The organism is Nevskia sp. (assembly GCF_021732705.1).
In the GTDB taxonomy this organism is placed as follows: Bacteria; Pseudomonadota; Gammaproteobacteria; order Nevskiales; family Nevskiaceae; genus Nevskia.
The window spans coordinates 56,319-110,975 of sequence record NZ_JAKFUM010000017.1 but is presented as its reverse complement, the minus strand read 5'-3'; the positions used below and the strand labels follow the sequence as shown (position 1 = coordinate 110,975).

47 protein-coding genes and 1 pseudogene (1 of these 48 cut by a window edge) are annotated in these 54,657 nt (G+C 68.8%); 18 read left to right on the top strand and 30 right to left on the bottom strand.

Annotated features, from left to right (window positions below; translation table 11 throughout):
- Window positions 1–164 precede the first annotated feature (164 nt).
- The 3 genes and pseudogenes from QZ951_RS18115 to QZ951_RS18105 form a co-directional block, all read right to left on the bottom strand.
- The gene (locus QZ951_RS18115; protein WP_293003142.1) at window positions 165–431 is read right to left on the bottom strand and encodes a hypothetical protein; all 267 of its coding nucleotides are present in this window, start codon (window positions 429–431) and stop codon (window positions 165–167) included.
- Window positions 432–442: 11 nt separating this feature from the next.
- Window positions 443–1,522 carry a DUF4331 domain-containing protein gene (locus QZ951_RS18110; protein WP_293003144.1) on the bottom strand — a complete coding sequence of 360 codons (1,080 nt, stop codon included), beginning with the start codon at window positions 1,520–1,522 and terminating at the stop codon, window positions 443–445.
- A gap of 125 nt (window positions 1,523–1,647) precedes the next feature.
- Window positions 1,648–2,073, bottom strand: a pseudogene (locus QZ951_RS18105) (DUF4331 family protein); the annotation flags it as partial.
- A gap of 322 nt (window positions 2,074–2,395) precedes the next feature.
- On the opposite strand from QZ951_RS18105, the gene QZ951_RS18100 reads away from it, so the two are divergent.
- From QZ951_RS18100 to QZ951_RS18090, 3 genes are all read left to right on the top strand, one after another.
- Complete coding sequence (locus QZ951_RS18100) at window positions 2,396–3,520, top strand: NAD(P) transhydrogenase subunit alpha (RefSeq protein WP_293003140.1); 1,125 nt, start codon at window positions 2,396–2,398, stop codon at window positions 3,518–3,520.
- 83 nt (window positions 3,521–3,603) lie between these two features.
- Complete coding sequence (locus QZ951_RS18095) at window positions 3,604–3,885, top strand: NAD(P) transhydrogenase subunit alpha (protein WP_293003138.1); 282 nt, start codon at window positions 3,604–3,606, stop codon at window positions 3,883–3,885.
- A gap of 97 nt (window positions 3,886–3,982) precedes the next feature.
- The gene (locus QZ951_RS18090; RefSeq protein ID WP_293003136.1) at window positions 3,983–5,410 is read left to right on the top strand and encodes an NAD(P)(+) transhydrogenase (Re/Si-specific) subunit beta; all 1,428 of its coding nucleotides are present in this window, start codon (window positions 3,983–3,985) and stop codon (window positions 5,408–5,410) included.
- A gap of 57 nt (window positions 5,411–5,467) precedes the next feature.
- Here QZ951_RS18090 and QZ951_RS18085 read toward each other — a convergent pair whose 3' ends face one another.
- From QZ951_RS18085 to QZ951_RS18065, 5 genes are all read right to left on the bottom strand, one after another.
- Window positions 5,468–7,378 carry a DUF4105 domain-containing protein gene (locus tag QZ951_RS18085; RefSeq protein WP_293003134.1) on the bottom strand — a complete coding sequence of 637 codons (1,911 nt, stop codon included), beginning with the start codon at window positions 7,376–7,378 and terminating at the stop codon, window positions 5,468–5,470.
- A 3-nt stretch (window positions 7,379–7,381) separates the two neighbouring features.
- Window positions 7,382–7,861: a DUF3015 family protein gene (locus tag QZ951_RS18080; protein ID WP_293003132.1), complete on the bottom strand. Its 480-nt coding sequence runs from the start codon at window positions 7,859–7,861 to the stop codon at window positions 7,382–7,384.
- A 157-nt stretch (window positions 7,862–8,018) separates the two neighbouring features.
- Window positions 8,019–8,819: a CHAP domain-containing protein gene (locus QZ951_RS18075; RefSeq protein ID WP_293003130.1), complete on the bottom strand. Its 801-nt coding sequence runs from the start codon at window positions 8,817–8,819 to the stop codon at window positions 8,019–8,021.
- Window positions 8,816–9,982: a hypothetical protein gene (locus QZ951_RS18070; protein ID WP_293003128.1), complete on the bottom strand. Its 1,167-nt coding sequence runs from the start codon at window positions 9,980–9,982 to the stop codon at window positions 8,816–8,818. The genes QZ951_RS18075 and QZ951_RS18070 overlap by 4 nt, the downstream gene beginning before the upstream one ends.
- Window positions 9,979–11,133, bottom strand: coding sequence for a hypothetical protein (locus tag QZ951_RS18065; RefSeq protein WP_293003126.1), 1,155 nt, complete (start codon window positions 11,131–11,133; stop codon window positions 9,979–9,981). The genes QZ951_RS18070 and QZ951_RS18065 overlap by 4 nt, the downstream gene beginning before the upstream one ends.
- A 185-nt stretch (window positions 11,134–11,318) precedes the next feature.
- Between QZ951_RS18065 and QZ951_RS18060 the strand changes: the two genes are divergently transcribed.
- The 4 genes from QZ951_RS18060 (at window position 11,319) to QZ951_RS18045 (ending at window position 15,334) form a co-directional block, all read left to right on the top strand.
- Window positions 11,319–12,941, top strand: a complete 1,623-nt coding sequence (locus QZ951_RS18060) for a cryptochrome/deoxyribodipyrimidine photo-lyase family protein (RefSeq protein ID WP_293003124.1) — start codon at window positions 11,319–11,321, stop codon at window positions 12,939–12,941.
- 190 nt (window positions 12,942–13,131) lie between these two features.
- Window positions 13,132–13,665 (top strand): GFA family protein, encoded by a 534-nt coding sequence (locus QZ951_RS18055; protein ID WP_293003122.1) that lies wholly within the window; start codon window positions 13,132–13,134, stop codon window positions 13,663–13,665.
- Between the two features lie 105 nt (window positions 13,666–13,770).
- Window positions 13,771–14,466: a queuosine precursor transporter gene (locus tag QZ951_RS18050; protein WP_366943982.1), complete on the top strand. Its 696-nt coding sequence runs from the start codon at window positions 13,771–13,773 to the stop codon at window positions 14,464–14,466.
- A gap of 85 nt (window positions 14,467–14,551) precedes the next feature.
- Entirely contained in the window at window positions 14,552–15,334 is a 783-nt protein-coding gene (locus QZ951_RS18045; RefSeq protein WP_293003118.1) for a hypothetical protein, read from the top strand.
- 21 nt (window positions 15,335–15,355) lie between these two features.
- Here QZ951_RS18045 and QZ951_RS18040 read toward each other — a convergent pair whose 3' ends face one another.
- Genes QZ951_RS18040 through QZ951_RS18030 form a run of 3 tightly spaced genes read right to left on the bottom strand, consistent with a single transcriptional unit; the run spans window position 15,356 to window position 18,143 of the window.
- A complete protein-coding gene (locus QZ951_RS18040) occupies window positions 15,356–16,186 on the bottom strand; it encodes a CmcJ/NvfI family oxidoreductase (protein ID WP_293003116.1) in 831 nt (276 codons plus the stop codon).
- On the bottom strand, window positions 16,183–17,442 hold the full coding sequence (locus tag QZ951_RS18035; protein ID WP_293003114.1) for a cytochrome c: 1,260 nt from the start codon (window positions 17,440–17,442) through the stop codon (window positions 16,183–16,185). The genes QZ951_RS18040 and QZ951_RS18035 overlap by 4 nt, the downstream gene beginning before the upstream one ends.
- A complete protein-coding gene (locus QZ951_RS18030) occupies window positions 17,439–18,143 on the bottom strand; it encodes a c-type cytochrome (protein ID WP_293003112.1) in 705 nt (234 codons plus the stop codon). Before QZ951_RS18030 ends, QZ951_RS18035 begins: the two co-directional genes overlap by 4 nt.
- A 220-nt stretch (window positions 18,144–18,363) precedes the next feature.
- Between QZ951_RS18030 and QZ951_RS18025 the strand changes: the two genes are divergently transcribed.
- A complete protein-coding gene (locus QZ951_RS18025; RefSeq protein WP_293003110.1) occupies window positions 18,364–18,600 on the top strand; it encodes a DUF2970 domain-containing protein in 237 nt (78 codons plus the stop codon).
- A gap of 9 nt (window positions 18,601–18,609) precedes the next feature.
- Here QZ951_RS18025 and QZ951_RS18020 read toward each other — a convergent pair whose 3' ends face one another.
- Window positions 18,610–20,013 carry a PLP-dependent aminotransferase family protein gene (locus QZ951_RS18020; RefSeq protein ID WP_293003108.1) on the bottom strand — a complete coding sequence of 468 codons (1,404 nt, stop codon included), beginning with the start codon at window positions 20,011–20,013 and terminating at the stop codon, window positions 18,610–18,612.
- Window positions 20,014–20,176: 163 nt separating this feature from the next.
- On the opposite strand from QZ951_RS18020, the gene QZ951_RS18015 reads away from it, so the two are divergent.
- Complete coding sequence (locus QZ951_RS18015) at window positions 20,177–20,578, top strand: VOC family protein (protein WP_293003106.1); 402 nt, start codon at window positions 20,177–20,179, stop codon at window positions 20,576–20,578.
- Here the strand turns inward: QZ951_RS18015 and QZ951_RS18010 are convergent, their stop codons facing one another.
- From QZ951_RS18010 to QZ951_RS18000, 3 genes are read right to left on the bottom strand one after another with little or no spacing between them, the layout of a single operon-like run.
- Entirely contained in the window at window positions 20,579–21,115 is a 537-nt protein-coding gene (locus QZ951_RS18010; RefSeq protein ID WP_293003104.1) for a YgjP-like metallopeptidase domain-containing protein, read from the bottom strand.
- Between the two features lie 12 nt (window positions 21,116–21,127).
- The gene (locus QZ951_RS18005) at window positions 21,128–21,532 is read right to left on the bottom strand and encodes a DUF3224 domain-containing protein (protein WP_293003102.1); all 405 of its coding nucleotides are present in this window, start codon (window positions 21,530–21,532) and stop codon (window positions 21,128–21,130) included.
- Between the two features lie 46 nt (window positions 21,533–21,578).
- Window positions 21,579–22,535, bottom strand: a complete 957-nt coding sequence (locus QZ951_RS18000; protein ID WP_293003099.1) for a DMT family transporter — start codon at window positions 22,533–22,535, stop codon at window positions 21,579–21,581.
- A 298-nt stretch (window positions 22,536–22,833) separates the two neighbouring features.
- On the opposite strand from QZ951_RS18000, the gene QZ951_RS17995 reads away from it, so the two are divergent.
- Complete coding sequence (locus tag QZ951_RS17995; protein ID WP_293003097.1) at window positions 22,834–25,005, top strand: primosomal protein N'; 2,172 nt, start codon at window positions 22,834–22,836, stop codon at window positions 25,003–25,005.
- A gap of 11 nt (window positions 25,006–25,016) precedes the next feature.
- Here QZ951_RS17995 and QZ951_RS17990 read toward each other — a convergent pair whose 3' ends face one another.
- Genes QZ951_RS17990 through QZ951_RS17980 form a run of 3 tightly spaced genes read right to left on the bottom strand, consistent with a single transcriptional unit; the run spans window position 25,017 to window position 30,480 of the window.
- On the bottom strand, window positions 25,017–28,184 hold the full coding sequence (locus tag QZ951_RS17990; protein ID WP_293003095.1) for a CusA/CzcA family heavy metal efflux RND transporter: 3,168 nt from the start codon (window positions 28,182–28,184) through the stop codon (window positions 25,017–25,019).
- Entirely contained in the window at window positions 28,181–29,188 is a 1,008-nt protein-coding gene (locus tag QZ951_RS17985; protein ID WP_293003093.1) for an efflux RND transporter periplasmic adaptor subunit, read from the bottom strand. The genes QZ951_RS17990 and QZ951_RS17985 overlap by 4 nt, the downstream gene beginning before the upstream one ends.
- Window positions 29,185–30,480, bottom strand: coding sequence for a TolC family protein (locus QZ951_RS17980; RefSeq protein WP_293003091.1), 1,296 nt, complete (start codon window positions 30,478–30,480; stop codon window positions 29,185–29,187). Before QZ951_RS17980 ends, QZ951_RS17985 begins: the two co-directional genes overlap by 4 nt.
- A 275-nt stretch (window positions 30,481–30,755) precedes the next feature.
- Here QZ951_RS17980 and QZ951_RS17975 point away from each other — a divergent pair, with 275 nt between their 5' ends.
- A complete protein-coding gene (locus QZ951_RS17975) occupies window positions 30,756–31,727 on the top strand; it encodes a hypothetical protein (RefSeq protein ID WP_293003089.1) in 972 nt (323 codons plus the stop codon).
- 75 nt (window positions 31,728–31,802) lie between these two features.
- Here QZ951_RS17975 and ppk1 read toward each other — a convergent pair whose 3' ends face one another.
- Together ppk1 and QZ951_RS17965 are read right to left on the bottom strand one after the other, a co-directional pair.
- A complete protein-coding gene (gene ppk1, locus QZ951_RS17970; RefSeq protein ID WP_293003087.1) occupies window positions 31,803–33,935 on the bottom strand; it encodes a polyphosphate kinase 1 in 2,133 nt (710 codons plus the stop codon).
- 196 nt (window positions 33,936–34,131) lie between these two features.
- Complete coding sequence (locus QZ951_RS17965) at window positions 34,132–34,980, bottom strand: metal-dependent hydrolase (protein WP_293003085.1); 849 nt, start codon at window positions 34,978–34,980, stop codon at window positions 34,132–34,134.
- A 121-nt stretch (window positions 34,981–35,101) separates the two neighbouring features.
- On the opposite strand from QZ951_RS17965, the gene QZ951_RS17960 reads away from it, so the two are divergent.
- Window positions 35,102–35,953 (top strand): MerR family transcriptional regulator, encoded by an 852-nt coding sequence (locus QZ951_RS17960; RefSeq protein ID WP_293003083.1) that lies wholly within the window; start codon window positions 35,102–35,104, stop codon window positions 35,951–35,953.
- A 24-nt stretch (window positions 35,954–35,977) separates the two neighbouring features.
- Here QZ951_RS17960 and QZ951_RS17955 read toward each other — a convergent pair whose 3' ends face one another.
- Window positions 35,978–36,733, bottom strand: coding sequence for a glycerophosphodiester phosphodiesterase family protein (locus tag QZ951_RS17955; protein ID WP_293003082.1), 756 nt, complete (start codon window positions 36,731–36,733; stop codon window positions 35,978–35,980).
- 390 nt (window positions 36,734–37,123) lie between these two features.
- On the opposite strand from QZ951_RS17955, the gene QZ951_RS17950 reads away from it, so the two are divergent.
- Window positions 37,124–38,482 carry a S8 family peptidase gene (locus QZ951_RS17950; protein WP_293003080.1) on the top strand — a complete coding sequence of 453 codons (1,359 nt, stop codon included), beginning with the start codon at window positions 37,124–37,126 and terminating at the stop codon, window positions 38,480–38,482.
- 156 nt (window positions 38,483–38,638) lie between these two features.
- Here QZ951_RS17950 and QZ951_RS17945 read toward each other — a convergent pair whose 3' ends face one another.
- From QZ951_RS17945 to pyk, 3 genes are all read right to left on the bottom strand, one after another.
- Window positions 38,639–39,757 (bottom strand): hypothetical protein, encoded by a 1,119-nt coding sequence (locus tag QZ951_RS17945; protein ID WP_293003078.1) that lies wholly within the window; start codon window positions 39,755–39,757, stop codon window positions 38,639–38,641.
- 11 nt (window positions 39,758–39,768) lie between these two features.
- Window positions 39,769–41,184, bottom strand: a complete 1,416-nt coding sequence (locus QZ951_RS17940) for an MBOAT family O-acyltransferase (protein WP_293003076.1) — start codon at window positions 41,182–41,184, stop codon at window positions 39,769–39,771.
- 213 nt (window positions 41,185–41,397) lie between these two features.
- On the bottom strand, window positions 41,398–42,825 hold the full coding sequence (pyk, locus tag QZ951_RS17935) for a pyruvate kinase (RefSeq protein ID WP_293003073.1): 1,428 nt from the start codon (window positions 42,823–42,825) through the stop codon (window positions 41,398–41,400).
- A gap of 96 nt (window positions 42,826–42,921) precedes the next feature.
- Here pyk and purT point away from each other — a divergent pair, with 96 nt between their 5' ends.
- Window positions 42,922–44,118, top strand: a complete 1,197-nt coding sequence (purT, locus tag QZ951_RS17930; protein WP_293003071.1) for a formate-dependent phosphoribosylglycinamide formyltransferase — start codon at window positions 42,922–42,924, stop codon at window positions 44,116–44,118.
- A 22-nt stretch (window positions 44,119–44,140) separates the two neighbouring features.
- Here the strand turns inward: purT and QZ951_RS17925 are convergent, their stop codons facing one another.
- The 4 genes from QZ951_RS17925 to QZ951_RS17910 form a co-directional block, all read right to left on the bottom strand.
- A complete protein-coding gene (locus QZ951_RS17925) occupies window positions 44,141–45,007 on the bottom strand; it encodes a hypothetical protein (protein WP_293003069.1) in 867 nt (288 codons plus the stop codon).
- Window positions 45,008–45,020: 13 nt separating this feature from the next.
- Window positions 45,021–45,908, bottom strand: coding sequence for a pirin family protein (locus QZ951_RS17920; RefSeq protein ID WP_293003067.1), 888 nt, complete (start codon window positions 45,906–45,908; stop codon window positions 45,021–45,023).
- A gap of 63 nt (window positions 45,909–45,971) precedes the next feature.
- On the bottom strand, window positions 45,972–46,376 hold the full coding sequence (locus tag QZ951_RS17915) for a hypothetical protein (protein ID WP_293003064.1): 405 nt from the start codon (window positions 46,374–46,376) through the stop codon (window positions 45,972–45,974).
- Between the two features lie 215 nt (window positions 46,377–46,591).
- Complete coding sequence (locus QZ951_RS17910) at window positions 46,592–47,134, bottom strand: hypothetical protein (protein WP_293003062.1); 543 nt, start codon at window positions 47,132–47,134, stop codon at window positions 46,592–46,594.
- A gap of 256 nt (window positions 47,135–47,390) precedes the next feature.
- On the opposite strand from QZ951_RS17910, the gene QZ951_RS17905 reads away from it, so the two are divergent.
- Window positions 47,391–49,088 carry a choice-of-anchor I family protein gene (locus tag QZ951_RS17905; RefSeq protein WP_293003060.1) on the top strand — a complete coding sequence of 566 codons (1,698 nt, stop codon included), beginning with the start codon at window positions 47,391–47,393 and terminating at the stop codon, window positions 49,086–49,088.
- Window positions 49,089–49,208: 120 nt separating this feature from the next.
- Here the strand turns inward: QZ951_RS17905 and QZ951_RS17900 are convergent, their stop codons facing one another.
- Together QZ951_RS17900 and QZ951_RS17895 are read right to left on the bottom strand one after the other, a co-directional pair.
- Window positions 49,209–49,646 (bottom strand): glycine zipper domain-containing protein, encoded by a 438-nt coding sequence (locus tag QZ951_RS17900; protein WP_293003058.1) that lies wholly within the window; start codon window positions 49,644–49,646, stop codon window positions 49,209–49,211.
- 227 nt (window positions 49,647–49,873) lie between these two features.
- A complete protein-coding gene (locus QZ951_RS17895; protein WP_293003056.1) occupies window positions 49,874–51,823 on the bottom strand; it encodes a DEAD/DEAH box helicase in 1,950 nt (649 codons plus the stop codon).
- A 262-nt stretch (window positions 51,824–52,085) separates the two neighbouring features.
- Here QZ951_RS17895 and QZ951_RS17890 point away from each other — a divergent pair, with 262 nt between their 5' ends.
- The 3 genes from QZ951_RS17890 to QZ951_RS17880 all read left to right on the top strand — a co-directional run.
- The gene (locus QZ951_RS17890) at window positions 52,086–53,969 is read left to right on the top strand and encodes an ATP-binding cassette domain-containing protein (protein ID WP_293003054.1); all 1,884 of its coding nucleotides are present in this window, start codon (window positions 52,086–52,088) and stop codon (window positions 53,967–53,969) included.
- Between the two features lie 140 nt (window positions 53,970–54,109).
- Complete coding sequence (locus tag QZ951_RS17885; RefSeq protein WP_293003052.1) at window positions 54,110–54,517, top strand: thioredoxin family protein; 408 nt, start codon at window positions 54,110–54,112, stop codon at window positions 54,515–54,517.
- A gap of 27 nt (window positions 54,518–54,544) precedes the next feature.
- Window positions 54,545–54,657, top strand: the start of a protein-coding gene (locus tag QZ951_RS17880) for a cytochrome c biogenesis CcdA family protein (RefSeq protein WP_293003050.1). It continues 610 nt past the right edge of the window; 113 of the gene's 723 nt are visible here — the first part of the coding sequence; it begins with the start codon at window positions 54,545–54,547; the stop codon falls past the right edge of the window.

The window sequence follows — 54,657 nt, the reverse complement described above, 5'->3', positions numbered from 1 at the left end:
ATCACTGGAAACGCAGAAGCTTCCAGGGCTCTCTTGGCAGGTGCGGGATTTATTCCCCTATATTGAGACTATACGCTTACCTGTGGGACTAAAGTGGGGTTAAGCGGGGTTAAAAAAAAAGCCCCGCCGAAGCGGGGCTTTTCTGTTGCAGCCAACCCGATGAACTAGATCAGCAGGTTGTTGTACAGCGTTGGCGTTTCATCCGACGGATCGATGTTCAACGCGTTGATGTTGACCGGCAGGGCCGTTTCGTTGGTGGTCTGGAATGCAGCCTGAACCACCGTCGACAGCGCGGTGCTGGCCGGCGGTGGCGGTTCCACGACCGGCGGCGGTGGCGGTGGTGGCGGTGCCGGCGGCGGTGCACCGCCGTTGTCGCAGGCCGCCAGCAGGCCGGCCGAGGCCAGTGCGAGCGACAGCAGGAGCTTGTTCATGGGCGTCCTCCTCACGGGGCCGGGTTGCTGACGTTGTTCGGGCCGTTCGGCGAACCCGGGAACGGCGTGCCGAGGTACGGGAACACGGGCAGCAGCGGTGCCGGATCAACCCGGACGCCGTCGTTGACCACCGCACCGGCGCGAACCACCGTCGGCGTGCCGCTGCTCAGGTCGCAGGTCTGCAGACCGTTGGTGCCGGTCAGCGCGCCTTCGGCCACGGTCAGGGCGATGTCGGTGACATCGTCGATCGGGCGACGGCCGTTCGGGAAGCCGTTCAGATCGCAGGCCAGGAAGCCGAGATCACCGGCCAGCGTCGGCGCCGGGGCAACCGCATTCGCGGCCGTCGGGAACGCCGTGTTCAGACGCAGCATTTCGCCGGCACCGGTGAACGGGCTGGCGAGCGCGACGTTGCGCGGATGGGTGAAGTCGATCGTCGTGGCCGTCGGACCGGTGCCGAGCGTGGCGCGGATGCCGGTGACGAAGGCGTTCAGCAGGTCGACGCGCGGCGTGGCCGGCGGCGGCACGCTGAACAGCGCGTTGACCAGCACCGGCAGCGCCGGCGTCAGCACGTAGTTCGCGAACGTGGCGACGTCGCCGCTCGGCGAACTGGCGTTGAAGCGGTCCTTGTCGGTGATGCCGATGACGACTTCGTTGACCAGCGGCGAGCCGAGACGCGACACCTGCGTCCACGCGCCGCCGGAAACTTCCGGACCGAACGTGCGCGGCTGGGTGGCCGTCGACGTCGTCGGACCCTGCGGCGTCGGGTTCAGCACGCGTGCCTGACGCAGGGACGCGGTGGTCCAGGCGCCGATGACCGGCTCGGTCGCCGTCACGCCGTTGACCGTCGTCGTCGTGGTCAGGCAGCTGACCGGCACTTCGAGCGCCAGCGTCGTGATGTTCTTGTCGGCGGTGGCGCTGCCGCGGGTGGCGCGGCCGCCCAGCGGGTTCAGGTTGATCAGGTCGAAGACCTCGCCGAGGTTGACGGCGAACGCTTCACGGCGCTGGCCGACGAACACGCGGCCCTGAATCGGGCAGTTCGGGATGTTGACGTTGTAGATGTACGGCGCGATGTAGCCGGTGTAGTCCGGGATCGACTTGTTGCCGATGTTGTCGACCGGCTTGTGAACGTGGTGCCACCGCCGCCGGCGTTGGTCACCGCGGCCACGTTGGCGCCGCGACGCGGGCCACGCACCAGCGAGACGGTGTAGGTTTCGAGACGGTTCAGGTTCGTCGTCGGGTTGGCCGCAGTGATGCCGCCGACATTGATCAGCGGAATCGCGACGTTGACCGCCGGGCCGCTGGTCGCGCCGTTGACGGTGATGCCGCGGAAGGTGTTGGTGAAGCGGAACTGGAAGGTCAGGTCTTCGACCGCATCGCCGTTGTTGTCGATGTGGATTTCGTACAGGGCCTGCGGGTTCAGCGCGAAGAAGTTCGGACCGGCGTAGGCATCCTGCAGAGGGTTGTAGTTCGCCAGGATCGTCACGTAACCGGCGCGGCCGGCTTCGTAGCTGCGGAACATGTAGAGGTCGGTGGCGTCGACCGTGGAGTTCTGGGCAATGAACGGTGCTTCGGCATGGCTGGATGCCTGGGCCGTCAGGCTCGTCGCGGCTGCGACGAGCGCGAGGGGAACTGCTTTCCTCATACGCATGGTGATCTCCGAATAGGGGGTTATATGTTTGGGGACACACCTCACCATCCTCTGGCAAGGCACATCACCTTACGCGGGCATTCGGGGATCGGATGCAGCGCTACCGCACATAACGAAATCAAGGATTTTCATCGGCTTGAAAGAGCCGATTGCAAATGCCGAATCCTCAGGATTTTGGTGTGTTCACCGACCCCATCCGCTAGACTTCGCGACGCTCGGGCCTGCGCGCGGTGCGCGACCCGGCTTTTTTTGCGCCTTCGTCCTGCCGTCAACGGGATGTCGACGGCGCCAATCGCCTGCCATCGAGGAAGCATCAATGCCGGTGAAAATTGCCGTGCTGAAAGAAACCCGCGCCAACGAGCGCCGGGTGGCTCTGGTTCCCGCCGTCGCCGACAAGCTGGTCAAGCTCGGTGCCGAACTTCACATGCAGTCCGCCGCCGGCGACGCCGTCAAGCTGCCGGACAGCGCGTTCAAGAACGTGGCGTTCGCGGTCAATCCGCAGGGCCTCGTGTCCGACGCCGACATCGTGCTGGCCGTGCAGCCGCCGAGCGTCGAGACCGTGGGCGCGATGAAGGAAGGCGCGATCCTGATTTCCTTCGTCTATGCCCACAAGGAACCGGAGCTGGTCAAGGCACTGCGCGACAAGAAGATCACCTGCCTTGCGATGGAACTGGTGCCGCGCATCACGCGCGCCCAGTCGATGGACGCGCTGTCGTCGCAGGCTGCGCTGGCCGGCTACTACGGCGCGCTGCTCGGTGCCACCAGCATCGCCCGCATGATGCCGATGACCACCTTCGCCACCGGCTCGATCAAGCCGGGCACGGTGCTGGTGATGGGCGTCGGCGTGGCCGGCCTGTCGGCGATCGCCACCGCGCGCCGCATCGGCGCCCGTGTCGAAGGCTATGACGTGCGCCCGGAAGTGAAGGAACAGGTCGAATCGCTCGGTGCCAAGTTCATCGACACCGGTGTCGACGCCCGCGGTGCCGGCGGCTACGCCCGCGAACTGACCGACGAGGAAAAGGCCAAGATCGCCGCCGTCGTCACCAAGCACATCCAGGCGGCCGACATCATCATCACCACCGCCGCGATCCCCGGCCGTCCGAGCCCGAAGCTGATCTCGAAGGCGCAGGTCGACGGCATGAAGGGCGGCGCGGTGATCATCGATCTCGCGGCCGAAGGCGGCGGCAATACCGAATACACCGTGCCCGGCGAGACCACCCAGGTCGGCCAGGTGTCGATCGTCGCGCCGCTGAACGTGCCGAGCCTGCTCGGCGAGCACGCGTCCGAGCTGTACGCGAAGAACCAGTACAACCTGATTGAACTGTTCCTCAAGGACAAGGCGATCGCACTGGACTGGAACGACGAGATCATCGCCAAGAGCTGCCTGACCCATGGCGGCGAGATCAAGAACGAAGCGGCCAAGAAAGCAGTAGAAGCGTGAGGCGGAAGGCGTGAGGCGGAAGGCGTAAAGCCCCACGCGACTCACGCCTCACCCCTCACGCCTCACACCTCACGGAGACGTCCATGCTGACCGGATTCATCGCGCTGTACATCTTCATGCTCGCCGCCTTCACCGGCTACGAGATCATCGGCCGCGTGCCGTCGATCCTGCACACGCCGCTGATGTCGGGTTCGAACTTCGTCCACGGCATCGTCGTCGTCGGCGCGCTGTTCGCGCTGCTCAACGCGACCACGGTGACCGAGCAGGTCATCGGCTTCGTCGGCGTGCTGCTCGGTGCCGGCAATGCCGCCGGCGGTTATGTCGTGACCGAACGCATGCTGCAGATGTTCAAGTCGTCGAAGTAGTCGTGAGGCGGGAGGCGACAGGCGTGAGGCGCAACCGCCCGCTCCTGTCTGCCGTTCACGCCTCACCCCTCACGCCTAACGCCTCACGGATCAAGCAATGAATCCAACTCTCATCATTGACGCCAGCTTCCTGGCTGCCGCGTTCCTGTTCATCTACGGCCTGAAGCGGATGTCGTCGCCGGTCACGGCGGCCTCGGGCATTCGCGTGGCCGGTCTCGGCATGGTGATCGCGGTGGTCGCCAGCTTCCTGTACGTGTTCAACGTCAACGAAGCCGCCAAGCCGCATCTCGTGGTCAATGCCGCGCTCGGCGCGGTGGCGCTGGCGATCGGCCTCGGCTGGGCCTGGGTCAGCGGCAAGAAGGTCGAGATGACCGCGATGCCGCAGATGGTCGCGCTGTACAACGGCATGGGCGGCGGTGCCGCAGCCGCGATCGGCGCGGTCGAGCTGTTCCGGCCGGGTGCCGAGCACGCGACGATGCCGCTGGTGGTCACCATCATCGGCTCGCTGATCGGCGCGATCTCGCTGTCCGGCTCGGTGATCGCCTGGGCCAAGCTCGACGGCCGGGTCAACGGCACGTGGCGCTTCAGCGGCCTGCAGGTGATGAACGGCACGTTCTTCGTCGCCACCCTCGCCCTCGGCCTGTACATCGCGTTCGGCGCCCACGGCCATGCGCCGGTCTGGATGACCGCGGCGTTCTTCCTGCTGGCACTGATCTTCGGCGTGCTGATGACGATGCCGATCGGCGGCGCGGACATGCCGGTCGTGATCTCGCTGTACAACGCGTTCACCGGTCTGGCCGTCGGCTTCGAAGGCTTCGTGCTGCAGAACCCGGCGCTGATGATCGCCGGCATGGTGGTCGGCTCGGCCGGCACCCTGCTGACCTTGCTGATGGCGAAGGCGATGAACCGTTCGGTGTCGAACGTGATCTTCTCGAACTTCGGCGCCGCCGCCGGCGAGGAGCAGGGCGAGATCAAGGGCTCGATGAAGCCGATCGAGGCCGGCGATGCCGGCATCAACATGCGCTATGCATCGAAGGTCATCATCGCGCCGGGCTACGGTCTGGCCGTGGCGCAGGCCCAGCACAAGCTCTACGAGTTCGTGAAGCTGTGCCAAGACGCCGGTGTCGAGGTGAAGTTCGCGATCCACCCGGTCGCCGGCCGCATGCCCGGCCACATGAACGTGCTGCTCGCCGAAGCCGGCGTGCCGTACGACATCATCTACGACATGGAAGACATCAACGGCGAGTTCAAGGAAGCCGACGTCGCCATCGTCATCGGCGCCAATGACACCGTGAACCCGGCCGCCCGCACGAACAAGTCGAGCCCGATCTACGGCATGCCGATCCTCAACGTCGACATGGCCAAGCAGGTCTACGTGGTCAAGCGCGGCCAGGGCAAGGGCTACTCGGGTGTCGAGAACGAGCTGTTCTTCGCCGACAACGCCAACATGGTCTACGGCGACGCCCAGAAGGTGCTGGTGCAGATGATCCAGGCGGTGAAGTCGCTCGACGGCGGCGGTCACTGAGCCGCGGCAGTTGCTTTGAGAAAGCCGCCTTCGGGCGGCTTTTTCGTGGGCGTCGCGTCAGAAGTAGCGCACCAGCCGCAGGGTCAGCTGCCGCGCCTCGGCACCATCCCGCCACAGCGCCTGAACGCCGAGCCGCAGCCCGGTGGCGCGATCGATCGCCCACTGCTGCTCGACGCCAAGGCTGCGGACATTCGTATGGTCGCCGACGCCACCGGGCAGCCAGCGCGCCTCGCCGAGCACGGTCCAGCCCGGCAGCGGCCGGGCCAGCAGCCCGAGCCGCGGACCGGCCTGCAGGCTGTAGCCCTGGTCGCGGGCGTTGCCGACTTCCGTGCGCAATTCCAGATTGCCGTAGCCGACGACGCGGTCGAAGCGTCCCCAGGCGAGCCCCGGCCCGCCTTCGAGCACGGTGATGCGCGGATCGCGTCCGAGCCCGAGATCCGGGCGCTCGTGCGCGGCGCGGAAGCGCCACGAGATCGGCTGGAACAGCACGTCGCGCGGCGCGATCGAGACGATGTTGATGACCGTCGCATGGTCCAGCGTCGTCGCGCCGTTCGCGAGCCGCGTGCGCAGGCCGATGTCGAAGAAGCTGATCGACTGACCGTCGCCATAGCCGCCGGGCGGGTCGAGCAGATCGTGATAGGCCGCGCGCCATTCCAGTTGGAGACTGTCGGTGCCGTCCGGGCGCAGCTGCGTGCCGACGGCGACACGCGACGTGCCGTGGCCCTGCACCGGGTCGATGACCGGCGCGGCAGGCGTCGCACGGCCGCCTTTCTCGCCGGTTGCGGCGCGTGCGCGCAGCAGGCTCAGCGAGCGGGCGGCACCGTCCTCGCGCTTCACGTCGCCGGCGGCGAAGCGGTATTGCAGCAGGTCGTTCGCCAGGGTCAGCACGGCCGCAGACGGCGCCGCAGCCCGCGATTCGACGGTCGCTGCGCCGCTCGACAGCGCCACTGCCGCTTGCCGATCGTCCGTGCTCAGCGCCGCACCTTGCGCCCGGATCGACGTACCGAGCGCCGGCCGGAATTTCGGCGGCCCCAGCCTCGGCGCGAGCACGCGCAAGGTGTCGGTCGGGATCGCCCAGCCGCTGAACTGACCGTGCCAGTCGATGCCGGGATCGGCAACGCGCAGCAGGGTCAGCAGCTGGTACGAGCAGTTCTTGGTGAAGAAGTAATAGGTGAACGCCGCGCCGCGCAGTTCCCACAGATGCAGCAGCAGGCGCTCGCGTGCGGCAGCATCGAGCGTCAGCGGGTATTCCCACAGATCGCGGCTTTCGAGCCGCGCGTATTCCTTCACCTTGTCGTAGTACGGCAGCAGGCTGTACTGCCCGACGTAGCCGCCGGTGAGCCCCTTCACCGCGAACAGCAGGCCGTTCGACTCCTGGGTTTCGGCGACGTAGTTCGCGGCGTAGGCGAGCAGCGGCGTGGCGGCGGTGACTTCCGGGCCGTCCAGCCGCAGCAGCGTGTGGCCGAACATCGACGCCGGACTGTTGACATAGGCCGACGGGAACACCACCCAGACCTGCTCCGGCGCCAGCCGCGACATCCAGCTGTCGCGTTCGGCGCACGGCTGGCGCGGCAGCCGCTGACGATCGAAGCCGAGCTGCGCATCGAGCCACGCGAACCGCGCACCGAACTGGCATTGCGCCGATTCCGCCCGCGGCGCGCGCGGGGCGGGATCGAAGAATGCGGCGAGCGTGGCGCGCAGTTCGGCGGCGGGATCGGTCGCGCCGTCATCGGCCACGAAGAACCAGCGGCTTTCGACGGTACTGCGATCCGGCCCGAACGCGGCCGGCTCGACATGCAGCAGGTGCGCCCACGCCGGCGCTGACGCGAGCTTTCGGGCGTCGGCCTCGACGATCAGCGCGTCGCGGTACGCCGCGTCGTCGGCCACGGCCGGCCGTGCCAGGCACAGGGCGGCAGCCCAGACAAGAACGGCCCCTTTCGGGGCCGTCCGGCACTGCAGCATCGACATCGATCAGCCGACGTAGCGGGCCAGCTGCGCGTCTTCCGCCATCGCCGTTTCCAGCGCCGCCAGCACCTGGCCGGTGGTCACGTCGGCGTTCGGGAACAGCTGCGCATGACGGGCCTGTGCCAGCGCGACGAAGCGCGGCAGATCGGCGGCCGCGACGTGGTACAGCGCGGCCAGCGTGGTCACGGTTTCGCCTTCGCCGGCGGCGATTTCGGCCGACAGCTGATCGACGTTGGTCGCCGCGAACATCGTGCGGCGCACGTCGCTGTTGACGAGACCGGCCTGCGCGCAGCCCAGCGTGCCGCTGGTGATGCCGAAGGTCTGATTGCCGAGAAAGGCGTTGGTGGTGGCGCCGAGCACGCGGAAAATCAGGCCGTTCTGGCCTTTCATGATCTGGGTGCCGATACCGCAACCGATGTCCTGATCGGCCAGTGCAGTGCCGAATGGCAGCGCAGCGAGTACGACGACGGCGAGCATTTTTTTCATGGTGGATCTCCTTGAAGGGCGCAACGGTCCATGAACGCGTGACGACTCATGACCTGCCCCCGCACCGTAACAGATGCCGACGTCGGCGACGGCGCGCTGCCCGGCCTGCGTGCGCCGCCGCGCATAGGCCACGCGGGCCCGCAGCCGATGGTGCGGCTCAAGCACGCGAGTAGTCGATGAAGCCGACCAGCTCGTCGTCGGTCAGCTTGCGCCGTTCGCTGCGGAACACGCCGACGCCGTTGCGACCCGGGCTGCCGGCCGGCGCGATGTTGCCCTCGACGGTGAACAGCCGCCCGGATTCCGAGCGCTCGACGATGCCGGTATGCCCGGCACCCCTGCCGTGGTCCTGGATGAAGATCAGGCCCGGCACGACCACGGTGGGATCGGCCAGCGCCTGCTTCTTCGTGATGCGCACGACATTCGGCAGCTTGCCGGCCTTGTTCCAGTGATCGAGACAGCCGGCGGTCCTGACCAGCGGCGAGCCGCGGCCGAGCGCGGTGGCGGCCTGCTCATGGCACCAGAACAGGAACGCGGCACACCAGTAGCGCTGATCCGGCCCGCCCTGCCCCGGCGCGATGCCGACACTCTGCAGATAGCGGTCGACCATCGGCCCGCTGTTCGAGCCTTCCGGCTGCTCGCGCACGCCGACCTGCGAGATCGCCACGCCGAGCGCCTGCAGCAGCAGTGCCGACGACGGCACGCCGGCATCGACCTTCGGCACGTTGTCGAACAGGCGATCCCAGGTGAACGGACCGACCTTGCCGTCGACCTGCAGCGGGTTGCCGAGCAGATCGACGTTCTGGGCCTGGAACAGGCTGACGACCGAGGCCAGGTCGTCGTCGTAGAGGCCGTTGACCACGCAGCGATAGGCGCTGGCCTGCAGGCGCTGCTGGATGGCCTTGACCAACTCGGCATCGGCTTCGCCTTTTCGGATGATGCGACCGGGATACGGATTCATGAGGGTTCTCCGCTGGGCTGGGCGGTGCCTCGCGGGACGCCGCCGGACGCAGGCGGCACCGGGGCCTGCGTCGGCGCAACTTCGATCCGGACCACGGCCGGCGTCAGCGCTGCATCGCCGGCACCGTCGCCGCCGCTGCTGGCCGTCGCGGCGTCCTTGCGCGCGCGCTCGTCCGGCTTGATCGAGGTCCGCAGCTTGACCAGCTGGTTGACCAGGTCGAACCAGAACGGCGCCCCGAACGACAGCGCGCAGGCGGTCAGCAGCAGACCGGCGAGCTTCGACCACGCGGCACCGCTGGCGAGGAGTCGGCCCACGCTCCAGCGCCGCGGCGGCGTGCCGGGCTCGGCGTTCGCCGGCGGCGCGGTGTTCGACACCCGCTGCCACTCCGCCCGGGTCCAGCCGATCGGCAGACCCAGCGATTCGACCAGCGCCAGCTGCCGGTTGATCTGGTCCTGGGCCCGCTGCACGGCATCGTCATCGACGGTGTCGACCACCGACGACGCCATCAGCGCACCGTCGTCGCCGTGATCGATCAGCGCCTGGCTGACCAGGTTCTGGCGCAGCGTGTCGTCCTCCGACAGTTGCCGGATCAGCCGGATCGAATCGACGTTGAACACCAGCGCCAGCAGCAGGCCGATGATGAACAGCCGCCAGCGCACCAGCCGCGTGTACCAGCCGGTGACGCGATCCATCGTCTCGTTGTAGTAGGCGACGATCTGGGCGTGCGCGGCGTCCAGCCACTGCGCCGGCGGCAAGGCCGCGACATCGACACCGCTGAACGCGAGCAGGGTGTCGCGGATGCGGGTGAAATCCTGCTTCAGCTCGCCGTTCTCGGCCAGCATCAGGATGGCGCTGGCGAAGCGCTCGGCCGGGATGTAGGACGGCAGGCGGCGACCGCCGGGCTCGTAATCGTCGCGGAACAGGGAATAGATCGACGGGCTGTCGTACAGCGCCCGCAGCAGCGCGGCCGGATCCTGCACCGGTGCCAGCTTGCCGTCGCCGGTGACGACGCGGGCCAGCAGGGTGCGGATGCCGCGTTCCAGCAGCCGGCCGCGCATGCCGCGCGTGGCCTCGAACAGGTCGGCCAGCGCCGAGGCCACGGTGCTGAAGATCAGGTAGACCAGCGACAGGCCGATCATCACGTCGATCAATTGCAGGATCATGGGCGCGCTCCGGCGGCCGGCTTCGGAAACCAGATCTCGAACGTGCGGGGCAGCGCCTGGTTGCGGAGGCTCGCCAGCAGCTTCGGCGCTGCCGCGTCATCGAATTCGCTCGGGCAGACGATGCGCAGGTCGTCGACCAAGCCATCGACGGCGGCACCATCCTCGACGCGGAAGAAGCGCAGCTCCGGCGACCGCAGCGAACGCGGCACGCCGACGCGCTGGATGCCGGGCATCTCGTAGCCGGCGGATGCCAGCGCCTGCTGCAGGCGCTGCGCGATCGGCCGCTGCGCTTCGGTGGCGATCTGGATGTAGACGGTCACCGGGGCGTCCTTGAATGGTCCCCGCAGCGGTTTGTCCGGCGAGGCACCGGTGCAGATCGCCCCGTCGGCAGCGCCTGCCGGGGTCGGCGCGGCGCTCGCGGTGATCGGTGCCGGCACCGGTGCCGCGGCGCGCGTATCCGGCGCTGCCGGCTGAGGGCGTGCCTGGACGATGGCGACGGGTGCCGGCGTGCGGCCGGCGGCCGGCGGCACCGGAGCGGCGGCCAGCACGGGCACGGGTGATGGCTGCACCGGCGCGACACCCTGCCGGGTCGGCGTCGATGCGGCCCCGGATGCGGCTGCCGGGACCATGGCCGGTTCGGGTTCGCACAGTTCGATCACGCGACCGAGGGTTTCGGTCATCTCCGCCACCACCGGCAGGCTGGCGGTGGTCCGCCGGCTCGGTGCCCAGCTGGTGCGCATCAGGCTCAGTTCGCTGCCGCATTGGCAGGCCAGCGGCCGTGGCACCGCGCCGGCCTCCGGCGTCTTGTCCGGATATTCGAGCGCGCTGTTCAGCACTTGGCGCGTGGCGCGCGAACTGCGCGTGAATCGCACCAGCTCGGACGTGACGAACAGGTGATTGCAGAACGAGCCGTCGTGCTGCGCGTCGTTCGGATCGGCGACGTCGCCGGTCAGCGTGGCGAGCATTCGGCGGGCGTTGTCGAGGTCGCGCTCCTGCTCGATCTCGCGCTGCTTGCGGGTCAGCTCGATTCGCGCCGACAGCCGCTGCGCCTGCGCTTCGGCGTCCTTGCGATATTCGGAATACACCGACAGCAGCACCGGCAGCAGCGCCGTCAGCGCAAGCCCTCGCTTGGAGTTGCTGGAAAGCGCCATCGTCGACAGGCCTCCTCGCGTGCTCCGGCCCGGCTCGCCGATCGGCACGCGCCGCAATCGACACCTTCAGAGCCTGCCATCGGCGGCCGGCAGGTCAATGCCGTCCCACGGTGTTTCTGTGGCGCCGTTCACACAACCCGGCGGAAACCGCCACGCGGACGACGGCTTGCTTCATGCTTCGCGCCATGTCGGAAGCCGTCCTGCAAGTGGTGTGGTTCAAGCGCGATCTGCGCATTCACGATCACGCGCCGCTGCGCGAGGCGGCGCTGCGCGGCGTGGTGCTGCCGCTGTATCTGGTCGAGCCGAGCCTGTGGCAGCAGCCGGATGCGTCCGGCCGGCACTGGGGCTTCATTCGCGACGGGCTGATCGAGCTGCGCGAGGCGCTGGCGGCACTCGGGCAGCCGCTGATCGTGCGCCGGGGCGAGGCGCTTGCCGTGTTCGAAGCCCTGCGCAGCCGGCGCGGCCGCTTCCACCTGTGGAGCCATCAGGAGACCGGCAACGGCTGGAGCTTCGCGCGCGATCTCGCGGTTGGCGCCTGGGCGCGCGAACACGGCATCGACTGGACCGAGATTCCGCAGCAGGGCGTCGAGCGGCGGATGCGCACGCGCGACGGCTGGGCTCGGCGCTGGGATCAGCGGATGTCGGCGCCGATCATCCCGGCACCGGATGCACTGCCGGCGATTCCGGACCTTGATCCCGGCCCGATTCCCGGCCCGGATCTGCCGTGGCTTGCCGAGCGCAGCCCGCTGCACGGTGGCGACACGCCGGCGCGGCAGCCGGGCGGTCGACGGGCCGCCGAGCGGACGCTGCACAGCTTCCTGAACGAGCGCGGCGGCAACTACCACCGCGAGCTGTCGAGCCCGCTGACGGCAGTGGAATCCTGCTCGCGGCTGTCGACGCATCTGGCCTGGGGCACGCTGTCGATCCGCGAAGCGGCGCAGGCCGCGGCGCGGCAGCTCGAGGCGCTGCAGGCCGTGCCGCCGGAGCAGCGCGGCAACTGGCCACGGGCGCTCGGTGCGTTCATCGGCCGCCTGCACTGGCATTGCCATTTCATCCAGAAGCTCGAAAGCCAGCCGAGCCTCGAATTCCAGAACACCCATCGCGCCTACGACGGGCTGCGCGAGGACGCCTTCGACCGCGCCCGCTTCGACGCCTGGCGGGAAGGCCGCACCGGCCTGCCGTTCGTCGATGCCTGCATGCGCTCGCTGATCGCGACCGGCTGGATCAACTTCCGGATGCGGGCGATGTTGTGCGCGGTGTCCAGCTATCACCTGTGGCTGCACTGGCGCGAGCCGGCGCTGCACCTGGCGCGGCTGTTCACCGACTACGAGCCGGGCATCCACTACCCGCAGATGCAGATGCAGAGCGGCGTCACCGGCATCAACACCATCCGCATCTACAACCCGGTGAAGCAGGGGCTCGACCACGACCCGGAAGGCCGCTTCATCCGCCGCTGGCTGCCGGAACTGGCGCGCGTGCCGACGGTGCTGCTGCATACGCCGTGGCAGATGGACGACGCCGCGCAGGCCGCGGCCGGCTGCCGGCTCGGCACGGACTATCCGCTGCCGGTGGTCGATCCGGTGGCCGCGGCGCGCGAAGCCCGCGACCGGGTCTGGGCGATCCGCACCGGCAACGAGTTCGCGCGGGTCGCCGACGCGATCCAGGAACGTCATGGCAGCCGCAAGGCCGGGCTGCCGGCGACGACGCGCCCGAAGTCCGCCAGGCAGCGCGGCAAACCCGCGGAGCCCGCAGCGGAATTGCAAATGGGCCTCGGTCTGTTCGACGAACCCGAAATGAACACGGATTAACGAACATTACTTGCGCCGAATCAATTGATATTCACTAAATAATTACTGGTCCCCGGACATCGCTGACCGCCGATCGGCCAGCAGCCAGTGTGAAACATCCCGTACTTATTTCAGATCAATGCATCTATCGGGGCCATTCATCGTAATGTCATCTGAGAAATACGAAAACTCAGAACTCGGATTCCGAAACATGCTCGATCCAACGCTTGCGTCCAGCCATGGCTTGTTTGAGGGCCTGTTTCCGGGACCGTTCGGCAATTTCCGTCCGGGCCCGATCACCGGCGGCTGCCAATGCGGCGCGGTGCGCTACGCCGTGCATGCGCCGCTGGAAATGGTGCATTACTGCCATTGCCGGATGTGCCAGCGCGCGGTCGGCAACGTGTTCGCGCTGACCGCCGGCGCGCCGCGCGAAAAGCTCGAATGGGTCAAGGGCGCGCCGAGCATCTTCAAGTCGTCGACGATGGCCGAGCGCGGCTTCTGCAGCGCCTGCGGCACGCCGCTGACGGTGAGCTACCACGGCTCGCTGTTCACCTTCCTGACCGTTGGCAGCCTCGACCGCCCGGTGCAGGCCAAGCCGGAAGCGCACTACGGTATCGAAAGCCAGATGCCGTGGCTGAACATCATCGACACGCTGCCGCGCGAAACCACGTCGGACGATCCGCGGCTCGACGCGATGGACATCTTCCAGTACCCGATCCCGCTGGAACCGGTCCACTCCCGCTAGTTCCCGCGCCGGTCACCCCGGCGTGCGGCAGCGCTGGACTATGATCTCGGCGGATCGATCCGCCGGGGCCCTGCGTTGCGCAATTTCCGTTACTACGACTTCCTGATGTCCGGCACGGTCGCCGTGCTGCTGTGCTCGAACCTGATCGGCCCGGCCAAGGCCTGCATCGTCACCCTGCCGATCATCGGCGTCGTCACCTTCGGCGCCGGCAACCTGTTCTTCCCGATCAGCTACATCTTCGGCGACGTGATGACCGAGGTGTACGGCTACGCCCGCGCCCGGCGCGCGATCTGGGCCGGCTTCGCGGCGATGATCTTCGCGACCACGATGAGCGCGATCATCGTGTCGATGCCGGCCAGCCCGACGTCGGACTACAACAAGGTGCTGCAGCCGGCGCTGGAAACGGTGTTCGGCAACACCTGGCGCATCGTCGTGGCCAGCATGCTGGCGTTCTGGGTCGGCGACTTCGTCAATTCCTTCGTGATGGCCAAGATGAAGGTCTGGACCGAAGGCCGGATGCTGTGGACGCGCACGATCGGCTCGACCGTCTGCGGCCAGAGCATCGACAGCCTGCTGTTCTATCCGGTGGCGTTCTACGGCATCCTCGACAACGCCACCCTCGGCTCGCTGATGGTGTTCAACGTGCTGTTCAAGATCGGCGTCGAGGTGGCGTTCACGCCGCTGACGTACCTTGTGGTCAACGGCCTGAAGCGCGCGGAAGGGGTCGATACCTTCGATACCGACATCTCGTTCTCGCCGTTCTCGCTGAAGGACGAGGGCGAGGCGCGCAAGCTCGACTGACGGGGCCGCGGCACGCGCCGTTCAGCGGGCGTACCGGCAGCGGCAGGCAGGCTCGATGATCGATCGCTACTGCCGGAGTCCGCTGATGTCCGATCTCGCCCGCCCGCGCCACCACCTCGTCCACCGCCTTGCCCGACCTGCCGCGCGCGGCTGGCTGCTCGCTGCCGTGCTGCTCGGAAACGTCGGTCTGGCCGAGGCCGGCGGCAGCGCCACCTTCGTTGCCGGCGACGATCTGAGCGACCCGACGGCGCAGATGGTGCGCTCGCGCATCGAGTTCGACCGCCCGACGCGGGTGCGCCTGCAGGTCGATCCCACGGCCGAGTTCACGCTCGACGGCTACCTCGTGGTCCGCGACAGCACCGCCTACGCCGTCGCCAACCTGCAGGAACAGACGATGGTGTTCGAGTACGAGCAGGCGATGGCCTCGCTCGGCGGCATCGCGCGCAATCTGGCGCCGCGCTCGCTGGTGACCGATGGTCGCTTCGTCAGCCTCGACGGCCCGGGCCGCAGCGAAACCATCGCCGGCTTTGCCGGCCGCGTCTGGCTGCTGACCACCGAGAACCGCGCCGGACAGCGCCGGACCGACGAGATCGTGCTGACCCGCGACCCGCGCGTGCAGGAGCTGACCGAAGCGCTGCTCGCCACCGGCCGCATCGCGGCGAAGGCGCTGCCGGAACTCGATGCCGAGGCCAACGAACGGCTGGCCGCCGAACTGCGCCAGCGCGGCACCGGCATCCTGCGCATCGGCAACAGCTTTTTGCTCGAACGGCTGGACCCGGCCACACCCGTCGCCGCCCGCTTCGCGCTGCCGGCGGAGCCGAGCGTGCTGCCGAACCTGCGCAGCTTCGGCAGCCTGTTCGGGCAGTGATGCGGCGAAGGCCGTCCGCGGTCAGAAGAACGCCATCGTCCGCACCTCGATGCTTTCGCGCTTCAGCGCATCGGGCGGCGTGGTCGGATCTTCGAAGGCGCTGTGGAACATGAAGCGCGCGCGGCCATCGGTTTCGGAATCGTAGGTCTTCAGCAGCAGCGCCTCGCTCGCTTCCATCTGCGGGAAGTAGACCCAGCGGTGGCCGGGTGCCGACCGCATGACGTAGATCTCGCCGGTGCGTTCGCGGTACTTGAGGTCCATCAGCAGCAGGTCGTCCGGGCTTTGCGAACTGGCATCGCAGACCGCCAGCGGCAGTTCCTCAACCCGTCGCGCCAGCGGCTTCCAGACGTTGTAGAAGGCCACGCGCCGCGCGAGCAGCGCTTCGGCTTCATCCGGCAGCAAATCGCGCACGCGCTGCGGGCCGCTCTTGACCGTGTAGTCGCTGTGGACCAGCAGCACGGCCGGGCGCTGCACGGTGGTCTGCAGGCTCAGGTCGTCGGCCGGCATGCGGCGGCGGATCGTGTGATCGAACACCACCACGCGCCTGGCACCGGTATGGCGCTTCACGTGGGCGACCACCTGCGCGTGGAAGCGCGCGCGGATCGCCGCGTCATCGTCGAAATCCTGAAACCGGCCGTCGAACTCGGCGATCTCGAAGCCTTCGCGGTCGACGGAGCACTGCGCGGCGCGCGGCCAGCCGTTGACGATCGTGACCTCGCGCGGGTCGGTGCCGGGCGGATTGCGGACGGTGTCGGCGTCCGGCTCGTAGAAATACGTGTCGAGCCGGCGACCGTTGTCGGCGCTGTAGTTCAGGGTGGCGCGGACAGACGCCGGGGAATCGCTGCGGTTCATTGGCGTTCAACCTCGATCACGGACACGGGCGGCGCGTCGTTGCCCCAGGCGCTGCGGATGTAGGTCAGCACGGCGGCAATCTGCTCGCGCTTCAGCTGATGGCTGAACGGTGGCATGCCATACGGCTGCGGGTTGCCTTCGGTGCTCGGCGGGAAGCCGCCGGCCAGGGTCAGGCGCAGCGCATTGGTCGCCGACACGGCGTTGACGATGCGGCTGCCGGCGAGCGCCGGATAGATCGACGGCCGCCCCTGACCCTCGCCGCCGTGGCAGCTTTCGCAGTGCTCGCGATAGATCGTCGCCCCTTCCCGCCGCTGCGCCTTCGCGGTCTCGGCCGATACCTGCGGCACGCGCGGTGCCGGCGGCGGTGCCGCCAGCGGCTGCGCCCGCAGATAGGCCGTGATCGCGGCGATGTCGTCGTCGCGCAGGTACTGCAGGCTGTGGAACACGACTTCGCTCATCGGCCCCGAGACTGCACCGCGGCGGCTGACACCGGTCTTCAGCAGCGCGGCGCGCTCGGCATCGCCCCGGTCGGCCGACTCGGCCGGATCGGGGCCGGCGATCGGCAGCGCGTCCCAGCCGAGACTGGCGATCGGCCCGCCCATCAGCCGACTCGCCGTCTGCAGCCCGCCGAGGCGGCCCCGCGGCGTGTGGCATTCGCCGCAGTGGCCGAGCGCTTCGACCAGATAGGCGCCGCGATCCATCGCCGCAATGTCCGCCGCCTTCGCCGGCCGGAAGTTCAGCGCGCGCCAGACGCGCAGCGCCAGCGCGCTGTCGTACGGGAATTCCAGCGTCGACGGCGGCGGCACCTGCGCCACCGGCGGCAGGGTGCGCAGCCACGCGAAGATCGCGTCGGAATCGGCGCGGCTGATCTTGGTGGTGCTGGTGTATGGGAACGCCGGCGACAGCAGCCGGCCATCGCGCGACTGGCCCAGATGCAGCGCGCGATAGAAGTCGGCCTCGCTCCAGCGGCCGAGGCCGGTCTCGTCGTCCGGCGTCAGGTTGCTGCTGTAGACGTCGCCGAACGGGGTCGCGATGCGGCGTCCCCCGGCGAACGGCACGCCGCCCGGCGCGCTGTGGCAGGCCCCGCAGTTGCCCGCGCGCGTCAGGTACTCGCCAGCCGTGACCTGTTCGAGCGTGGCCGAAGCCCCGGTGGCCGGGGCGATGTCCTCGGCCGCGAGTTCCGGCTGGTTCAGCCAGGTCGAGAATGCAATTGCCAGCGCCAGCGCTGCGCCGGTCGCGATCAGACGGCGCTTCATGGCAGCACGCCGCCGCAGTCCAGCGGCAGCGGTGCCGGCAGGCTCGTTGCCGGCCGGGCATCCGGTGCGTACGGCTGGCTGGCCAGCCAGGCGCTGATCGCGGTGATTTCGGCGCCGGTCAGCGCCTTCGCGATCTGGCCCATGCAGTCCGGCGCGGTGGCGCGGCGCGCGCCCTGCTTCCAGGCGCTGATCTGGGCATCGAGATAGCGCACCGGAAGGCCGCGCAGGCCCGGAATCGCCGGCTCGACGCCGGTCAGCGCCTCGCCGTGGCAGGCCTGGCACGGCGGAATCTTGCGCGCCGGGTCGCCCTGTCGGGTCAGGCGCTCGCCGGTGGCGAGCTGCTCGGCCGTGGCGCCGTCGAATACCGGCTGCGCGGCATGCGGCTGGCGCGCGTAGAACGTCGCGATCTCGCCCAGATAGCGGTCCGACAGGTTCGCCAGCATCGCCGCCATGATCGTGTGCTGGCGCCGGCCGTCGCGGAAGTTGACGAGCTGCGCGTACAGATAGCGCGCCGGCTTGCCGGCGATCGACGGGTAATAGGTGTCGCCAACGGTCCGACCTTCGCTGCCGTGGCAGGCGGCGCAGGCGGCGAGGCGCTCGGTCATCGGGTCGGCAGTGCCCGGCTCGGCGGCGCGCGCAGCGCTGCCGATCAGCAGCAGGCCGGCGGCGAGCCAGCGGGTGACGGTGGAGAGACAGCGCATCGAGACTCGGCAGGCGGACGGAAGCAGGGCGTCATGGTGCAGCATCCGGCAAGGCCTCGGTATCGGCAGTTGCGGAGCGGGAATGCAGGACAGATGACGGCACGATCGCGCGTTTCGCCGCACATCGACCGATCTGCCCTCGATTTTCCGATGCAATCTGGTGCTTGGATCGATCGCCGTCGGCGAGCATCGTGCAGCGGTACCGCATCCGGAGATCGCCATGAACCAGCCGCTGCCACCCGCCGATGCCGACAACACGCAACGCCTGTCGATCCTGCAGGTGATCCAGAGCGTGGCCTGGGCCTTCTTCGGCGTGCAGAGCCACCGCAACCGGGTGCGGGACTTCACCGTCGGCCAGCCGCTGCAGTTCGTCATCGTCGGCGTGCTGCTGACCGCCGTCGTGGTCGCGCTGTTCGTCGCGGCGGCACAGCTGGCCCTGCACGTCCTGCAAACCTGACGCCGCGCGCTATCGGCGGCAGAGCCGGCCGAGGGTCGCGATTGCCGGCAGCACGCGGTCATCGTCCGGATGGCCGTAGTTCAGGCGCAGGCAGGCGGCGAAATCGTCGCGCGCCGAGAACAGCGCCCCGGGCGCGAGGCTGATGTCCTGCGCCAGCGCGGCCTGCTGCAGCGTCCGGGTATCGATGCCGGGCGGCAGTTCCACCCACAGGAAATAGCCGCCGTCCGGCCGGGTGACGCGGGTACCGTCGGGAAAATGTGCATCGATCGCGGCCAGCATCGCGTCGCGGCTGGCGGCGAGCCGTTCGCGCAGGCGTCGCAGATGGCGCTCGTAGGCGCCGGTGGCCAGATAGTCGGCCAGCGCCAGCTGTGACGGCATCGCCGCCGACAGGCTGCTGCCAAGCTTCAGCCGCTGCAGCTTCGCGGTGTAGCGGCCGGCGGCGACCCAGCCGATCCGGTAGCCCGGCGCCAGGCATTTCGAGAACGACGCGCAATGCAGCACGAGCCCGGCGCGGTCGTGCGCCTTCGCCGGTCGCGGTCGCGCTGGCCCGTAATGCAGCTCGCCGTAGACGTCGTCCTCGATCAGCGGCACCTCGTGCGCGGCCAGCAACGCGACCAGCGCCTGCTTGCGCGCCTCCGGCATCGTCGCGCCGAGCGGATTCTGGAAGCTGCTCATCAGCCAGCAGGCCGCCGGCCGGTGTCGTTCGAGTGCGACGGCGAGGGCGTCCAGATCGATGCCGGTCTGCGGGTCGGTCGGCACTTCCACGGCGCGCAGCCGGAGCCGTTCCAGCGCCTGCAGCGAGCCGTAGAACGTCGGCGATTCGATGATCACCGCATCACCCGGCGCGGTGACCGCCTGCAGCGACAGGTTCAGCGCTTCCATCGCGCCGTCGGTGATCACCAGATCGTCCGCTTCCAGCGCGATGCCGTCGCCGCGGTGGCGCAGCGCGATCAGCCGGCGCAGCTCGGGATTCCCCGGCGACAGGTCGGCCACCGCCTGCATCGGATCGAGCCCGCGCATGCTGCGGTTCAGCGAGGCATGCAGCGCCCGCATCGGCATCAGACGCGGACTCGGAAACGCCGAACCCAGCGGCACGATGCTCGGCCGCCGGATCGAGGCCAGCAGGTCGACGATCAGCTCGGACTTGTCGATCGCCGTCGGCAGCGCGGGCGGCGTCGATGGCGCCGGCGCCGGGCGCTTTCGCAGCGTTTCGGCCACGTAATAGCCGGAGCGCGGCCGGGCCACGATCAGGCCGCGCGCTTCCAACCGGTGGTAGGCGCGCAGGATCGTCATCTCGCTCAGGGCCCGGCGGCGGCTGGCCTCGCGCACCGATGGCAGCCGCTCGCCCGGCTGCAGCGCCCCGTCGGCGATCAGGCCGGCCAGTTCATCGGCGTAGCGCTTGTACAGCGTCATGGCGGCAGCGACAGCGCACGGCGGGGGACGCGGGGCATCGGCAGTCACGGGTCAGGCGGCGTCCGCATGGTGCCGCATCGGCCGTGCCGGCGGAACGCCGCGCCGTGCGCGGCACGCCTCGGTACGATGCGCGCATCCGAACCCGTCGCCCCCGCCCGACCCGATGCTCCAACGCCTGCACCACGCCGCGATCATCTGCAGCGACTACGCGGTGTCGAAGCGTTTCTATGTCGAAACACTCGGGCTCGCCGTGATCGCCGAACATTTCCGCGCCGCGCGGCAGTCGTGGAAGCTCGATCTGGCGCTGCCGGACGGCACGCAGATCGAGCTGTTCTCGTTCCCGCTCGCGCCACCGCGGCCGTCGTATCCCGAAGCACGCGGCCTGCGCCATCTGGCGTTCCGCGTGGCCGATGTCGTCAGCGCCAAGGCGGCCCTCGAAGCGCAGGGCGTGCCGGTGGAAGCGATCCGGATCGACGAACACACCGGACAGCGCTACACCTTCTTCGCCGATCCCGATGGCCTGCCGCTGGAGCTGGTCGAGTCCGGCGTTCCGTCGGCGATGTAGTCATGTGCAGGTGATTGCCGGCAGGCGCCGCGCGATCAGCCACAGCCGGGTGTCGAACTCGCGCTGGTGATAGTCCGGCAGCATGTGCTCGCACAGGCGGTAGAAGGCCTTGTCGTGATCGGACTCGCGCAGGTGCGCCAGCTCGTGCACGGCGATCATTTCGAGAAATTCCGGGGCCGCTTCGCGGAACAGGCTGGCGATGCGGATCTCGTGCTTCGCCTTGAGCTTGCCGCCCTGCACGCGCGAGCTGCGCACATGCAAGCCGAGCGCGTGGCGCATGACGTCGACCCCGTTCTCGTAGGTGACGCGATGCAGCGGCGGCGCGCTGCGCAGGTATTCGCGCTTCAACTCGCCGATGTAGGCCTGCAAGGCCGAGTCGGACTGCACGGCGTGCCGCGCCGGATACTTCTTCGCCAGATGCGCGGCCAGTCGGTTGTCGGCGATCAGCCGGCGCACCGAATCGACCGTCGTCGGCCCGTAGCCGGCGATGCTCGACAGGTCGATCGCGGCCTGGCCGCGGTCCGAAGCGGTGGTCATGTAATGACAGCGTCAGTGCGCCGGCGGCAGCGTGTATTCGACGCGATAGTCGTGCTTGCCGCCGCCGACGATCAGCACCAGCGTGCCGGCGATGCCGAGCAGATCGCCGGTGCCGCTGTCCGGCACGATGGTCACCAGCAGTTCCGGCGTGCCGCGCGTCATCACGCCGCGATGGACCGCGGTGAAGCTGCCGCTGCGGCCATTCAACGTGCCGGTGATGCGTTCAATGGCGACATACGCCGCCGAGCCGGTCACGGCACCGAGCCCGGTCAGCATTTCGCCGGCACCGGTTGCGTCCAGTCCGCCGCGGAACACCTTGTCGAGCCGCATGCGGCCGCGGGTCGGGTCGCCGGCGACATCGAGCGCGAGCGGCGTGAGGGTGACATCAAACGAGCCGGCAGCAGTCAGGACGGTCATGGCGAGCAGGAAGGCAGCGGATTCGCCGGCAGGATACGGGCGACGGCTAGGCTTTGCCCGCAGCCGGCACCGCTGCGGCCGCATGCAGCATCGCCAGCCGACAGGTGACGATGCCGGCGAGGATCAGCAGCGCGCCGAGGGCCTGACGCAGCCCGAAGCCTTCATCGAGCAGCCACCACGCGAACACGGCCGCCGCCACCGGCTGCACGAGCAGCGTGACCGACGCGAACGAGGCGGTGACATGGGCCTGCGCCCAGGCGATGAGCCCCTGCCCGCCGATGTGCACGACCAGCCCGGCCGCCAGCAGCAGCGCAACGTCGCGCAAGGTCGTCGGCAGCAGCTTTTCGCCCGCGATCAGAGTCATCGGCAGTAGGGTCAGCATGCCGGCGAGGCTGGCGTAGAACATCACGTCGAGCGCGCGGTAGGTCCGCCGCGCGCGGCTGACCAGCAGTTGGTAGACGGCATAGAACACCGCGGTGCCGATCGCCATCAGGTCGCCGATGGCGGTCTCGTGGCTGATCCGGAACGAGTCCGCCACCAGCCAGCCGGCACCCGACAGCGCCAGCAGCAGGCCGATCCAGAAGCGCGGCGGGTGACGATCGCCGAAGCCGAAATGCAGGGTCAGGGCGATGAACACCGGCGACAGGTTGCTCATCAAGGTGGCGTTGGCGACCGAGGTCAGGTGGATCGAGCGATGCCACAGCGCCAGATCGAGCGCGAACGCCACACCTGCCAGCAGCATGAAGCCGAGGGCCCGCGGCGTCGGTGCCGGCGCGTCGGCCGCCTGCCAGGCGCGGCGCGCGAGCCCCAGCACCGGCACCGCGATCGCCAGCCGCCAGAAGCCGACCGCCGTCGGGCCGACATCGACCAGCCGCACGATGATCGCCGCGAAGCCGATCAGCGTGGCGCCGAGGACAAGGCCGGGAATGCCGGCGCGGGCGGTCATCGCCATGAACGGCAGCGGAGCAGCGACATGGCGGACATGGGCAGGTTGCGGGGACAATCAGGGAGCGAGGCCGGCATTGTCCCGCGGCCACGGCCGGTGCGTGTGCTCCAGCGCACGGAAAATTTCAATGTTTGTCCCGGCTTATGCACAGATCGCGTCGAACCATCGAAGCACGCCCGGTCAAGCGCCGACCTTTGCGAAGTGCAGTATTTCCCGTACAAGCGATTGAATGAATTGATGTTTATTCCGCCGGTTCCGGCCACGCAAACGATTTCCACGGCGGCCCCTGTTGCCACCGGGCGCAGCGCTTGGTGATGTACACAAGTTTATCCACAGGACTTTCGATCGTCGTTTCGTGAAGCAGATCACGGTTTCCGTTCCAGTCCCCTTGCGGGGGCGCTTCGACTACGAGGTGCCCGACGCGCTGGCGAACGCCCTGCCGCCGGGTGTGCGCGTGCGCGTGCCGTTCGGCCGGCGCGAGCTGGTCGGCCTCGTGATCGAACCGTGGCGCGACGCGCCGGCGCCCGATTTCGCGATCCGCCCGATCGCCGCCGTAATCGACGACACGCCGCTGGTGCCGTCCGAGCTGCTGGCGCTGTGCCAGTGGGCCGCGGACTACTACCAGCACCCGCTCGGCGAGGTGCTGGCGACGGCGCTGCCCGGGCCGTTCCGGCGCGGCGAGTTCGTGATCCCGAAACCGCCGGACGGTCTGGCGCTGACCGCGGCCGGCCATGCCGCACTGGCGACCCTGCCGGCGCGCAGCGGCGCGCTGCGCAGCCTGCTGCACGCGCTGGTCGACGGGCCGCGTCAGGCCGCGGCTGCACGCGCCGCGCTGCCGAAAGCCGGCGCCGCCGCCTTGCGCAAGGCGCTCGATGCCGGCTGGGTCGCGCGTGTCGACTGCGACGATGTCAGCCCGCTCGAGACCCCGCTGGCGCTGACCGACGAACAGCGCGGCGTGCTCGACACGCTGCTGGCCGCCCGCGACGGCTTCAGCGCCACCGTGCTCGAAGGCGTGACCGGCAGCGGCAAGACCGAGGTCTATCTGCAGCTCGCCGAAGCCGTGCTGCGCGATGGCGGACAGGTGCTGGTGCTGGCACCGGAGATCGGCCTGACGCCGCAGCTCGCGGCGCGCTTCACGGCCCGCTTCGGCGATGGCGTTGCCAGCTTCCACTCGGGCCTGAGCGAAGCCGAGCGCGCGCGCCACTGGCTTGCCGCCCGCGACGGTCGTGCGCGGATCGTCGTCGGCACCCGCTCGGCGGTGTTCGTGCCGATGGCGCGGCTGAAGCTCGTGATTGTCGACGAAGAGCACGATGTTTCGTACAAGCAACAGGACGGCCTGCGCTACGGCGCCCGCGATGTCGCCGTGCTGCGCGCGCGCCGGCTCGGCGTGCCGGTGCTGCTCGGCAGCGCGACACCGTCGCTCGAAACGCTGCACAACGCCGACGGCGGGCGCTATCGCCGCGTGCAATTGCTGCGTCGCGTCCATCAGCACGCGCCGCCGCGCATCCATCTGCTCGACGTGCGCCACGCGCCGCTGCACGACGGCCTGAGCGAGACGATGGTCGACGCCGTCGCACGGCAGCTGGCGAGCGGCCATCAGGCGCTGCTGTTCCTGAACCGCCGGGGCTACGCGCCGGTGCTGCTGTGCCACGACTGCGGCCACGTGCTGCCGTGCCCGAACTGCGATGCGCGGCTGGTGATGCATCGCGCGAAGCAGCGGCTGGCCTGCCACCACTGCGGCCACGTCGAAGCGCTGCCGCCGGCCTGCCCGGACTGCGGCGGCAAGCTGGTGCCGGTCGGTCAGGGCACCGAGCGCATCGAGGACGCGCTGCGCCTGCGCTTTCCCGAGTACCGGATCGAACGCTTCGATTCCGACCGCCTGCGCAGCGCCACCGCGCTGAACGCGCTGCTGGCCGACGTGCAGCGCGGCGCCGTGCACCTGCTGGTCGGCACCCAGGTGCTGGCCAAGGGCCACGACTTCGCCGGGCTCGCGTTCGCCGGGCTGATCGATGTCGATCAGGCGCTGTTCGGCAGCGATTTCCGCGCGCTGGAACGGATGGGCCAGATGGTCACGCAGGTCGCCGGCCGCGTCGGTCGCGCCGGCCAGCCGGGCGAAGTGCTGCTGCAGACGCATCAGCCGGAGCACCCGCTGCTGCGGCTGCTGGTCGAACAGGGCTACGCCGCATTCGCCGCGCGCCTGATGGACGAGCGCCGGCAGTTCGACCTGCCGCCGTTCTCGAGCCTGGCGCTGCTGCGCGTCGAAGCGAAGACCGAAGGCGAGGCGATGGCCTTCCTGCGCAGCGTGCGTCGCGACTGCCCGGCCGCGCGCGAGGTCGACATCCTCGGCCCCGCGCCGGCCACGATGGCGCGCCGCGCCGGCTTCCAGCGCGCGCAGCTGCTGCTGAAAAGCCCGTCCCGCGCCGCGCTGCACCGCATGCTCGCGTCATGGATGCCGACGCTCGAAGCGCTTGGCCAGAAGACCCGGCTGCGCTGGTCGCTCGATGTCGATCCGGCCGATCTGTTCTAGCGGCGATGGCGCTATCCGGCGACCGCCGGACCGCGTCGCGCACCGTGCACCCATCGATACAGCAGCGGCAGCACGAACAGCGTCAGCACGGTCGAGCTGATGATGCCGCCGATGACGACGGTGGCGAGCGGGCGCTGCACCTCGGCACCGAGGCCGGTGTTCAGCGCCATCGGCAGGAAGCCGAGCGAGGCGACGAGCGCCGTCATCAGCACCGGCCGCAGGCGCAGGGCAGCGCCTTCGAGCAGTGCCTCGTCCAGCGGCCGGCCTTCGCGGCGCAGCGCGTGGATGAAGGTCAGCATCACCAGACCGTTCAGGATCGCCACACCGGACAGCGCGATGAAGCCGACCCCGGCGGTCACCGAAAACGGCAGGTCGCGCGCGAGCAGCGCGAGCACGCCGCCGGTCAGCGCCAGCGGCACGCCGCTGAAGATCAGCAGCGCGTCGCGCACCGAGCCGAACGCGACGATCAGCAGGGTGAAGATCGCGGCCAGCGTGATTGGCGCGATCACCTGCAGCCGCGCGTTGGCCGACACCAGTTGCCGATAGGTGCCGCCGTAGTCGAGCCAGACTCCGGGCGGCAGGCTGATGGTGCGGCGCAGGCGCTGCTGCACGTCCTGCACGAAACCGCCGAGATCGCGTCCCGCGACATTGGCGGTGACCACGACGCGGCGCTTGCCGTTCTCGCGCGAGATCTGGTTCGGGCCCTGCCCGAGCGTCAGGCTCGCGACTTCGGACAGCGGCACGTACGCGCCGGCGGCCGGGCCTTCACCCGCCGCCGCCGGCAGCGGCACCGGCAGCCGCTCGAGCGCCTTCAGATCGCTGCGCAGGCCATCCGGCAGGCGCAGCACGATGTCGTAGCGGCGATCGCCGTCGGCAATCTGGCCGGCATCGCGTCCGGCCAGCGCATCGCCGACCGCCGACTGCACGTCGGCCACGCTGAGGCCGTAACGGGCGATGACGGCGCGCTTCGGTTCGATCGTCAGCAGCGGCAGGCCATCGGTCTGTTCCGGCTTCACGTCGATGGTGCCATCGACCTTCGCCAGTTGCGTGGCGACCTGGGCGGCGACCCGCTGCAGCGTGTCCAGATCATCGCCGTAGACCTTGACCGCCAGCGCCGAGCGCACGCCGGACAGCAGTTCGTTGATCCGCAGCGCGACCGGCTGCGAGAACTCGGTGACGGTGCCGGGCAAGGCGGCAGCGGCGGCCTGCAGCTCGCGCACGACGGCGGCCTTGGGCTTGGCCGGATCGGGCCATTCGCGGCGCGGCTTCAGGATGACGTAGGTCTCGCCCTCGCCCGGCGCGGTCGGGTCGATCGCGATCTCGGTGGTGCCCATGCCGGCGAACACGCGCTGCACCTCGGGCACGGCGGCCAGCGCGCGATCCAGCTCGCGCTCCAGCGCGATGCCCTGCGTCAGGCTGGTGCCCGGAATGCGGCGGACCTCGATCAGCACGTCGCCTTCGTCGAGCGACGGAATGAACTCGGAGCCGAGCCGGGTGGCAAGCCAGCCACTGACGACGACCAGCGCCAGCGCGCCGCCCAGCACCGGCAGCGGACGCCGCAGCGCGGCCGCGAGCAGGCGCCGGTAGCCCGCCCGCAGGCGATGCATCGGCCCGCGCGCATGCTCGGGCTGGGCGTGACGCAGACCGGCGGCGACGGCGGCCGGCACGAAGCTCAGGCTCAACACCAGCGCCGCCGCCAGCGCCAGCATCACGGTGATCGCCATCGGCCGGAACAGCTTTCCCTCCGCGCCTTCGAACGCGAAGATCGGCAGATAGACGAGGGTGATGATGACGACGCCGAACAGGCTCGGGCGGATCACTTCGCGGGCGGCGTCGTACATCAGGCTGCGCCGGTCGGCGTCGGACAATGGACCCGTCGCCGCGGCTTGGGCTTGGGCCTGCGCCAGCCGGCGCGCGCAGTTCTCGACGATGATCACCGCGCCATCGACGATCAGCCCGAAGTCCAGCGCGCCGAGCGACATCAGGTTGGCGCTGACCTGCAGCTGCACCATGCCGCTGACCGTCATCAGCATCGCCAGCGGAATGACCGCGGCGGTGATCAGCGCGGCGCGCAGATTGCCGAGCATCAGGAACAGCACGACGATCACCAGCAGTGCGCCTTCCAGCAGGTTCTCGCGCACGGTGTCGATGGTGTGCTCGACCAGCGCGCTGCGGTCGTACAGCGGCGTGACCGCGACACCGGGCGGCAGGCTGCGGCGAATCTGGTCAAGCCGATCCGCAGCCGCATGCGCGACCCGCAGGCTGTTCTCGCCGAGCCGCATGATCACCGTGCCGAACACCGCTTCCTCGCCATCGATCAGCGCCGCACCGGTGCGCAGCGGCGGGCCGAGATCGGAGCCGAAGCCGACGTCGGCGACATCGGCGATGCGCACCGGCACGCCATCGCGCCGGGTGACGACGACCTGCGCCAGATCGGCAAGCCCGGTCAGCCGCCCCGGCGCGCGAATCAGCACCTGCTCGCCGTTCCGCTCGACATAGCCGGCGCCGATGCTCGCGTTGTTGCGGCCGATGGCGGCGGCCAGATCGTCGAAGCTCAGGCCATACGCCAGCAGCCGTGCCGGTGACGGCGCGACGAGGTATTCCTGTTCGTAGCCGCCGGTCGTGTTGATTTCGGAAACGCCCGGCACCTGCAGCAAAGCGGGGCGCAGCACCCAGTCCTGCAGGCCGCGGAGGGCTGCGACATCCCACGGACGGCCGTTCGGCTGGCGCGCACCGGGCGCGGCGGTGATCGAATACAGGAACACCTCGCCCAAGCCAGTCGCGACCGGCCCGAGCCGCGGCACGAGGCCGGCGGGCAGTTCGCCGCGCAGGCTCTGCAGGCGTTCGTTGATCAGGCTGCGGGCGAAGTAGATGTCGGTGCCGTCCTTGAACACGGCGGTGACCTGGCTCAGCGCGTAGCGCGACTGCGAGCGCGTGGTTTCCAGTCCCGGCAGCCCCGCGAGCGCGGTCTCGACCGGATAGGTCACCGTGGCTTCGACTTCGTGCGGCGTGGCACCCGGTGCGGCCGTGGTGATCTGGACTTGGGTGTTGGTCAGATCCGGCACGGCATCGATGTTCAGATGGCGCAGGTTCCACGCGCCGAACGCCGCGAGTGCGGCGACCAGTGCCAGCACCAGCCCGCGGCGCTCGACCGCCAGCCGCAGCAGCGCGTCGATCACGGCGTCTTGTCGCCGCTGGCAGGCGCGGGGACTTCGCCATCGGCAGCGGCGGGGCCACCGGACTCGTCGTCTTCCTCCAGCCCCTTCTTGCCGAGCTCGGCCTTGACGATGAAGCTGTTCCTCGCGACATACGCCTCGCCCGCCGCAAGCCCGGCCAACACTTCGATGGCCTCGCCATCGCTGCGGCCGAGGCGCACCGGACGCGCTGCATAGCCGCCTTCGACCGGCACGAACACGACCGATTCGCCATCCAGCGTCTGCACGGCCGTGGCCGCCACCGCCACCGGCACCGCCGTTTCCGACAGCGCCACCGCGCCGTTGACGAACAGGCCCGGCGTCCAGCGGCGATCGTCGTTGGCCAGCGGCACGCGCGCGGTCAGCGTCTGCGTGGCGGCCTGCCCGAGCGCGCCGACGAGCGCGATGCGGCCATCACCGCTGATCCGGCCATCGACGCTGGTCACGCGCACCGCCTGCCCGGCGCGCACGCGCGCGGCATCGGCCGGAAACAGGCTCAGCTCGACCCAGACCGACGACAGGTCGGTGATCGAGAACAGCACTTCGCTGCCGGCCTGCTCGCCGGGGTCCGCTTCGCGCGCCGTGATGACGCCGGTCATCGGCGCCGTCACGGCATAGGTCTGCAGGCTTTCGTCGCTTTCGATCGTCGCCAGCGTCTCGCCCTTGCCGACCGGATCGCCGATCGCCTTCGAGACCGATTTCAGCGTGCCGGGAAAGCGCGCGATGACTTCGCGCACGCGCTCGGCGTTCGGCTTCACGGCGCCATACAGCGGCAGCTGCTCGCGGATCGACGCCGGCCCGGCCTGCGCCACCTCGATGCCAACGGTCTTCGCCGCCGCCGCGCTGATCCGGGCGATGACCGGGCCGCGGGTCGCGGCGGCATCGTCATCGCTCGCCGTCGCTGCCGGGGCGGTGCGCTGGCAACCGGCGGCAGCAAGGACGGCCGCCATCGCGGCAAGCCGCAGGCAGTGGCGCAGGACAGCGGTCATCGCGCGTCTCCGGAAGGGCTGATCGTGGCGTCAGGCGCGCGGGCGAGCGCTTCGCCGGTCAGGCGCTCGATCTCGGCCAGGCGCAGGTGGTAGTCGGCGGCGGCATCGATGTGCTGCCGCTCGACCTCAAGCAATTCGCGCTGGGCATCGACCCATTCGAGATAGCTGTAACGGCCGCGTTCGTAGGCGTACTCGGTCAGCTTCAGCGCCTCGCTGGCGCGCGGCAGCACATCGCGTTCCAGCCCCTCGACTTCGGCGCGGGCCTGCAGCAGTTGCTGGTACAGCGCGAACAAATCGGTGCGCACGCGCAGCCCCGCGGCGGCCTGATCGGCGGCGACCTGATCGCGCCTTGCCTCCGCTTCCAGCACGTTGCCGGCCTGCCGATCACGGCCACCGAGCGGCACGCTGGCCGAGAACACCAGTCCCTGATCGCGACCGTCCTGCAGGCGACGGACGCCGGCGGTGATCGTGACATCGGCCGTGCGCTGGCTGACCGCGAGGCGCAGTTCGGCATCGCGCAGGCGGGCTTCGCTGATGAACGCGGCCAGATCGGGGTTGCCGGCAAGCCGCGTCGTCAGCTCGGCGAACTCGTCGACCGGCGGCAGCGTGAACAGCGCCGCCTGCACGGTGTCGAAAGTCGGCGCGGCATCGCCCCACAGGGCCGCGAGCCGCTGGCGATCGCTCGCCAGCTGCCGCACGAGTGCTGCCTCGTCCAGCCGCGCGCGGGCCAGCAGGATGCCGGCGCGGCTGGCTTCGGCCAGCGGCGAACGCGCAGCGTCCACCCGCTTCTGCACGGCGTTGCGGGTGGCCGCCGCCAGCTGCGTCGCGCGCTGCGCCAGCCGCAGGCGTTCCTGATCGGCCGCGGTCTCGATGTAGCGGCGCGCGACCTCGGCCAGCAGATCGAGCTGGCGCACGCCGCGTTCGGCCTGCAGGCGGTCGCGCTCGGCGGTGGCGGCGTCGATCCGGCGGGCGCGCTTGCCACCGAGTTCGATCGTGCGGCTCAGCGACAGCGTCAGTTCCGCGTTGCCGAGCCCGTTCACGGCACCGGTACCGAGCAGGTCCTCGGTGGTGACGGTCAGTTCCAGCGCCGGACCGACCCCGGCCTGCCGCACCCGGCCGTCCTGCGCCCTCAGCGCGTACGCGAAGCCTTGAAGCTCGGGATTGCTGCGCAGTGCCGACGCGATCGCCGCGCGCAAGCTCAGCGGCTCGCCGTCCGCGCAGGCCGGTCCGGCGCCGCCGAGGTGCAGCAGAACGGCGCAGGCGACGGCCGTCAGCGGCTGCAGTCTTGCCATCTCGATCGGATCTCCGGCGGCGCGCGTTCGATGGTGGTGGGCCGTGGCGAAGACGGCGTGTGCGCGATTGTAGGGCAGGCCTGCGGCAGCACCGGTGTGGTGCCGCCGTCGCCCGCGCCATCGCCATTACCCCCGACATCGGGCGGACATCAAGTGTCAGCCGGCTGAACGAGCCGGGAAACAGGCGGCGCCGAAACTGGGTTCATCGAAGCAAGCCGCTTCGACCCGCACCCAGCCCGACCCTTGCCGCCACATCCCGATTCAGGAGCCTCGTCATGAACACCGTTCTCAAGCCGATTGCCGCCGTCCTCGCCCTGTCCGCCGCCGCCAGCTACGGCCCGCCGGCCTTTGCCGCCAAGACGCCGGTCACGTCGGTCCCGCGCGAAGTCCACTTCAGCGGCACCGACCGCAACTGGTTCAACCCGGCGAACTGGAGCACCGGCCGCGTGCCGGGCCCGAACGACTGCGTCGTGCTCGATGGCAACGATGACGTGGTGATCGATCCCGCCCTGAGCGGCGGCGCCCCGGCGCGCGCCCACGATGTCCGCGTGATCATCATTGCAGCGCTGGAAGCCCGGCCCGGCGCGGTGCTCGAAACCAGCGACACCAGCACGCTGGCCTCGACCGCCCGCATCGTGCTGCGCGGCAGTGCCTGGATCGGTGGCGATATCGAGGTTCTGCCGGGCCGCGCCGGCGACCGGCGCAACTATCACGGCGGCGTCTGGCTGAACCCGACGCCGAAGTCCAAACGCATCGTGGTGCTGCAGAGCAGCTTCACCAGCGTCTTCGGCCTCGGCGGACGGACCCCGTCCAGCGTGGCCCGCGACGCCGCCGGCCGGCTGCAGGTGACCAACGGCTACGGCACCTATTCGACCGCCACCGCGGAAACGACGACGGTCGCCGGCAATCTCTGGCTGAACCTGCACTACGGCTTCCGCCCGGCCGCAGGCGACCGCTTCACGATCGTCAACTCGACGCGCAGCAGCAGCGGCCAGTTCAACGGCCTGCCGGAAGGCGCGCTGGCGGCGTGCTCGGCCGACGGCGTCGGCCTGTCGATCAGCTACCGCGGCGGCGATGGCAACGACGTCGAGCTGATCGCCGACCGCGCCTCGCCAGAAGCCTGCCGCGCCCCGACCGTGCAGCCGCTGTTCGAGATCAGCGACAAGCTCGCGATCGACGATCCGGGCATCGCCCAGACGCGCGAGCACATCCTGCTGGCGCGGCAGGTCGGCGTGCCGTCGTACTGACAGCCGGCGCCGCGAAAGCCCGGTCGGGCGCGATGCCCGGCCGGCTTTTGCGCTGAAACCGACGCGACAGGCCGCTCAGGCGGCCTTTGGCGTCTTGCGTCTGGCCTTGCTCTTCAGCAGCAGCACCGGCTCCGCCGGTGACGGCGCCACCGGAGCCGGCGTGCCGGTGATCTCCTCGAGCAGCCGCTGCTGGATGCCGACGGTCTCCGGGCTGGTGTCGGCATGGCGGTAGCTGCCGTCGGCCTGCATCAGCCAGCTCTGCGCGGTGTCGGCGACATAGGCATCGAGCTGTTCCATCACCCGTTCGCGCAAGGCCTTGTCGCGCAGCGGGAACGCCACTTCGACCCGGCGGAACAGGTTGCGCTCCATCCAGTCGGCACTCGACAGCCAGACCTCGTCGTCACCGCCGTTGTGGAACCAGAACGCCCGCGGATGTTCGAGGAAGCGGCCGATGGTCGAGCGCACGCGAATGTTCTCGCTGAGGCCCGGAACACCGGGCCGCAGGCTGCACATGCCGCGCACGATCAGGTCGATCTGCACGCCGGCGTTCGAGGCCGCGTACAGCGCCTGGATCGTTTCCGGCTCGACCAGAGAATTCATCTTGGCGACGATCCGGCCGCGTCGGCCCTTGGCGGCGTTGGCGGCCTCGTTGGCGATCTTGTCGCGAATGCCGGCCGCCAGCGTGAATGGCGACTGCAGCAACTGCGTCAGCTTCGGCACGCGGCCGAGGCTGGTCAGCTGCAGGAAGACGTTGTGCACGTCCTTGCAGATCGCCGGATCGGCGGTCATCAGGCCGTAGTCGGTGTACATCCGCGCGGTCTTCGGATGGTAGTTGCCGGTGCCGAGATGGGCGTAGTGCTTGAGCCCGCCCTCCTCGCGCCGGACGATCAGCATCATCTTGGCGTGGGTCTTGTAGCCGACCACGCCGTAGACCACATGCGCGCCGACATCCTGCAGCGCTTCGGCCAGGCTGATGTTGTCGGCCTCGTCGAAGCGCGCGCGCAGCTCGACCACCACCGTCACTTCCTTGCCGGCGCGGGCGGCCTGCACCAGCGCCTCGGCAACCGGGCTCTTGGCGCCCGTGCGGTACAGCGTCTGCTTGATCGCCAGCACGTTCGGGTCCTTCGCCGCCTGGCGCAGCAGTTCCAGCACCGGCGCGAACGAGTCGTACGGATGCTGCAGCAGATGGTCGCGCTCGCGCATCGCGGCGAACAGGTCGCCCGACAGCGCCTTCGGAATGCGCGGGGTGAACGGCAGATCCTTCAGGTCCGGCCGGTCGACCAGATCCGGAATCGCCATCAGCCGCATCAGGTTCACCGGCCCGTTGCAGCGGAAGATGTCGGCCGCGCCGAGGCTCAGTTCTTCGGCGAGATACTGGGTCAGGTGGTCCGGGCAGTTGTGCGCGACTTCCAGCCGCACCGTGTCGCCCCACTGGCGCTGTTCGAGTTCGTCTTCCAGCGCTTCGAGCAGGTCCTCGGCTTCCGCCTCGTCGACCAGCAGGTCGGAATTGCGGGTCACGCGGAACTGGTAGCAGCCGTTCGCTTCCATGCCGAGGAACAGCTGGTCGACATAGGCGTGGATGACGCTCGACAGGAACACGAAATCGTTCGGGCCGGCCACCGACTTCGGCAGGCGGATCAGTCGCGGCAGCGCCCGCGGTGCCTGCACGATGGCGTAGCCGATGTTGCGGCCGAAGGCATCGCGGCCGGACAGGCTGACGATGAAGTTCAGCGACTTGTTCATGATCCGCGGGAACGGATGCGCCGGATCGAGCCCGATCGGCGACAGCACCGGCAACAGCTCGTTCTCGAAGTACTGGCGCAGCCAGGCGTCCTGCTCCGGCGTCCAGTGCGTGCGGCGCACGAAGCGGATGTTCTCGGCGTCGAGCGCCGGAATCATCACTTCGTTCAGCATGCGGTACTGATCGGCCACCAGCCGATGGGCAACGTCGAGCACTTGGGCCAGCAGTTCGGTCGGCGTGGTGCCATCGGGGCCGACCGACGTCACGCCGATCTTGGTCATCTGCTTCAGACCGGCCACGCGAATCTCGAAGAATTCATCGAGATTCGAGCACGAGATGCACAGGAACTTCAGTCGTTCCAGCAGCGGCACGCGGGTATCGGCGGCCTGCTCCAGCACTCGCTTGTTGAATTCGAGCAGCGACAGCTCGCGGTTGATGAACAGCGTCGATGCGGCGGGAGCAGACATGGAACTCGCAGGGTGATCAATGTGCGGCGTCAGTTAAATCGTCGGCAATGACGATCGCGTGACGGACCCCGGACAGATTACCCGCAAGCCCCGGCTGCCGGACGAGCCCCGCGACACGCGGCGGCCGCCGACAATCGACCCCGGCGCCGCGCGCGGGCGCGGCACCGGGGCCTTGCGGAACGAGCCGCGTGGACGATCAGGCCGCGCTGGCGAGGGTCGGCTTGGACGCCGGCACCGCGTGGCGAGCGACGATCTCGTCGATCCGCGACAGGAACTCGCGGTTGTCGTGATCCCACGGGTGGAAGCCCGGCTTGAAGTAGTCGAGCCACGGCAGCGCGATCTTGCGCAGACCGCCGACCGGCCCGAACAGGAACCAGGCGTAGCCGGCCCATTCGCGCACGCCCTTCTTCGCGGCCTTGTCGGCCATCGCGATGCGGACATGGAACGCGGCGATCAGGCCGAGGAACAGCGCGGTGACGCCGATCAGGGTCGACGTGCGCAGCGCGTACGACGACAGCGTCTTGCCCATGACCTTGGTGTAGACGTCGTAGGCCACACCCTTGTGCTCGGTTTCCTCGAGCGCGTGCCAGTTCCACATCGCGACCATTTCCGGATCCGAGCCTTCGGTCAGCTCCGGATGACGCAGCAGATGGTCGCCGTAGATCGCAGTGAAATGCTCGAGCGCGATGGTGATCGACAGCTGCATCGCCTTCGGCAGCTTCTTCAGTTGCGCGAGGATGGTGTTGACCACCTCGCCCAGTTCGGCCGCCGGGAGACCCTGCGCGGCCAGCAGTTCGTTGTATTCCTCGTGCTCGCGGCCGTGCATCGCTTCCTGGCCGATGAACGCGGTGACCGCCTTCTTCAGCTCCGGATCGGTGATCTGGTCGCGGTACAGGCGCAGGCTGTGGATGAAGAAGCGCTCGCCTTCCGGGAAGAAGATCGACAGCGCATTCATGTAGTGCCCGATCAGCGGGCCCCGGGCGTGCCAGTTCTTGAGGTCGGTCTTCGAGTGATCGAACTTGAGATCGCGGCGGGTCGGCATCATGGCGAAGGTTCCTGTAGAAGTCTGATGGCACTATGCCATCGCTCAATGTCACAGTTCAAGAGTAAACGTGCCAGTCGCCTTGCTGTCAGGTCGCGCCGCTCGAAAGGTATGATTCGGCCACATGAAAAGCATCCTGGGCCGACTGTCGCCGTTTTCGCCGCCTGAGCGGGCGCGCACGGCCGCGCCGACCTCGCCGGCGGCCGAATACACGATCGATGAACTCGCCCGGCAGGCGCAGACCACGGTGCGGAACGTCCGCGCGTATCAGGATCGCGGCATCATTCCGCCGCCCGAGCGGCGCGGCCGCACCGGCATCTACAACGGCGAGCATCTGTCGCGCCTGCGCATCGTCGGCACGCTGCTGGCGCGCGGCTATACGCTGTCGAGCATCGGCGAGCTGATCGAAGCGCTCGATCAGGGCCAGAACCTGGCGCAGGTGATCGGCATCGAATCGGCCGTGGCCAGCCCGTGGACCGACGAGCAGCCGACCTGGTTCACCCTGCCCGATCTGGTCAAGCTGTTTGCCGGCAACTTCGATCCGAAGGTGCTGGCGATGGTGGTCGATCTCGAGATCCTGCAGCAGGAAGGCGCCAGATTCCGGGCGCCGAGCCCGAAGATGGTCCACGCCGCCGCCGAGCTGGTGAAGATCGGCATCCCGCTGGCCGACATGCTCGGCGTGGTCGGGCAACTGCGCGCGAATGTCGAGTTCGCCGCCGAAGCGATGGTCCAGCTGATCGACAAGTACCTGCTCGACAAGTACGGCGACGGCCTGCCGCCGCCGGAGGAATCGGCCCAGATCGGCGATCTGATCTGGCGCCTGCGGCCGCTGGTGGAGATGGCGGTGCACGCCGAAGTGGCGCGGGCGATGCAGCGCGCGGCGACCCAGCATCTGGGCGATCGCCTGAGCCATGTGCTCGAACAGTTCGAGCGCGCCCGCGCGGCCCAGAACGGCACGGACGACGACGACGCCTGAGCGCCGGCGTGGTCGCCCCGAGGCTCAGCCTTCGGCGGCGACCTTCAGCGCGATGTCGGGGAAATCGCTGAACACGCCATCGACGCCGAGCCGGCGCAGCGCGCGCAGCTCGTTCGGATCGTTGACCGTGTAGACGTAGACCTGAATGCCGTGCTGATGCGCATCCTCGATCAGCCGCGGATCGACGAACTCCGACGACAGGCTCAGCACCGACGCCCCGAGCTCGACGGCGCAGGCAGCCCAATCCAGCGGCACGCCGCAGATCAGCGCGCCGATCGGGATTTCCGGCGCCAGCTGCTTGAACTCCCACAGTTCCGGCAGGTGGAACGACGACACCAGAAACTTCTCCGGCGGCCAGCCGGCATTCAGATAGTTGCGGATGACACCGGCCACCGCTTCACCGGTGCCGCCGGCGGTCTTCAGCTCGATGTTGACGCCCACCTGCTGCTCGACCAGATCGAGCACTTCTTCCAAGGTCGGAATCTCCTGCCCCTGCCCGGCATCGAGCGCCCGCAGCATCCCGAGCGGCTGCTCGGCGAGCAGGCCGTGGCCATCGGTCGTCCGATCGAGGGTCAGGTCATGGAACACCAGCAGCGCGCCGGATTCGTGGAGCTGCACGTCGAACTCGATCCACGGCGCGCCCATGCGGATCGCCGTGTCCATCGCCAGCAGGGTGTTTTCCGGCGCGTGGCCGCGCGCACCGCGGTGGCCGATGACGGTGAATGACGCCGGACGCCCTGAGCCTTCGGCGCGATCCTTGGTTCGAGGTTGATGGTTCATCGTTCCGTTTGCCCCGTGCCGACGTGAACTGCAGCTCGCCCATTGTCCGCGATGTCATCTGAGTGCGGGGCGCGGCCCTCGATTCGCCGGGGCGCCCGATGCGTCAAGGACGCCTCGCAACCGACGCACTCCCGATCGACCGGTGAACCTGAAGATGCCGACCCGTCGACTGTAATTTCTTTGTCGATAACTCATCGACAAAAGTAGAAATCGCAGTTGGCGACGCATGATTGCAGCACTCGGGACATTTGCCTATTGCTTTTTGGCATGTAGGAATTGATCTGCCGGTCATTCTTTGCTACACCCGAGTGTCCGCATATGTCATTTCGATGACATCGATTCGCAATCTTCAGTCCCGTCCGACGTCCCAATCCACAGGAGCAGGCACTCATGAAGGCTTCCCAAGGTTTCCTCGGTTTGACATTGATGGCAGCAGGGCTGGCCGCGCAGGCCGGTGGTCGGCCGTCCGAAGTGCTGTCGGGGATCGCCGGCGGTCGCGAATTCGTGGCCGGCGAAATGCTTGTCGAGTTCCGCCCGGAGGCATCGGAAAATGCCCGGAAGTCGGCACTCGCCGCCATCGGCGGGCAGTTGCTGAGCAAGGTCCGCGGCGCGGTAGCCGCAGAAGGCAAGGGCGATCTGCATGTGGTCCGCCTGCCGCTGGCGGTGACGCTGACCCGGGCCGTGGAAGTGCTGTCGGCCAGCCGCGATATCGAATTCGCCGAGCCGAACTGGATCTATCGCCATGCGGCGGTCTCGAACGACCCGTTCTACACCAGCAACCAGCTGTTCGGCATGTACGGCGATGCCACGACGCCAGCCAACGCCTTTGGCAGTCAGGCAGGTGAAGCCTGGGCGCGCGGCAACATCTGCGGCAGCCGGCCGTTCATCGGCATCATCGACGAAGGCCTGATGGATGCCCACGAAGACCTCGCCGCGAATTCGTGGTCCAATCCGTTCGATCCGGTCAATGGCCGCGACGACGACGGCAACGGCTACGTAGACGACATCCGCGGCTACGACTTCGCCAACAACGACAATTCGACCTTCGACGGCACCACCGACGACCACGGCACGCACGTTTCCGGTACTGCTGCCGGTCGCGGCGGCAACGGCATCGGCGTGGCCGGCGTCTGCTGGCAGGCGCAGCTGATCTCGGCCAAGTTCCTCGGTCGCAACGGCGGCACCACCGCCAACGCCATCCGCGCCGTCGACTATCTGACCGACCTGAAGGTGCGGCACGGTCTGAACATCGTGGCCAGCAACAATTCCTGGGGCGGCGGCGGCTTCTCGCAGGGTCTGAAGGACGCGATCGACCGCGCGGGCAACGCCAACATCCTGTTCGTGGCCGCCGCAGGCAACGAGTCGAACAACAATGACGTGAACGCGAGCTATCCGAGCGGCTACGACAGCGACAACATCATCGGCGTCGCGGCAATCAGCTCCACCGGCGCTTTGGCCAGCTTCTCGAACTACGGCGCCACCACCGTCGACATCGGCGCGCCTGGCGTGGCGATCAACTCGACCGTGCCGCTGTCGAGCCGAGGCCGTGTGATCTCCGGCTATGCCTCGTACAACGGCACGTTGATGGCCACCCCGCATGTCTGCGGCTCGGCGGCGCTGTATGCGTCGTCGCATCCGGGTGCCACGGCAGCGCAGATCAAGGCCGCGATTCTGGCTTCGGCCGTGCCGACGCCGTCGTTGCAGGGTCGCGTGCTGACCAACGGTCGACTGAACGCCAGCGGATTCTGAGGCAACACGGTCTCTGATCCGCGCGGCACCGAGCGAAGCAGGCGCTGTTCGCTCGGGCCTCAGGTCAACGCCGAACCGGGTGTCGCGAGACACCCGGTTTTTTCGTCCGGATCGGCGGGATGGGCCGACGCCCAGCCGCCGGCCGATCTCGACGTGTCAGGCGTTCGGCGACGAAGCCGGTGGCGGCGACGCAGCGGGTAGGTGCATCAACCGATACAGCGCCTCGGTGAACCGCGGCCGTTCGTGCGCGGCCAGGTGCGACCACTCCGGCAGCTCGTAGCCCTGCAGCGTCGGCTCGTCCTCGAAGTGGATGCCGCGGACGCCGGTCATCGCCAGCAGCGGTGCCCACGTGGTTTCGCGCGGGAACGCGCGATGCTCGAAGTCCAGATACTGATCGACGCTTGGCGCCCGCACGAACACCATCTCGACGCCGCGCGCGCGCAGCTTGGCCACGGCCTTGGCCACGCGTGCGAGCTCCTTCGGCAGCGCATCCTTGAGCCGCGCGACCATTGCCGGCTCCGGCGGGCCGAATTTCTGGGCCCAGATCTGGCGCGCAAGCTCGCGGTATTCCGGATCGGTCTCGACCTTGCGCCACATCCGCGTGTTGCGGTCGGCCTCGCTGACGGAGAGCTTGCGCACGTCGCGATGCGCCTTGTCGCCCGGGCGCAGCGGCCAGTCCTGCCGGCGCAGCACGGTGCCGAGCGCGAAGTCTTCGTCGTAAAAACCGAACAGCGGCTCGATCAGGGTCATCGACAGCCACTGGCCGATGCGCTGGCCCGGTCCTTCGTGGTGGTAATGCGTGAACGCGCTGCGGCGATAGCCGAAGCCGGTGAAGAACAGTTCCGGCGCCACGCCGATGATCAGCTTGCCGGTGAATTGAGGATCGTCGGCCAGATCGTCGAGCGCGAACGCCGCCGATGTGCCTTCGAGCGCAAGCTGGATCGGGCGCTCGCCGCTCAGGCGTTCCCAGGTGTCGAGATCGACGTCGAACAGCATGCGCGACGAGCCGACGATGACGGTCTTGCCACCCTCGCCCTCGTCGATGCGGCGGCGCTGGATCGCCCACAGGCCGTCGCTGTTGCGATACGCGGGCTCGCTGCCGTACGCGCGCCAGCGCACTTCCCACAGCGCCAGCAGCACCGCTGCGAGCAGCACGGCGACGATCAGGATGCGGCCCCAGGGCTGGGACGGGATGTCGCGCTCCGGCACCGGCTGGGCGACGCCGGGGCGATCGGAAGCGGTCAGGCGCAGGCCGGCAGGCAGATGGGCGGACATGGCGCGGTCCTCTAGAACTGGAAGTAGATGAAGGCACTGCCGGTGCCCTGCGAAATGACGATGGCGAAGGCCATCAGGCCCCAGACCGTGGCCAGCAGCAGCGGCGGCGTGCGTGCGACGAGCGCTTCCAGCGTGCGTTCGCGCAGCTGCCAGTGCGCGAACAGGATGCCGGCGGTGATCACCCCGACGCTCAGCAGATCGAAGGTGCCGAGCAGCAGCTTGGCGTCCGGATGGGCGCCGAACATGCCGCCGAGCACGTCCCAGGCCTTGCCGAAGGTGCTCGCGCGGAAGAACACCCAGGTGATGTTGACCAGGGTCCAGGTGAGCATCGCGAAGCCGAACAGCGCCAGCGGCCCCGGCCGACAGTGCGCGAACCGGCTCCGCAGCATCCGCTCCACCGCGAGATAGACGCCGTGCAGCCCGCCCCAGACCACGAACGTCCAGTTCGCGCCGTGCCACAGGCCGCCGATCAGCATCGTGCCCATCAGCGACAGGTAGGTGCGCAGTTCGCCATGGCGGTTGCCGCCAAGCGGGATGTAGACGTAGTCGCGCAGCCACGACGACAGCGTGATGTGCCAGCGCCGCCAGAAATCGCTGAAGCCGATCGCGGCGTACGGAAAGCGGAAGTTGTCCGGCATCGCGAAGCCGAGACACATCGCCGCGCCGATCGCGGTGGTCGAATAGCCGGCGAAGTCGCAGAAGATCTGGCCACTGAACGCGAGCGTGCCGAACCAGGCGTCGATGGCGCCGGGTGCGGTCTTGCCGTCGAACACGGATTCCGCTGTCTTGCCGAGGAAGCTGTCGGCGAGCACCACCTTCTGGAACAGCCCCAGCGTCATCAGCGCGAGGCCGAAACGCAACTGGTCGGCGCTGGCGCGGCGCTCGGTCGCGAACTGCGGCACCAGTTCGGTCGGCCGCATGATCGGCCCGGCGACGAGATGCGGAAAGAAGGTGACGAACAGCGCGTAGTCGAGGAAGTTGTCGGCCGGCTTCGCGCGCTTCAGATAGATGTCCAGCGTGTAGGACATCGTCGCGAAGGTATAGAACGAGATGCCGACCGGCAGCACGATGTCGAGCTTCGGCGCTTGGTAGGCGACGCCGGCGACGTTCATCAACGCCGCGAAGTTGTCGAGCAGGAAGCCGCCGTACTTGAAGTAGCCGAGCATGCCGAGGTTGGCGATCACCGACAGCAGCATCCACGCGCGGCGCGCAGCCTGCCGTTCGGCCCGCACCAGCTTCTGCGCGGCGTACCAGTCGACGACCGTCGAGATCCACAGCAGGATCACGAACGGCGGATTCCACGCCGCGTAGAACAGATAGCTGGCGACCAGCAGATTGCGCTTGCGCGCGGTCCAGGTGATCGGCAGCGCGTGCAGCGCGAGCACGATCGCGAAGAACGCGACGAAGCTCAGCGAGTTGAAGACCATGGTGCCCCGTCCGTGATCGGCGTCCTGCCGAACCGCCCGCGCCAGGCTCGGCGCGCTTCCCGTGTGTTCCCCCGCAAGAACCGTAGCAGGCGGACACCGGCGCGCCGGGCACTCCTACATTTGCCCCACAGGTTTCGGGAACGGCCGTGAGACCGGCGTCTCGCAGCGCCGGCGTCACCCGCCCGGATGACGCCCGAACGCCGACGCCGCGCCTCAGACGACGGTGACGATCTTCATCGAGTTGGTGCCGCCGAGCGCGCCGGTCAGGTCGCCGCGGGTCAGCAGCACGCGGTCGCCGGGATTGATCACCTTGCGGTACTTCAGGCTTTCGATCGCCTCGCGCTCGGCCAGCATCGCGTCGGACACGCTCGGATCGAACGCCACCGGGTAGACGCCGCGGCACAGCGCCATTTTCCGGCGCGTGCGTTCGTGACGGGTCAGCGCGTAGACCGGAATCGTGGTGTCGGTGCGCGACACCATCAGCGCCGTCGAGCCGGACTCGGTCAGCGCGACGATCGCCTTCGCGTGCATGTGCTGCGCGGTCCACGTCGTGGCCATCGCGACCGCCTCGTCGACACGCTCGAAGTGCCGGCCGAGCGTGCGCCGGGCGCGTTCCTTCTGCGGCATCGAACGCTCGGCGCCAACGCACACTCTCGCCATCGCCTCGATGGTCTTGACCGGCCAGCGGCCGGTCGCGGTCTCGGCCGACAGCATCACGGCATCGGTGCCGTCCATCACCGCATTGGCGACATCGAGCACCTCGGCACGCGTCGGGATCGGATTGACGATCATCGACTCCATCATCTGCGTCGCCGTGATCACCATGCGATTGGCCTCGCGCGACGCGGCGATGATCTTCTTCTGCCAGCCCGGCAGCTCGGCATCGCCGATCTCCACGCCGAGATCGCCGCGCGCCACCATCACGACATCGCTCGCCGCGATGATCTCGTCGAGGTTCGGCAGCGCTTCCGCCCGCTCGATCTTCGAGACCAGTGCGGCGCTGCCGCCGGCGGCGATCATCAGCGCGCGGGCCTCGTCCATGTCCGCCGCCGAGCGCGGGAAGCTCACGGCGATGAAATCGGCGCCGATGGAGATCGCGTGGACCAGATCCTCGCGATCCTTGTCGGTCAGTGCCGCCGCAGACAGGCCGCCGCCCTGCTTGTTGATGCCCTTGCGGTTCGACAGCGTGCCGCCGAGCACGACGACGGTATCGATCCGGGTGCCGGTGACGGCGGTCACGCGCAGGGTGATCGCGCCATCGTTCAGCAGCAGGATGTCGCCGGCGGCGGTGTCGCTCGGCAGCTCCGGATAGGCGCAGCCGACGATGTCGACGGTGCCGGCGTCGGACGGATGCGCGGTGTCGAGCGCGAACGCCGCGCCCTCGATCAGTTCGACCGGGCCGTCGGCGAAGCTTTCGATCCGGATCTTCGGGCCCTGCAGGTCGGCGAGGATGCCGATGTCGTAGCCCAGCTCGTGCGCGACGGCGCGCACCGCGGCGGCACGGCGCGCGTGATCGGCGGCCTTGCCGTGCGAATAATTGAGGCGAACCACGTCGACCCCCGCCATCAGCAGCCGCTTCAGCACGGCGGGATCATCGGTGGCCGGGCCGAGCGTGGCGAGAATCTTGGTACGACGGGTCATGAGCGCGTGTGGACAGGTTGTGGTGGCGCCAGTCTGCCCGGCGCCTGTGACACTATTCTCCGCCCTTTCCCCCGAAATGCACTCCCGATTGCACTCATGACCATCCTCGGCACTCCGCTGTCTGCCAACGCCACCCGCGTGATGCTGCTCGGGGCCGGCGAACTCGGAAAGGAAGTCGTGCTGGAGCTGCAGCGGCTCGGCGTGGAGACGATTGCGGTGGATCGCTACGCCGACGCGCCGGCAATGCAGGTGGCGCATCGCAGCCACGTGATCCGGATGCTCGATGGCGCCGAACTGCGGCGCGTGATCGCGCTGGAGCAGCCGCACTTCATCGTCCCGGAGATCGAGGCGATCCACACCGCGACGCTGCTCGAACTCGAAGCCGAAGGCGCGACGGTGATCCCGACCGCTCGCGCCGCGCGCCTGACCATGGACCGCGAAGGCATCCGCCGGCTGGCGGCCGAAACGCTGCAGCTGCCGACCTCGCCGTATCGCTTCGCCGACACCTTCGAGGACTATGCGGCGGCGGTCGAGGCAGTCGGCATTCCGTGCGTGGTGAAGCCGCTGATGTCGTCATCCGGAAAGGGCCAAAGCACGATCAAGACCCCGGCCGATGTCCAGAAAGCTTGGGATTACGCGCAGGCCGGCGGCCGTGCCGGCGCCGGCCGCGTGATCGTCGAAGGCTTCGTTCCGTTCGATTACGAGATCACCCTGCTGACCGTGCGCTGCCTCGGCCCGGACGGCCAGATCATGACGCGCTACTGCGCGCCGATCGGTCACCTGCAGATCGACGGCGACTACCGCGAATCCTGGCAGCCGCACCCGATGTCGGACACCGCGCTGAAGAAGGCCGAAGCGATTGCCGAGGCGATCACCAGCAACCTCGGCGGCCGCGGCCTGTTCGGCGTCGAGCTGTTCGTGAAGGGCGATGACGTGATCTTCAGCGAGGTGTCGCCGCGCCCGCATGACACCGGCCTGGTCACCTTGATCTCGCAGGACCTGCCGCAGTTCTCGCTGCACGCTCGCGCGATCCTCGGCCTGCCGATTCCGAACATCCGCAGCCGCGGCGCTGCCGCATCCTGCGCGCTGCTGTTCGAGGCCGAAACCGTGGCGCCGCGCTACACCGGTCTGGCCGAGGCGCTGGCCACGCCGGACACGCAGCTGCGCCTGTTCGGCAAGCCGGAAATCTCCGGCCGCCGGCGCATGGGCGTGATGCTGGCGCTGGACGAGACGGTCGACGCGGCGCGGGCCAAGGCACGGGCCGCGGCAGCGAAAATCCAGCTGGTGCGCTGAGTCGCGGCCGCGCCGACGCCGGTCACGCCGGCTTCGGCACGCCGAAGATCCAGCCTTCGGGCTCGCCCGTGCCGGCCGCCCACAGCGCCGCGTCACCAGCGGTGGCGCGCAAGCCGGCTGCGGTAACCAGCGCATCGGCTTCGTGGTCGTCGAAGCCGCCTCGGGTGATGCCGATGCTGTTCAGGCGATTCAGCACCGCGTTCAGATCGTCCAGATCGCGCAGCTTGGCGTTGCCGAGCCCGCCCTGGCGGATGAACAGGCGCGGGTAGATTTCGCTGACGACCGAGCGCCGGTCGTGTCCGGCGGCGCCGTCGAACGGCCAGATCGCGACGCGATCCCGGGCATCGCGATCGAGCCGATGCAGCAGCCGCATGCCGGCCAGCGCGCCCTTGCCGACCTGCTTCGCGCCGATCAGCTGGAACGGCGTCTGCGGATTGCCGAGATCGGCCGCGCGGCAGGCGGCTTCGGCGGCGCGCGGGGTCTCGTTCCAGCCGGCCGGACGCGGGCCTGCGGTCCAGAAGCGGCGATCGTTCTCAGCATAGGCCCGACCGAGCAGATCGCCATCGGCCGCGCAGCGTGTCTCGACCTCGGCCCACAGCTGCGGGGCCGGACGACCATCGCCGGGCAGCGCGAACGCGAAGTCGAAGCCGATCAGCAGTCGCTGCGGCCGCGCCAGTTCGGCCAGCAGCCAGTCGAGCACGGCGCTGCGCGTCCAGGTCTTGCCCGGCGCGCGGATCAGTTGCGGCGCGTGGCGACCCGGCCCGCAGCGGGCAACGGCGACACCGGCATAGCCCGCCTGCGCGGCGCCGGACCAGTCGATGCCGACATAGCCGTCGAACTCGGAATCGAGCGTGTTTTGAGCCCCTGCAGCCGCCACCCCATCGGACATCGGACCGCGTTCCTCAGACTTTCGGCAGCGGGATGAATTCGTGCTCGCCCGGGACCGGGCCCATGCGGCTGCGGTCGCCCTCGCAATAAGCCAGCCAGTCCTGCCGCGCCTGTTCGATGCGCGCCGGGCGCGTCGACACGAGGTTCCACCAGATCTCGCGCGGTTCCGGCAGACGGGCACCGCCGAGCAGCATCACGCGGCTCGCGACCACGGCACGCACGACGACCGCCGCGCCCGGCTGCAGCACGGCGAGATCGCCCGGCGGGAAGCGCTCGCCGTCGATCTCGACTTCGCCAGTGACCACATAGACGCCGCGCTCCTCGTGCTCGTCGGGCATCGGCAAGCTGGCGCCGGCCGGGAATTCGGCGGCGAGGTAGAACGTCGGCGAGCGCACCGCGACCGGCGACACGTGCCCGTAGGCATGGCCGGCGATCAGGTTCAGCGCGACCTCGCCGACGCGGAACACCGGCAGCGTCTCGGCCGGGTGATGGACGAACGCGGGTTCGACTTCCTCGTCGGCCGCCGGCAGCGCCACCCAGCTCTGGATGCCGTGCATCGAGAAGCCGCGCGCGCGGTCTTCGGCATCGGTGCGCTCGGAATGGACGATGCCGCGGCCGGCGGTCATCCAGTTGACCGCCCCCGGCGTGATGTTCAGATCGTTGCCGAGGCTGTCGCGATGGCGAATGCGGCCGTCGAACAGGTAGGTGACGGTGGCCAGACCGATGTGCGGATGCGGACGCACGTCCATGCCGGTGCCGGGGGCGAACGTCGCCGGGCCCATCTCGTCGAAGAAGATGAACGGGCCGACCAGCTTGCGGTGCGCGATCGGCAGCACGCGCTTCACCGAGAAGCCGCCGAGATCACGGGCGCGGCCGCTGATGCGGTCGAGGATGAGGGTCATGCGGGCACTCCGGTCGCCGCTGTCGGCACAGCTGCCGATGATAGGGCGACCGCTCGCCGGCGGTCAGTCGCTGACGCGTCGGCGATCCGGCTTGGCGGCCTGCGGCAGCAACCAGGTGCGGTCACGGGCCTTGGTCAGCACGCGTCGCGTGTTCAGCCATTCCTGCAGACTGCCGATCGGGCGGCTCCAGTCGAAACCGGCCAGCGGCCGCTGCCATTCCTGCATCAGGCTGCGGCCGCGCTCGGTCAGCGAGAAGCGCAGCCCGTCGCCGCTGGCCTCGGACACCAGCGCCCCGGCTTCGCGCAGTTCATCGAGCGTGGCCACCAGATCGCCGCGACGCAGGCCGCAGTACCAGCGCCACTGCTGCTCCAGCCGGTGGAACGACAGCAGCTCGCCGCGCACCGCGATCGACAAAGCCGGCAGCATGCGGAAGAAGGCGATGTGACGCGCGTGGCGGGTAACTTTCAAGGCGAGCGTCCGGTCGGGAAAAGCCGAGTGCGCCCGGGCGCGGTCGGCACCGGCAGCATCGGGCTGCGGGCGAGGAACGGTAGGTGCGCCAGCGCACGCTTGCGCAGCCGTTTTCATCCCAGTGGCAGCCGATGCCCGACCAATGGCACGGCACCGTGACGCGGGCCGCAGCCGGATTGACCCGGTCTATCGCCGCTGCGCGTGATCGCTGCCGATCAGCGCTCGGCGTCGCTGGCGCCCGCGTCGGCGCCGTCGTCCACAGGATCGGTCTCGGCGATCGCGTCATGGTCCGGCTCGGACTCCGAATGCGTCTCGGCATCGGACTCCGGCAGCGTCTCGCCGGTGACCTCCGGCGCGGCCGCGGTCTCGTCCTCGGCCCGCGGCGGCGCTTCCGGATTCAGCGCCTGGTCGAGCACGGACTTCGGCGGGAAGTTCCATTCCTGCACGTCGAGGCCTTCGCGCTTCATCACGTCGCGCAGCCGCGCCAGCCGCAGGTGCGCGCCGGTGGTCGAGATCACCGCCGTGCCGCGCCGGGTCACGAGGATGTCGAGCCGCGACAGCAGCTGGAAGCGGTCGCGCAGGCGATTGCCCGAGGGTGCCCGCGACAGCGCCCACGAGGCGGCCGGCAGCCAGACATCGTTCGGCACGCACAGCGCGCCTTCGCCATCGAGCACCACCAGCGCGAAGTCGCGGAAGCGGCGCACGGTGCCGTTGCCGATCGCGGCTTCGAACAGGTTCTTCGGGACTTTCAGCGGCATGCGCGGGAGTGTCGATCAAATGCGGGCGCAGCATCATCGCGCGACGCCGGGCCGGGCTCGTTATTCGTCATCAAGCGCGGCGTTCGGGCTGCGCCATGTCAATGATTTGTCTGACATTCATGGCAGTTCTATGAAGTTTTCGGCGCAGCGCCGGCGGCGCGCCGAACGGCATGGTTTCGTCATCTTCCGATCATCTTTCCGTCATACGGTCCGCGACGCTGGCCCGCTGCCGCCCCCACGTAAAGAGACCCGAACGATGATCCAGAAGCTCGTGACGATGACTGCTGCCGCGCTGTTCTGCGCGGCTCCGATGCTGGCGGCCGCACTGCCGCCGCGCAATGCCGAACCGGTATCGATCTCGCTGTCGCTGCTCGGCCGCTACGACTCGACCCTGCGCAACGCCAGCGCCGCCGAAATCGTCGCGCACGATGCCCGCAGCCAGCGTCTGTTCGTGATCAACGCCGCCGCGTCGAGCGTCGACGTGCTCGACTTCGCCAATCCGGCGCAGCCCACGCTGATCCGCACGCTGGTCGAAACCGGCGGCGATGCCAACTCGGTCGCCGTGCATGACGGTCTGGTCGCGGTCGCGTTTGCCGCGGCGGTCAAGACCGATCCGGGCAAGGTCGTGTTCTTCGATGCCCGCACCCTGACCCGCCTCGCCGAAGTGCAGGTCGGCGCACTGCCGGACAACGTCGTGTTCACGCCGGATGGCAAGGCGCTGCTGGTGGCGAACGAGGGCGAATCGAATGGCTACGGCCGCGCCGATTCGGTCGACCCGGAAGGCTCGGTCAGCGTCGTCGACCTGCGCTTCGCCAGCAACTGCCTGCGCAGCCTGCCCGGCCAGCGCCCGGTCGCGACGATCCTGCGCTGCCTGTTCGGCGGCAATGTCAGCATGGATGCGCTGGTCCGCACCGTCGACTTCCGTGCGCTGAACAGCCAGATCGACACGCTGCGCGCCAGCGGCGTGCGCATCTACGGCCCGGGCGCGACCGTCGCGCAGGATCTGGAGCCGGAATACATCGCGGTGGATGCCGACAGCAAGACCGCGTGGGTCACGCTGCAGGAGAACAACGCCATCGGCGTGATCGACCTGAGCAATCTGAACGCGCCAGCGCTGACCCGGATCATCCCGCTCGGCAGCCTCGACCACTCGCTGCCCGGCAACGAGCTGGACGCCAGCGACCGCGACAACGCGATCAGCATCCGCAACTGGCCGGTCAAGGGCCTGTTCCAGCCGGACGGCATCGCCAGCTACCGCGTCGGTCGTCAGACCTACTACATCGCCGCAAACGAAGGCGACGATCGCAACGACTTCATCCCGGGCGAGGAAACGCGCCGCGTGTCGGCGCTGGCGACGTCGCCGGGCCTCGATCCGGCCGTGTTCGGCGGCACCACCGGCATCACCACGCTGCGCGCCAACGCCGCCCTCGGCCGCCTGACCGCCACCGCGGCGACCACCGCGCGCAATGCCGCCGGCCAGCTGACGGCGATCGAGGTGCTCGGCAGCCGCTCGTTCTCGATCTACTCGTCCGACGGCACCCGCGTGTTCGATTCCGGCTCGGACTTCGAAACGATCACCGCCGAACGCCTGCCGAACGTGTTCAACGCCAGCAATGACAACAACACCCGGGACGACCGCAGCGACAACAAGGGTCCGGAACCGGAAGGCGTGGTCGTCGGCACGATCGAGGGCCGCACGTTCGCGTTCATCGGCCTCGAGCGCATCGGCGGCGTGATGGTCTACGACGTGACCCAACCGGCCAACGCCCGCTTCGTCGACTACGTCAACAGCCGAGACTTCACGCTGAGCCCGACCGGCACCGCGCCGACCGACAGCGGCCCGGAAGGCCTCGCCTTCATCAGCGCCAAGGACAGCCCGACCCGTCAGCCGCTGCTGGTGATCGGCAACGAAGTCAGCGGCACGACGGCGATCTTCCAGATCAGCGTCCAGTGAGGTCCTGACGGATCAGGGCCGCGCGGCCCAAGAAAAAGCCCGGCACCTGGCCGGGCTTTTTCGTTTCCAGTCGCCGCGAGCGATCGCCAGCGACTCGGCGCCGCACCGCGGCATCGACGATCAGTCGTTGCAGTAGCGGTTGTGCTGGTGACGATCGTCATGACGGCGATCGTAGCCATAGCCCGGCGCCGGGCGACGGTACTCGACGCGGCGATACTCGACTTCGCGCGTCGTGTAGCCGCGGCCGTAGCCGTCGTAGCGGCTGTCGCGACGGTCGTAGCCGCCGCCGTAACGGCCGTCGTAGCGATCGTCATGACGCGTGTCGTAGCGATAGTCGCGGCGGTTGCCGCTGTTGCTGCCGATCTGGGCGCCAACCAGGCCGCCGATGGCGCCACCGAACACCGCGGCATCGCGGCCGCCAATCGAATCGCCGACCGCGGCACCGGCTGCGGCACCAATGGCGGCGCCGAGGATCGTGTCACCGCGGCTGCCCGCCATGGCTGGCAGGGCGATGGCGCTGGCCATCAGCACCGTGGCAGAAATCATGGTCTTGAGCATGTCGAACTCCGGGGTCCGTTCGGACCGGTTGCGATGCCGGATTGGCACCGTGCGAGCACAGATTGCGAGCGAGGCCCTGAACCGATCCTGAACTGCGCGCGGCTCGCGAAAATCCCGCCGAACGGTCGATTCGCCATTGACCGGGCCTGCGGCTGACCGGCCCCAGAACGCAGAAAGCCCGGCCTGCCGCAGGGGCAGGCCGGGCTTGGCGCGACGCGCCGGCTCGATCAGGCCGGACGCGGCTTCTTCGGCTTCGGCCGCGGCCCGGCGGAAGCCTCGTACGGCGTCTTCGCCGGCGGCGCGTTCAGGCGGCTGAGCTTGAGCTGACGGCCGACGACCCAGACCTTCTGCAGGTCGCGGAAGATTTCCTTCGGCATGCCGGCCGGCAGGTCGACGAGGCTGTACTCGTTCTCGATCTCGATGCGGCCGATGAAGCTCGATTCGACACCGGCTTCGTTGGCGATCGCACCGACGATGTTGCCCGGCTTCACGCCATGGGCGTGGCCGACCTCGACGCGGAAGGTTTCCATCGGCACCGCTTCCTCGCGCGGCGTGCGCTTCGGGCGCGGCGCGTCGTCGCCACGATCGGCCGTCGCCGGCGGACGCCGTTCGAACGAGGCGGCCTCCGGTCGGCTGGCGCGTTCGGGCCGTTCGATGCGTTCCGGGCGCTCGGCGCGCGGCGGGGCATCCGGACGGGCCGGCCGCGGGCGCAGCGATGAACCGCTCTGCTCGGTGCGTTCCGGTCGATCACCGCGTTCCGGGCGCTCGCGGCGCTCGTACTCGCGACGCGGCGGCGCCGAGGCACTGGATTCGACCGTGTAGCCGCGCGCCTTCGGCGGCTCCGGCACATCGTCGAGCAGAAGGTCGGCGTCGCCCTGCACCAGCTTGGCGAGTGCTGCGGCGATGTCGAGCGCGGTGACGTTCCGCTCGCGCTCGAACTCGGTCAGGATCTGGCGGAACGGATCGAGGCCGCCGCTTTCGAGCGCGTCGGCGATCTTCTGCGTGAAGCGCGCGATGCGCTGCGTGTTCACCGCCTCGATCGACGGCAGTTCCATCGGCGTGATCGGCTGGCGCGTGGCGCGCTCGATCAGCTTCAGCATGTGCCGCTCGCGCGGCGACACGAACAGGATCGCTTCGCCCGAGCGCCCGGCGCGGCCGGTGCGGCCGATGCGGTGGACGTAGCTTTCGGTGTCGGTCGGAATGTCGTAGTTGAAGACGTGGCTGATGCGCTCGACGTCCAGACCGCGGGCGGCGACATCGGTGGCGACGACGATGTCGAGGCGGCCGTCCTTGAGCCGGTTCACGGTCAGTTCGCGCGCGCGCTGTTCCATGTCGCCGTTGAGCGCGGCGACGTTGTAGCCGCGCGCTTCGAGCTTGTCCGCCAGTTCCTGGGTCGCCGCCTTGGTGCGGGCGAAGATGATCATGCCGTCGAAGCTTTCGGCTTCGAGAATGCGGGTCAGCGCGTCGAGCTTGTTGTAGCCCGACACCAGCCAGTAGCGCTGGCGGATGTTGGTCGCGGTGGACGTCTTCGACTTGATCGTGACTTCGGCCGGGTCCTTCAGGTAGGTCTGGGCGATGCGGCGGATCACCGCCGGCATGGTTGCCGAGAACAGCGCGACCTGCCGCTGCGGCGGGGTTTCCTTGAGCACGTACTCGACGTCCTCGATGAAGCCCATGCGCAGCATCTCGTCGGCTTCGTCGAGCACCAGACACTTGATCTGCGACAGATCCAGCGTGCCGCGCTTCATGTGATCGAGCACGCGGCCCGGCGTGCCGACGACGACATGAACGCCGCGCTTCAAGGCCGACAGCTGCGGGCCGTAACTCTGGCCGCCGTAGATCGGTAGCACGTGGAAGCCCGGAATCTTGGCGGCGTACTTCTGGAACGCCTCGGCCACCTGGATCGCCAGCTCGCGCGTCGGCGCCAGCACCAGCGCCTGCGGCAGGCGCTGCTCGGCATCGAGCTTCGACAGGATCGGCAGCGCGAACGCAGCGGTCTTGCCGGTGCCGGTCTGGGCCTGGCCGAGGACATCGCGGCCCGACAGCAGATGCGGAATGGTCGCGCCCTGGATCGGCGACGGGGATTCGTAGCCCACGGCATCGAGCGCTTCGAGCACGTGCTCGGACAACGCCAGATCGCGGAAGGTGACGGAGGTTTCTGCAGCGGAATCGGACATGTCGGGACCTGATAGGAACGCTCGGGCACGAGCGTCCAGGGGGTTTTCATGGGGATACGAACGCCCACAAAAACTGCGGCACTCGAATGGCCGCGCGATTTTACTCGCTTGTGGCCCGGACCATTTCGGCTAGCCGGCTTTTTCGGCACGTTGCGCGCCCGGATGGCACCGCCCACCGGTCCGATGGCAGGCCCGCCGGCAAAGCCGTCATCGGGAAGTCCGTACAATCGCGACCCTCCCCCGCGCGTCGCCAGAGCCGTCCATGCTGATCAGCTTCAAGAACGTGAATCTCAACCTCGGCAACACGGTGTTGCTCGATCAGGTCAACTTCACGCTCGATGCCGGCGAGCGCCTGTGTCTGGTCGGCCGCAACGGGACCGGCAAGTCGACCCTGATGAAGGTGCTGACCGGCGAAGTCGCGATCGATTCCGGCGAACTGGTGCGCAGCCAGGGCCTGCGCATCACCGAACTGCCGCAGGACGTGCCGACCGGCATCGAAGGCTCGGTGTTCGAGGTGGTGGCCGACGGGCTCGGCAAGGCCGGTCGGCTGGTCGCGGAGTACCACCATCTGCTGCTGCACGAGCCGGACAACATGGACAAGCTCGGCCGCGTGCAGACCGCGCTCGAGGCGCTCGATGGCTGGACCATCGACAGCAAGGTGCATGCGATGGTCGAGCGCCTGCAGCTGCCGCCGGACCTCGATTTCGCCGAGCTGTCCGGCGGTCTGAAGCGCCGCGCGCTGCTGGCCCGGGCGCTGGTCGCCGAGCCGGACGTGCTGCTGCTGGACGAGCCGACCAACCATCTCGACATCGACTCGATCACTTGGCTCGAGGATTTCCTCGCCACCTGGCCCGGCACCCTGCTGTTCATCACCCATGACCGCGCCTTCCTGCGCCGCCTGGCGACCCGGATCATCGAGCTGGATCGCGGCATCCTGCGCAGTTGGCCCGGCACCTATGACGAATATCTGGTGCGCAAGGAAGAGGCGCTGCGGATCGAGGAACAGGCCAACGCGCTGTTCGACAAGAAGCTGGCGCAGGAAGAGGTCTGGATCCGCAAGGGCATCAAGGCGCGGCGCGTGCGCGATCAGGGCCGCGTCGAGCGCCTCAAGAAGCTGCGCAGCGAATATGCGGCGCGGCGCGAACTGTCCGGCGAAGCGAAGCTGGTGCTGCAGGAAGCGGAGAAGTCCGGAAAGCTGGTCGCGGAAGCGAAGAACATCAGCTTCTCGCGTGGCGACAAGCTGATCGTCAAGAACTTCTCGACCACGATCCTGCGCGGCGACAAGATCGGCATCATCGGCCCGAACGGCGCCGGCAAGACCACCTTGCTGAACCTGCTGCTGGCCAAGCTGGAACCGGACAGCGGCACCGTGCGCAACGGCTCGAAGCTCGAAGTGGCGTATTTCGACCAGCTGCGCGCGCAGCTCGACGATGCCAAGCCGGTGTTCGAGAACATCGGCGGCGGCAAGGACTTCGTCACCATCGACGGCAAGCAGCTGCACGTCATGAGCTACCTGCAGCAGTTCCTGTTCACGCCGGATCGTGCCCGCTCGCCGGTCAAGGCACTGAGCGGCGGAGAGCGCGCGCGTCTGCTGCTGGCGCGCCTGTTCGCCGAACCGTCGAACCTGCTGATCCTCGACGAGCCGACCAACGATCTCGATGTCGAGACGCTCGATCTGCTCGAAGAGCTGCTGATCGACTATCAGGGCACCGTGCTGATGGTCAGCCATGACCGTGCATTCCTGAACAACGTCGTCACCCGCACCTTCGTCTACGAAGGCGGCGGCCGCATCGGCGAGTATGTCGGCGGCTACGAGGACTGGCTGCGCCAGCGCAAGGATGTGTCGTTCACCGCGGTGCGGCCGGAGCCGAAGAAGGTCGAGACGGTGAAGGCCGAAGCGCCGAAGCCGGTGGTGACGGCGGCCCCGGGCCTGAACTCCAAGGAAAAGCGCGAGCTGGACAATCTGCCGAAGCAGATCGAGAAGCTCGAAAACGAGCAGCGCGAGCTGGGCCTGAAGCTCAGCGATCCGAAGTTCTTCGCCACGCAGCGCGAGCAGGCGCTGGCGACGCAGGCGCGGCTCGCGATCATCGACAGCGAACTGACCCGCGCCTATGCCCGCTGGGAGCAGCTCGAAGCGCTGCGCTGATCGTCCGTTCCAGTGCTGCGCGTCCGCCCGGGCGCGCGGCGGTTGGAACAGGACGGCATGAAAGCGGTCGCATCGGGCATAGCCGCTGCCGCACGGCGCACGCACGCTGCCGACTTTCCCGCTCCCGGAGCTTGCCCGCCATGTCCTCGATCCAATCGACCCTCCGCCGTCTGCTCGCCGTTGTCGCGCTGGTCGCCGCCAGCCTGCTCGGCAGCGTCGCCCACGCCGGCGGCATCGCGCCGTATACCGCCGAAGCCTACGGTCAGGCCCTGCAATCCGGTGCGCCGGTGCTGCTGCAGGTTCACGCCGAGTGGTGCCCGACCTGCCGCGCGCAGGCGCCGGTCGTGAAGTCGCTGGTGAATGATCCGAAGTACGCGAACGTCACCGTGCTGGTCGTCGATTTCGACCGCCAGAAGGACGTGCGCAAGCAGTTCAACGTGTCGCGCCAGAGCACGCTGGTGCTGTTCGCCGGCGGTCAGGAAGTGGCCCGCGCGACTGGCATCACCTCGAAAGGCGACATCGGCGCGCTGCTCGACAAGGCGCTCTGATCGCAGGCGCCGGGCCGAGGTCTGCCGATGAATCTGGCGACGCTGCCGCTGGCGGCGCTGTCCGGCGTGCTGTCGACCCTGTCGCCGTGCGTGCTGCCGCTGCTGCCGATCGTGATCTCGACGGCGGCATCGGCGCATCG

Bases quoted from the DNA above. Each gene is read 5' to 3' on its own strand.
- QZ951_RS18115 (WP_293003142.1), bottom strand. From the start codon at position 431: ATGAACAAGCTCCTGCTGTCGCTCGCACTGGCCTCGGCCGGCCTGCTG.
- QZ951_RS18100 (WP_293003140.1), top strand. From the start codon at position 2,396: ATGCCGGTGAAAATTGCCGTGCTGAAAGAAACCCGCGCCAACGAGCGC.
- QZ951_RS18095 (WP_293003138.1), top strand. From the start codon at position 3,604: ATGCTGACCGGATTCATCGCGCTGTACATCTTCATGCTCGCCGCCTTC.
- QZ951_RS18090 (WP_293003136.1), top strand. From the start codon at position 3,983: ATGAATCCAACTCTCATCATTGACGCCAGCTTCCTGGCTGCCGCGTTC.
- QZ951_RS18085 (WP_293003134.1), bottom strand. From the start codon at position 7,378: ATGTCGATGCTGCAGTGCCGGACGGCCCCGAAAGGGGCCGTTCTTGTC.
- QZ951_RS18080 (WP_293003132.1), bottom strand. From the start codon at position 7,861: ATGAAAAAAATGCTCGCCGTCGTCGTACTCGCTGCGCTGCCATTCGGC.
- QZ951_RS18075 (WP_293003130.1), bottom strand. From the start codon at position 8,819: ATGAATCCGTATCCCGGTCGCATCATCCGAAAAGGCGAAGCCGATGCC.
- QZ951_RS18070 (WP_293003128.1), bottom strand. From the start codon at position 9,982: ATGATCCTGCAATTGATCGACGTGATGATCGGCCTGTCGCTGGTCTAC.
- QZ951_RS18065 (WP_293003126.1), bottom strand. From the start codon at position 11,133: ATGGCGCTTTCCAGCAACTCCAAGCGAGGGCTTGCGCTGACGGCGCTG.
- QZ951_RS18060 (WP_293003124.1), top strand. From the start codon at position 11,319: ATGTCGGAAGCCGTCCTGCAAGTGGTGTGGTTCAAGCGCGATCTGCGC.
- QZ951_RS18055 (WP_293003122.1), top strand. From the start codon at position 13,132: ATGCTCGATCCAACGCTTGCGTCCAGCCATGGCTTGTTTGAGGGCCTG.
- QZ951_RS18050 (WP_366943982.1), top strand. From the start codon at position 13,771: ATGTCCGGCACGGTCGCCGTGCTGCTGTGCTCGAACCTGATCGGCCCG.
- QZ951_RS18045 (WP_293003118.1), top strand. From the start codon at position 14,552: ATGTCCGATCTCGCCCGCCCGCGCCACCACCTCGTCCACCGCCTTGCC.
- QZ951_RS18040 (WP_293003116.1), bottom strand. From the start codon at position 16,186: ATGAACCGCAGCGATTCCCCGGCGTCTGTCCGCGCCACCCTGAACTAC.
- QZ951_RS18035 (WP_293003114.1), bottom strand. From the start codon at position 17,442: ATGAAGCGCCGTCTGATCGCGACCGGCGCAGCGCTGGCGCTGGCAATT.
- QZ951_RS18030 (WP_293003112.1), bottom strand. From the start codon at position 18,143: ATGCGCTGTCTCTCCACCGTCACCCGCTGGCTCGCCGCCGGCCTGCTG.
- QZ951_RS18025 (WP_293003110.1), top strand. From the start codon at position 18,364: ATGAACCAGCCGCTGCCACCCGCCGATGCCGACAACACGCAACGCCTG.
- QZ951_RS18020 (WP_293003108.1), bottom strand. From the start codon at position 20,013: ATGACGCTGTACAAGCGCTACGCCGATGAACTGGCCGGCCTGATCGCC.
- QZ951_RS18015 (WP_293003106.1), top strand. From the start codon at position 20,177: ATGCTCCAACGCCTGCACCACGCCGCGATCATCTGCAGCGACTACGCG.
- QZ951_RS18010 (WP_293003104.1), bottom strand. From the start codon at position 21,115: ATGACCACCGCTTCGGACCGCGGCCAGGCCGCGATCGACCTGTCGAGC.
- QZ951_RS18005 (WP_293003102.1), bottom strand. From the start codon at position 21,532: ATGACCGTCCTGACTGCTGCCGGCTCGTTTGATGTCACCCTCACGCCG.
- QZ951_RS17985 (WP_293003093.1), bottom strand. From the start codon at position 29,188: ATGACCGCTGTCCTGCGCCACTGCCTGCGGCTTGCCGCGATGGCGGCC.
- QZ951_RS17980 (WP_293003091.1), bottom strand. From the start codon at position 30,480: ATGGCAAGACTGCAGCCGCTGACGGCCGTCGCCTGCGCCGTTCTGCTG.
- QZ951_RS17975 (WP_293003089.1), top strand. From the start codon at position 30,756: ATGAACACCGTTCTCAAGCCGATTGCCGCCGTCCTCGCCCTGTCCGCC.
- ppk1 (WP_293003087.1), bottom strand. From the start codon at position 33,935: ATGTCTGCTCCCGCCGCATCGACGCTGTTCATCAACCGCGAGCTGTCG.
- QZ951_RS17965 (WP_293003085.1), bottom strand. From the start codon at position 34,980: ATGATGCCGACCCGCCGCGATCTCAAGTTCGATCACTCGAAGACCGAC.
- QZ951_RS17960 (WP_293003083.1), top strand. From the start codon at position 35,102: ATGAAAAGCATCCTGGGCCGACTGTCGCCGTTTTCGCCGCCTGAGCGG.
- QZ951_RS17955 (WP_293003082.1), bottom strand. From the start codon at position 36,733: ATGAACCATCAACCTCGAACCAAGGATCGCGCCGAAGGCTCAGGGCGT.
- QZ951_RS17950 (WP_293003080.1), top strand. From the start codon at position 37,124: ATGAAGGCTTCCCAAGGTTTCCTCGGTTTGACATTGATGGCAGCAGGG.
- QZ951_RS17945 (WP_293003078.1), bottom strand. From the start codon at position 39,757: ATGTCCGCCCATCTGCCTGCCGGCCTGCGCCTGACCGCTTCCGATCGC.
- QZ951_RS17940 (WP_293003076.1), bottom strand. From the start codon at position 41,184: ATGGTCTTCAACTCGCTGAGCTTCGTCGCGTTCTTCGCGATCGTGCTC.
- pyk (WP_293003073.1), bottom strand. From the start codon at position 42,825: ATGACCCGTCGTACCAAGATTCTCGCCACGCTCGGCCCGGCCACCGAT.
- purT (WP_293003071.1), top strand. From the start codon at position 42,922: ATGACCATCCTCGGCACTCCGCTGTCTGCCAACGCCACCCGCGTGATG.
- QZ951_RS17925 (WP_293003069.1), bottom strand. From the start codon at position 45,007: ATGTCCGATGGGGTGGCGGCTGCAGGGGCTCAAAACACGCTCGATTCC.
- QZ951_RS17920 (WP_293003067.1), bottom strand. From the start codon at position 45,908: ATGACCCTCATCCTCGACCGCATCAGCGGCCGCGCCCGTGATCTCGGC.
- QZ951_RS17910 (WP_293003062.1), bottom strand. From the start codon at position 47,134: ATGCCGCTGAAAGTCCCGAAGAACCTGTTCGAAGCCGCGATCGGCAAC.
- QZ951_RS17905 (WP_293003060.1), top strand. From the start codon at position 47,391: ATGATCCAGAAGCTCGTGACGATGACTGCTGCCGCGCTGTTCTGCGCG.
- QZ951_RS17900 (WP_293003058.1), bottom strand. From the start codon at position 49,646: ATGCTCAAGACCATGATTTCTGCCACGGTGCTGATGGCCAGCGCCATC.
- QZ951_RS17895 (WP_293003056.1), bottom strand. From the start codon at position 51,823: ATGTCCGATTCCGCTGCAGAAACCTCCGTCACCTTCCGCGATCTGGCG.
- QZ951_RS17890 (WP_293003054.1), top strand. From the start codon at position 52,086: ATGCTGATCAGCTTCAAGAACGTGAATCTCAACCTCGGCAACACGGTG.
- QZ951_RS17885 (WP_293003052.1), top strand. From the start codon at position 54,110: ATGTCCTCGATCCAATCGACCCTCCGCCGTCTGCTCGCCGTTGTCGCG.